Annotated in this window: 47 protein-coding genes; 11 read left to right on the top strand and 36 right to left on the bottom strand. The window is 62.0% G+C overall.

What is annotated here, in order from left to right; genetic code table 11:
- Positions 1-602: 602 nt before the first annotated feature.
- From B2W55_RS02840 to B2W55_RS02820, 5 genes are all read right to left on the bottom strand, one after another.
- Positions 603-1112: a hypothetical protein gene (locus tag B2W55_RS02840; RefSeq protein WP_371412491.1), complete on the bottom strand. Its 510-nt coding sequence runs from the start codon at positions 1110-1112 to the stop codon at positions 603-605.
- A 189-nt stretch (positions 1113-1301) separates the two neighbouring features.
- On the bottom strand, positions 1302-2240 hold the full coding sequence (locus B2W55_RS02835) for a DUF2493 domain-containing protein (protein ID WP_100555227.1): 939 nt from the start codon (positions 2238-2240) through the stop codon (positions 1302-1304).
- Between the two features lie 299 nt (positions 2241-2539).
- The gene (locus tag B2W55_RS02830) at positions 2540-3616 is read right to left on the bottom strand and encodes a DUF7146 domain-containing protein (protein WP_100555228.1); all 1077 of its coding nucleotides are present in this window, start codon (positions 3614-3616) and stop codon (positions 2540-2542) included.
- A gap of 1 nt (position 3617) precedes the next feature.
- Positions 3618-7967 carry a strawberry notch-like NTP hydrolase domain-containing protein gene (locus tag B2W55_RS02825; RefSeq protein ID WP_100555229.1) on the bottom strand — a complete coding sequence of 1450 codons (4350 nt, stop codon included), beginning with the start codon at positions 7965-7967 and terminating at the stop codon, positions 3618-3620.
- A 159-nt stretch (positions 7968-8126) separates the two neighbouring features.
- The gene (locus B2W55_RS02820) at positions 8127-10253 is read right to left on the bottom strand and encodes a ParB/RepB/Spo0J family partition protein (RefSeq protein WP_100555230.1); all 2127 of its coding nucleotides are present in this window, start codon (positions 10251-10253) and stop codon (positions 8127-8129) included.
- Positions 10254-12560: 2307 nt separating this feature from the next.
- On the opposite strand from B2W55_RS02820, the gene B2W55_RS02810 reads away from it, so the two are divergent.
- Complete coding sequence (locus B2W55_RS02810) at positions 12561-13832, top strand: hypothetical protein (RefSeq protein WP_145987247.1); 1272 nt, start codon at positions 12561-12563, stop codon at positions 13830-13832.
- A gap of 51 nt (positions 13833-13883) precedes the next feature.
- Here B2W55_RS02810 and B2W55_RS02805 read toward each other — a convergent pair whose 3' ends face one another.
- The 3 genes from B2W55_RS02805 to B2W55_RS02795 all read right to left on the bottom strand — a co-directional run bounded on the left by B2W55_RS02805 (position 13884) and on the right by B2W55_RS02795 (position 18034).
- Positions 13884-14663, bottom strand: a complete 780-nt coding sequence (locus B2W55_RS02805; protein ID WP_024585003.1) for an enoyl-CoA hydratase/isomerase family protein — start codon at positions 14661-14663, stop codon at positions 13884-13886.
- Positions 14664-14740: 77 nt separating this feature from the next.
- Entirely contained in the window at positions 14741-16840 is a 2100-nt protein-coding gene (locus B2W55_RS02800; protein WP_024585004.1) for a molybdopterin oxidoreductase family protein, read from the bottom strand.
- A 123-nt stretch (positions 16841-16963) separates the two neighbouring features.
- Positions 16964-18034: a substrate-binding domain-containing protein gene (locus tag B2W55_RS02795; protein WP_244442341.1), complete on the bottom strand. Its 1071-nt coding sequence runs from the start codon at positions 18032-18034 to the stop codon at positions 16964-16966.
- 280 nt (positions 18035-18314) lie between these two features.
- On the opposite strand from B2W55_RS02795, the gene B2W55_RS02790 reads away from it, so the two are divergent.
- Positions 18315-19391, top strand: coding sequence for an amidohydrolase family protein (locus B2W55_RS02790; RefSeq protein ID WP_024585006.1), 1077 nt, complete (start codon positions 18315-18317; stop codon positions 19389-19391).
- Positions 19392-19462: 71 nt separating this feature from the next.
- On the opposite strand, the gene B2W55_RS02785 is transcribed toward B2W55_RS02790, so the two are convergent.
- From B2W55_RS02785 to B2W55_RS02755, 7 genes are all read right to left on the bottom strand, one after another.
- Positions 19463-19732: a hypothetical protein gene (locus B2W55_RS02785; RefSeq protein WP_024585007.1), complete on the bottom strand. Its 270-nt coding sequence runs from the start codon at positions 19730-19732 to the stop codon at positions 19463-19465.
- 137 nt (positions 19733-19869) lie between these two features.
- Positions 19870-20613 (bottom strand): Crp/Fnr family transcriptional regulator, encoded by a 744-nt coding sequence (locus B2W55_RS02780; protein ID WP_029880252.1) that lies wholly within the window; start codon positions 20611-20613, stop codon positions 19870-19872.
- 279 nt (positions 20614-20892) lie between these two features.
- Entirely contained in the window at positions 20893-21732 is an 840-nt protein-coding gene (locus B2W55_RS02775; RefSeq protein ID WP_024585009.1) for a phosphodiesterase, read from the bottom strand.
- 3 nt (positions 21733-21735) lie between these two features.
- Positions 21736-22800, bottom strand: a complete 1065-nt coding sequence (locus tag B2W55_RS02770; protein ID WP_024585010.1) for an ABC transporter ATP-binding protein — start codon at positions 22798-22800, stop codon at positions 21736-21738.
- Positions 22797-23582: an ABC transporter permease gene (locus tag B2W55_RS02765; RefSeq protein ID WP_024585011.1), complete on the bottom strand. Its 786-nt coding sequence runs from the start codon at positions 23580-23582 to the stop codon at positions 22797-22799. The genes B2W55_RS02770 and B2W55_RS02765 overlap by 4 nt, the downstream gene beginning before the upstream one ends.
- A gap of 4 nt (positions 23583-23586) precedes the next feature.
- Positions 23587-24402, bottom strand: coding sequence for an ABC transporter permease (locus B2W55_RS02760; RefSeq protein WP_024585012.1), 816 nt, complete (start codon positions 24400-24402; stop codon positions 23587-23589).
- Between the two features lie 37 nt (positions 24403-24439).
- Entirely contained in the window at positions 24440-25447 is a 1008-nt protein-coding gene (locus B2W55_RS02755) for an ABC transporter substrate-binding protein (protein ID WP_024585013.1), read from the bottom strand.
- Positions 25448-25634: 187 nt separating this feature from the next.
- On the opposite strand from B2W55_RS02755, the gene B2W55_RS02750 reads away from it, so the two are divergent.
- Positions 25635-26786: a zinc-dependent alcohol dehydrogenase gene (locus tag B2W55_RS02750; RefSeq protein ID WP_043855062.1), complete on the top strand. Its 1152-nt coding sequence runs from the start codon at positions 25635-25637 to the stop codon at positions 26784-26786.
- Between the two features lie 43 nt (positions 26787-26829).
- On the opposite strand, the gene B2W55_RS02745 is transcribed toward B2W55_RS02750, so the two are convergent.
- The 8 genes from B2W55_RS02745 to B2W55_RS02710 all read right to left on the bottom strand — a co-directional run bounded on the left by B2W55_RS02745 (position 26830) and on the right by B2W55_RS02710 (position 35309).
- Complete coding sequence (locus tag B2W55_RS02745; protein ID WP_043855061.1) at positions 26830-27534, bottom strand: ABC transporter ATP-binding protein; 705 nt, start codon at positions 27532-27534, stop codon at positions 26830-26832.
- Positions 27535-27538: 4 nt separating this feature from the next.
- Positions 27539-28309 carry an ABC transporter ATP-binding protein gene (locus tag B2W55_RS02740; RefSeq protein ID WP_043855060.1) on the bottom strand — a complete coding sequence of 257 codons (771 nt, stop codon included), beginning with the start codon at positions 28307-28309 and terminating at the stop codon, positions 27539-27541.
- On the bottom strand, positions 28306-29292 hold the full coding sequence (locus tag B2W55_RS02735; protein WP_100555231.1) for a branched-chain amino acid ABC transporter permease: 987 nt from the start codon (positions 29290-29292) through the stop codon (positions 28306-28308). Before B2W55_RS02735 ends, B2W55_RS02740 begins: the two co-directional genes overlap by 4 nt.
- 7 nt (positions 29293-29299) lie before the next feature.
- A complete protein-coding gene (locus B2W55_RS02730; protein ID WP_043855058.1) occupies positions 29300-30184 on the bottom strand; it encodes a branched-chain amino acid ABC transporter permease in 885 nt (294 codons plus the stop codon).
- A gap of 53 nt (positions 30185-30237) precedes the next feature.
- Positions 30238-31491, bottom strand: a complete 1254-nt coding sequence (locus tag B2W55_RS02725) for an ABC transporter substrate-binding protein (protein ID WP_043855057.1) — start codon at positions 31489-31491, stop codon at positions 30238-30240.
- Positions 31492-31558: 67 nt separating this feature from the next.
- Positions 31559-33949 carry a xanthine dehydrogenase family protein molybdopterin-binding subunit gene (locus B2W55_RS02720; protein WP_043855056.1) on the bottom strand — a complete coding sequence of 797 codons (2391 nt, stop codon included), beginning with the start codon at positions 33947-33949 and terminating at the stop codon, positions 31559-31561.
- A complete protein-coding gene (locus B2W55_RS02715; RefSeq protein ID WP_043855055.1) occupies positions 33946-34431 on the bottom strand; it encodes a (2Fe-2S)-binding protein in 486 nt (161 codons plus the stop codon). Before B2W55_RS02715 ends, B2W55_RS02720 begins: the two co-directional genes overlap by 4 nt.
- Complete coding sequence (locus B2W55_RS02710; protein ID WP_043855054.1) at positions 34428-35309, bottom strand: FAD binding domain-containing protein; 882 nt, start codon at positions 35307-35309, stop codon at positions 34428-34430. The genes B2W55_RS02715 and B2W55_RS02710 overlap by 4 nt, the downstream gene beginning before the upstream one ends.
- A 169-nt stretch (positions 35310-35478) precedes the next feature.
- Here B2W55_RS02710 and B2W55_RS02705 point away from each other — a divergent pair, with 169 nt between their 5' ends.
- Both B2W55_RS02705 and B2W55_RS02700 read left to right on the top strand, forming a co-directional pair.
- Positions 35479-36576, top strand: a complete 1098-nt coding sequence (locus tag B2W55_RS02705; protein ID WP_043855053.1) for an LLM class flavin-dependent oxidoreductase — start codon at positions 35479-35481, stop codon at positions 36574-36576.
- 17 nt (positions 36577-36593) lie between these two features.
- Positions 36594-37469 carry a polysaccharide deacetylase family protein gene (locus B2W55_RS02700; RefSeq protein ID WP_024582012.1) on the top strand — a complete coding sequence of 292 codons (876 nt, stop codon included), beginning with the start codon at positions 36594-36596 and terminating at the stop codon, positions 37467-37469.
- A 6-nt stretch (positions 37470-37475) separates the two neighbouring features.
- On the opposite strand, the gene B2W55_RS02695 is transcribed toward B2W55_RS02700, so the two are convergent.
- The 6 genes from B2W55_RS02695 to B2W55_RS02670 form a co-directional block, all read right to left on the bottom strand.
- Positions 37476-38162 (bottom strand): TetR/AcrR family transcriptional regulator, encoded by a 687-nt coding sequence (locus tag B2W55_RS02695; protein WP_024582013.1) that lies wholly within the window; start codon positions 38160-38162, stop codon positions 37476-37478.
- Positions 38159-38713, bottom strand: a complete 555-nt coding sequence (locus tag B2W55_RS02690) for a flavin reductase family protein (protein ID WP_024582014.1) — start codon at positions 38711-38713, stop codon at positions 38159-38161. The genes B2W55_RS02695 and B2W55_RS02690 overlap by 4 nt, the downstream gene beginning before the upstream one ends.
- Positions 38714-38723: 10 nt before the next feature.
- Complete coding sequence (locus B2W55_RS02685; protein ID WP_024582015.1) at positions 38724-39950, bottom strand: acyl-CoA dehydrogenase family protein; 1227 nt, start codon at positions 39948-39950, stop codon at positions 38724-38726.
- A 239-nt stretch (positions 39951-40189) separates the two neighbouring features.
- A complete protein-coding gene (locus B2W55_RS02680) occupies positions 40190-40633 on the bottom strand; it encodes a GNAT family N-acetyltransferase (protein ID WP_024582016.1) in 444 nt (147 codons plus the stop codon).
- Between the two features lie 91 nt (positions 40634-40724).
- A complete protein-coding gene (locus tag B2W55_RS02675) occupies positions 40725-40892 on the bottom strand; it encodes a hypothetical protein (RefSeq protein ID WP_160306631.1) in 168 nt (55 codons plus the stop codon).
- Between the two features lies 1 nt (position 40893).
- Positions 40894-41055: a hypothetical protein gene (locus tag B2W55_RS02670; RefSeq protein WP_157817297.1), complete on the bottom strand. Its 162-nt coding sequence runs from the start codon at positions 41053-41055 to the stop codon at positions 40894-40896.
- Between the two features lie 112 nt (positions 41056-41167).
- On the opposite strand from B2W55_RS02670, the gene B2W55_RS02665 reads away from it, so the two are divergent.
- Positions 41168-41458: a hypothetical protein gene (locus tag B2W55_RS02665; protein WP_024582017.1), complete on the top strand. Its 291-nt coding sequence runs from the start codon at positions 41168-41170 to the stop codon at positions 41456-41458.
- Between the two features lie 649 nt (positions 41459-42107).
- On the opposite strand, the gene B2W55_RS02660 is transcribed toward B2W55_RS02665, so the two are convergent.
- The gene (locus tag B2W55_RS02660; RefSeq protein ID WP_024582018.1) at positions 42108-42887 is read right to left on the bottom strand and encodes a hypothetical protein; all 780 of its coding nucleotides are present in this window, start codon (positions 42885-42887) and stop codon (positions 42108-42110) included.
- Positions 42888-42931: 44 nt separating this feature from the next.
- Complete coding sequence (locus B2W55_RS02655; protein WP_024582019.1) at positions 42932-43312, bottom strand: hypothetical protein; 381 nt, start codon at positions 43310-43312, stop codon at positions 42932-42934.
- 885 nt (positions 43313-44197) lie between these two features.
- Here B2W55_RS02655 and B2W55_RS02650 point away from each other — a divergent pair.
- Positions 44198-44383: a hypothetical protein gene (locus tag B2W55_RS02650; protein ID WP_024582020.1), complete on the top strand. Its 186-nt coding sequence runs from the start codon at positions 44198-44200 to the stop codon at positions 44381-44383.
- Between the two features lie 102 nt (positions 44384-44485).
- Here B2W55_RS02650 and B2W55_RS02645 read toward each other — a convergent pair whose 3' ends face one another.
- Positions 44486-44773: a hypothetical protein gene (locus B2W55_RS02645; protein WP_024582021.1), complete on the bottom strand. Its 288-nt coding sequence runs from the start codon at positions 44771-44773 to the stop codon at positions 44486-44488.
- 271 nt (positions 44774-45044) lie between these two features.
- Between B2W55_RS02645 and B2W55_RS02640 the strand changes: the two genes are divergently transcribed.
- Positions 45045-45320: a hypothetical protein gene (locus B2W55_RS02640; protein ID WP_024582022.1), complete on the top strand. Its 276-nt coding sequence runs from the start codon at positions 45045-45047 to the stop codon at positions 45318-45320.
- A 23-nt stretch (positions 45321-45343) separates the two neighbouring features.
- Here the strand turns inward: B2W55_RS02640 and B2W55_RS02635 are convergent, their stop codons facing one another.
- The 4 genes from B2W55_RS02635 to B2W55_RS02620 form a co-directional block, all read right to left on the bottom strand.
- A complete protein-coding gene (locus tag B2W55_RS02635; RefSeq protein WP_024582023.1) occupies positions 45344-45697 on the bottom strand; it encodes a phasin in 354 nt (117 codons plus the stop codon).
- A gap of 427 nt (positions 45698-46124) precedes the next feature.
- Complete coding sequence (locus B2W55_RS02630; RefSeq protein ID WP_029879284.1) at positions 46125-46328, bottom strand: hypothetical protein; 204 nt, start codon at positions 46326-46328, stop codon at positions 46125-46127.
- 144 nt (positions 46329-46472) lie between these two features.
- Positions 46473-47606, bottom strand: a complete 1134-nt coding sequence (locus B2W55_RS02625; protein ID WP_024582025.1) for an alpha-hydroxy acid oxidase — start codon at positions 47604-47606, stop codon at positions 46473-46475.
- A 155-nt stretch (positions 47607-47761) separates the two neighbouring features.
- Positions 47762-48781 (bottom strand): GlxA family transcriptional regulator, encoded by a 1020-nt coding sequence (locus B2W55_RS02620; protein WP_024582026.1) that lies wholly within the window; start codon positions 48779-48781, stop codon positions 47762-47764.
- Positions 48782-48844: 63 nt separating this feature from the next.
- Here B2W55_RS02620 and B2W55_RS02615 point away from each other — a divergent pair, with 63 nt between their 5' ends.
- The 3 genes from B2W55_RS02615 (at position 48845) to B2W55_RS02605 (ending at position 51631) form a co-directional block, all read left to right on the top strand.
- Positions 48845-49558 (top strand): hypothetical protein, encoded by a 714-nt coding sequence (locus B2W55_RS02615; RefSeq protein WP_024582027.1) that lies wholly within the window; start codon positions 48845-48847, stop codon positions 49556-49558.
- Entirely contained in the window at positions 49558-50850 is a 1293-nt protein-coding gene (locus tag B2W55_RS02610) for an MFS transporter (RefSeq protein WP_024582028.1), read from the top strand. Before B2W55_RS02615 ends, B2W55_RS02610 begins: the two co-directional genes overlap by 1 nt.
- Positions 50851-50968: 118 nt before the next feature.
- Complete coding sequence (locus tag B2W55_RS02605; protein WP_244442229.1) at positions 50969-51631, top strand: YqcI/YcgG family protein; 663 nt, start codon at positions 50969-50971, stop codon at positions 51629-51631.
- The last annotated feature ends 67 nt before the right edge of the window (positions 51632-51698 follow it).

The following is a 51698-nucleotide window of genomic DNA, read 5'->3' as shown; positions in this document are numbered from 1 at the left end:
TATTGCAGGCCGAATGACAGATGTTTGCCATGTTACTTCTCCTTGCTGTTTCCGAGCCCGCGACCACCGCGACCTCGATGGCGATCTGAAAGCCGAAGGCGATCGACGCCGCACCCTCTTGGGCCGCAGCGCAGCGGAGGATAGCGGTGGGGAGACTTTCTTGCCTCGCGAGGAATGGGCGACGCCCAGGGGAAGAAAGTCTCACTGCCGCCATTGCGGTTTAGGCGATCGAGGCGTAGCCGGCCTTCGGCTAGATCAAGCCAATGAGAGGCAAGGTGCTCGCGCGCGCTGAACAGCATCTCCGAGACGTGCCAGCGAAAGATCGGCCCGGACAAGGAGCTCTGAGCCCCAAGGGAAGAAGGAGAGCGCCTGGCGTGCAGAAAGGCCGCCAACCGTTATCGAGACCGACTGGACCAATGAAAACGCTTAGGCCTCAGGCTTCCCGTCCAGCGACGAGGTCGTCGTCACCCAACCGAAGCGCTCTACCGAGGGCCGCGACTATCTCTCGTTCACGCGCAGCGTCGGTCGTCCTCCGCTCGAGTCCAGCAAGGGACACAAGCAGCGCCATCCGGTCACCCGTCCCTGGCCAGCGATCCCAAGGGCTATCTGAGAGGCGGCTGAGCCGAGCCAACACTGACGCCCTCTCCGAGAGTGGGAGTTGCCAGACTCGATAAACGGGCCCATGCGGTGCCTCCAACGACGACGGCGCCGACCAACGCAAACGCTTCGTGCCATCGCTCTGAGGGAATGCCGATGTGAGCGAGGTTGAGAGCAAGATTGTAGCCAGCCCAAGCCGCGGGAACTGCGAACAGGAGGGCAACGACAAGGCGGATACCGGGAGAACGTGTCACTGAGAAGAGATGCCGCCCCGCCGAAAGTCCGAATGCGGCCGCGACGAAGCCGATGATGATGGCGGTGATCGGACCGATCCCACCTTGATATGCGTACATCGCGGCGGTCATGCTGATGAAAAATGGCAACACGTAAACCGCCAGCGTAAACAATGCCCAACAGGCAGCACCAAGCCCAACAATATTGAGAAGGATTCCAATGATGATCATGGCGGTACGACCCGTAACAATAGTTGCAAGGGTTACGCTTTCCACCACCATCACGGCGCAGTTCTAGGAATAGCTGATCTCGCGGACGTTGGGAATCCATCACGGGTCGCACTGGCCAGCCAAGTCTTAGGGGCGAATAGGCGCAGCGAGCGCGTGTGGCCGGTTCGCTATTGCGTGCAAAGCGGACATTGCCGCTCTGTAGGTCGATGGATCGTGCTTCAACCGCAGATGAGGTGGCGCTTACGCGCCACCATTGCCCAACTTCCAGACGGGGATGCCGAGCTTTCGTGCTTTGTCGGCCAGGTTCTCCTGAATGCCAGTGCCGGGGAAGACGATGACGCCGACGGGGAGCACATCGAGCATCTGGTCGTTGCGCTTGAAAGGTGCCGCCTTGGCATGTTTGGTCCAATCGGGTTTGAAGGCGATTTGCGGAACTTTGCGGTGGTCGGCCCAGCGAGCGGCGATACGCTCGGCGCCCTTTGGCGAACCGCCGTGCAAGAGCACCATGTCTGGATGTTTGGCATGAACCTGATCGAGCTTGTCCCATATCAGGCGGTGATCGTTGCAGTCGAGCCCGCCCGTGAAGGCGATCTTCGGCCCGGCAGGCATTAGCACCTCAGTCTCGGTCCGGCGTCTGGCGGCAAGGAAGTCGCGGCTGTCGATGACTGCCGAGGTCAAGACGCGATGGTTCACCATTGAGCCGCTGCGGGGATGCCAGTGCGATCCGGTATGGCGAACGAAGTGTTCGGCCGCCTGCTCGCGGAAGTATTCGATGCTGTTGCGCCGCTCGATCAGCGTCGTCCCCTCGGCGGTGAGGCGCTCCAGTTCGACCGAGCGTATTTCGGAGCCGTCCTGCTCGCGTTGGCTGCGTTTTTGCGCTTTCTCGTTCTCGTCGAGTTCGCGCTCGATGCGCTCGTGGGCGCGGTGGAAGAGATTGACGGTCGACCATAAGAGGTCCTTGAGGTCGGGCTCGAGACGAGTGTCGCTCAGGCTCACGATAAGGGCGTCAAAGATATCGGCGACGGCGGCCGCGACGATGTGGGCTTCCGGCAGCGGTCTCGGGTCGGGTTCGTCCTGGAAGGGGCGGTAGCCGTGGAGTTGGAGCTCGGTGAGGACGTGATCGATCGGAGATGAGGCGTGCGGCAACTCGTGGTCTGCCTCGTTGTGCTCGGTCGTCATGGTGATTTCCCTTGGTCGGATCGGCCGCGCCCATCGCGGCCTTCGTGGCGACGAAAGGCGGCGGGCGGACCGGACCTGCACCGCGGAGCGTAGCGACAGCGACCGTAGCGAAGCGAAGGATGCCGGGAGCCGGCTATTTTGTCTCGCGATGTAAAGCGCCGCCTTGGCGACGCGACGGAAAATAGTCGGCTCCCGGCATTGCGTGGCCGGACCGCTTGCCGCAGGGTCGCCCTCTCAAGAAGGCCGTGGGCTCGGCCCTCTCCGGCAAGAGGAGAGGCCCCGGGATTGACGGCGCCTCGTCAGGCCGGCGTGTTGGCCTCGTCAGCCGCTCCGGTCCAAATGCTCGTGCTCAAGAATCGGATCACGTCTTCAGGGGCGAGCTGGGGTCGCAAAGCTGCATGCAGCGCGCTGGTATTGAAGTTCCGCAGATCCTCGTTAAAATCGCCCCACTGCGGCGACAGCACCATCGCCTCAATCCCGGCTGACCGCGCCCGGTCGAACAGTCCCGTCACTGCACCCTCGCCCGCGGGATCGTTGTCACGGACGACATAGAGCCGACGCAGTGATGCCGGGAACAGGATGGCTCCGAGATGCGCTGCCGATAGCGCTGCAGCCATCGCCATGGTGGGCGCGATACAGCGGAGTGACAGCATTGTCTCGATGCCCTCGCCCGCGGCCATCACGTCGTTAGCTCGGCCGAAGCGAACTGCGTTCCCAAGAAGGTGGCCCATCGCCCGACGTGGAGTATCGACTGGCGCCTTGTCGCGCCCTGATGGATCGAGCCAGGTGCGGTGCGCGCCGGTGATATGCCCCTGGAGGTCGGTCACGGCAGCGATCATTGCGGGCCAGGTTTCGGTCGGGGCGTCTACCTCGGGACGGTAGTAACAGCGCGGATGGAATCGCAGGCTGTCGATGCCGTCCAAGTCGGTGATGCCGCGTCGACGTAGATAGGTTTCCACGACAGTGCCGGTAATTGGCCTCGACATGGAGAAGAGCCGACGCGCTGATTCCGGTGAGCCGGTCGGTACCGGTGACAAATGCGGTCGATAATCCGCTCCCCGCTCGAATCGCGGCAGTTTCAAGAAGCGTCTTGCCTCCTCAGCAACATCGTGGAAATCGACGAGGCCGCAACTCACCCTGATAACGTCGAGTAGGTCGCCGTGCTCGCCCGTTGCCGCGTCGGTCCATTTGCCCGCCGGGCGGCCGCCCGCGTCGACGCCCTTCAGGCGGACAAACATCGATCGACCCGCCGTGTTTCGGACGTCGCCGACCTGCCAGTAATTGCCGACGCGACGCCCGTTGGAGAGATAATGACGGCACACCGCCTCGGCCTCGCGCGCAAGGCGGTGTGCCAGTTCTGCCGCATTGCGTGGCATGTCATGCCGCCGTGCGGTCGGCGACGCGCGTAATCGGATAGCGCTCCAGAACCTTGGCGAGGATCGCAGGGCCGGTCCCATCGATCGGGACAAAGAAGCGCAGCTTCCACGAAATAATCTCGCTGAACAGACCGTAGGCGCGCAGTCGATCCCGCATCGGCTCTGAGAAACCGGTCAATTCGATCCGGTTCGCACCCATTACGCGGACGCGCCGGAGCTGAAGTCCCTCGGCAAGATCGAGAACGGTCTTGCCATCGATCATGGCGGTGAAAGCAGCGTCCGGCGAAAGACTCGATGACCCGACGTCCAGCGCAGTGGCTACCCACGCAGGTGACACCTTGCGGCCGATGATGCGCTCGCCGGCGTCGGTTTGCAGACGATAGACTCGCGTCGACTCGTTCGGCAGACGCTTCCAGATCGGCAACAGCAAACCAGCGACGATGTGGATCTCGCTATCGGTGAATTCCGGAACTTCGGCGACTTCGGCCTGCCAAATACGGGCGAAGGTGTCCCGGTCGGTCTCCTCCCAGTGGGTCTGGGGCATCATTGCCAGCGACACAGTGTGGTGATCCATCGGGCGGATGAGGCGGACCCGGCGTTCGACTTCGCCATCGTCCAGCATCAGACTTCGGGCCGGGACCTGCACGGCGGCGCGGCCCGATTGGCCGTTGACCAGAAGAACCGCGCGGGGATCGGAGATGCGATCGAGCGCCTCATTGAGCGTAACCGGACGGTTACGTTCGCGTTGGACAACGGTCAGCAGCCGTGTCTCGGCGGACGTGCCGGGATGGCTGTAAATCGTCTGCCGGCTGGAGACCACAAAACTCTCGGCCTTCAACGTCTCCAATCCAACATCATAGGTACCGGACGCAACTGCGCCCTCGATCCGAGCGGTCAGCAGTTGCTCGAACGCAGTGAACAGGATGTTCTGAAGATCGATGGTCAACGCCAGCAGGCGGTTCAGGAATGTCGTGATCGGCGGCAACTCATCCCGAATCCCATTCAGATCGGTGAGCTTCAGCCCGGTCGAGTCTTCGAACGCTTGAAGCGAACAATCCCTGACCTTGCCGGCGACCAGCAGGACGTAGAGCTGACGCAACGCATCGCGTGCGTAGTGACTTTCGAGATTGTCTTCGGGGCGGAACAGGCCTTGTCCACCGGTCTGGCGCTGGCCCTTGGTAATGGCGCCCAACGTGTCGAGACGCCGCGCAATAGTTGAGAGAAACCGTTTTTCAGCCTTCACATTGGTGGCGATGGGTCGAAACAGGGGCGGCTGCGCCTGGTTGGTGCGGTTGGTGCGGCCCAATCCCTGGATGGCGGCATCCGCCTTCCATCCGGCTTCGAGCAAGTAATGCACGCGCAACCTTCGATTCTTCGCCGACAGTTCGGCATGATAGGAGCGGCCGGTGCCGCCTGCGTCCGAGAAGACGAGGATGCGTTTGACGTCGTCCATGAAGGCTTGGGTTTCGCCAAGGTTGGCGGAGCCGACGCGGTTCTCGACGACCAATCGATCGACCCCATCACCCCCTCGCTTGCGAACGATCCTGCGAGAGCGGCCCGTCACCTCGGCCACGATGTCAGTACCAAACCGCTGCACGATCTGATCGAGGGCGCCATGAACCGGCGTCAACGACGCCAGCTTCTCGATCAAGTGGTCCCGACGCGCGACGGCGTCCCGGCATTGCACCGGTTGGCCATCCCGGAAGGCCGGACGCGATAACAGGTTACCTTCGCTATCGGTAAACGGCTCGTAGAGTTGAGTCGGGAAGCTGTGCGCCAAATAATCCAGCACATATTCGCGCGGTGTGATGTCGACCTGAACGTCGCCCCATTCCTCGGTCGGGATCTCGGCAAGCCGGCGTTCCATCAACGCCTCACCGGTCGAGACGATCTGGATCACAGCGGCATGACCGTCCCTCAGATCGCGCTCAACGGACGCGATGAGCGATGGCGTCTTCATCGCCGTAATGAGATGGTTGAAGAAGCGCTGTTTCGCCGATTCAAAAGCCGATCTGGCCGCGGATTTTGCCTGCGCGTTCAGTGTTCCCGTCGCGCCGATAATGTTGGCCGCTCGCATCGCCGCATCGAGATTGTTATGGATGATCGAGAATGCGCCGGCATAAGCGTCATAGATGCGGATTTGCTCCACGGTGAGCTGATGTTCGATCAGCTCATATTCCATGCCTTCATAGGACAGCGACCGCGCCGCGTAGAGACCGAGCGCCTTGAGGTCGCGCGCCAGCACCTCCATCGCCGCGACGCCTCCCGCCTCGATTGCCTCCACGAACTCGTTGCGCGTCGCAAACGGAAAGTCCTCGCCGCCCCAGAGCCCGAGACGCTGGGCGTAGGCGAGGTTGTGAACCGTGGTGGCCCCGGTTGCAGAAACATAGACGATACGGGCGTTCGGCAGGGCATGCTGAAGGCGAAGCCCCGCGCGGCCCTGCTGCGACGCAGCCTGATCGCCGCGTTCACCTTTTCCGCCCGCGGCGTTCTGCATCGCGTGAGACTCGTCGAAGATGATGACACCGTCGAAATCGGCGCCCACCCATTCCACGATCTGTTTGACCCGCGAAACCTTCTCATCACGCGCGTCGGAGCGCAGCGTGGCATAGGTGGTGAAAAGGACGCCTTGCTCCAGGCGGATCGGCATGCCCTGGCGAAAACGCGACAACGGCGTCACCAGCAGCCGTTCCATGCCGAGCGCCGACCAGTCGCGCTGGGAGTCCTCGATCAATTTGTCGGACTTGCTGATCCAGACGGCGCGGCGGCGGCCCTTCAGCCAATTGTCGAGCAGGATGCCTGCGACCTGACGGCCCTTGCCTGCCCCCGTACCGTCGCCGAGAAACCAGCCACGCCGGAATTGCACGGCGCCCTCCGCACCATCGCGCGCGGCGCAGACGAAGTCATACGTCTCGTCAACACTCCATGATCCCGCAAGGAACTGGGAGTGGGCTTCTCCGGCATAGATGACGGATTCAAGCTGCGCATCGGACAGCAAACCGTTGGTGATGATTTCAGCCGGAAGGTGCGGCCGATAGGACGGGACCGGCGGCGCCACCGACGCCATCGCGGCCGACTGGACCAGCCTGGTCGGATGTGACTGAGAGCCGGGAATACGGATCGACTGAAGTGCGTATTCCTCGTAAAGCGCCTCGGTGATCCGGCCACCCTCAGCCGGTGTCCAAGCAACGGCCTCATAGGCGAGTTCAACGGCTCGGAGATCCGATGTCGGCGCCGCGATGGTGGACGGGCGCATAGCGCAGGCGCGGACTGTCCGCGGAATGACCGGACGTGCCTTGGCCGGAGCAGCAACAGCCGTAGCGATCGGTAACCGTGCTGGAACGCGTTCCGTAACCCAGCCGAGCAATGTGGCAGTATCCGGCGCCATGCCAGGCGACGGCGGGAACGCTGTCGCATCGTCCGCAGGCAACCGGTCTATGACGGTCAGCCGCGTCTCGACAGCAGTGCCGTGCTTGGCGAAGACCGCGCCAGCAATGGCGGCGCTGAAGACAACGCGCCCGCGTTCCTGCAATCGGACGAAAGCATCCCGCCAGACCGGATTGTCCGCGGAACAACGCGCCCCGGTGATTGCGACCAGCCGGCCGCCTTCGGGGAGCCGCGTCAGGGCTGACGCGATGTGCCGCATGGCGGTGTCGGCCACGCGGCGATCGACGTTGGTGATGGCCGAGAATGGCGGGTTCATCAGCACGACGCTCGGAGTGATACCGGTGCCGAGATGATCGTCGATATGCGCGGCATCGAAGCGCGTAGCAATGATCCGGGGAAAGAGGAGCGAAAGAAGCTCCGCGCGGGTGTCGGCGAGTTCGTTGAGAACGAGCGACGCGCCCGACAACTCAGCCAGGACGGCCAGTAGACCGGTCCCTGCCGAAGGCTCCAGCACGATGTCATCAGGGGTGATCGCGGCAGCGGTGCTGACCGCGAGCCCAAGCACGATAGGTGTGCTGAACTGCTGAAGCGCCTCGCTCTCTTCGGAGCGGCGGGTGTGAGTGGGAAGAAGGCTGGCGATCTTGGCCAGCATCGGCAGCATCGCGGCGGGTGAAGCGGCCCGCGCGCGCATAGCCGGACCGAACTTGCGAAGGAACAGGACCGTGGCTGCTTCACAGGCGTCGTAAGCCGTCTTCCAGTCCCATCCGCCGTCGATATCGGAGGCACCAAAGGCGTTTTTCATCGCCGCGCGCAACGCGGGCGCGTCGATGCGCTGCCCGCGCTCGAGATGCAGATGAAGATGTTGCGCGGCCACGGCGATCGCGCCGGCCTTCGCCACAGAACTGGACACAACGGAAAGCGGCGCAGCCGCAACAGCGGTCACGGAGGTGGAAGTCGGTGTCATCTGGATAACCTCGAAAGAGCCGGGAAGGATTGAGCCGCCGGGCGCTCTCTCTTGACCGCGCCGGCTCAAATCCTTGCCGGCCACCCTCTTCCTCTCCAGGGCCGGTGTTCGCAGTGGACATGGCTTGCGGGGCGACTGAGGCCGCCCCGCAAGCGCAGATCACTCTGCAGCAATGATCTGCGGCTGCTCCTCTTCGGCATCAGCCGCCGCTTCATCCTCGGCCGCTGCGAGGAATTCGGGTAACCCCTCCGCTTCCCCATCGGTGTCTTGCCCCATGGCATCGATCTCCACGAGACGGAGCGGCTCGGGCAGCCAACCCGTACCATCGAGCAACCGCTCGGCCTCGCGGGCCATGTCGCCCTTCTTGAGGTGGTCGATGAGCTGCACCGATTGCTCGCCCTTGGCCTCGCGCACCGCTTCGAGGATGCGGGGCTTGGTGACGCGGCCGAGATAGTTATCGACGGTCGACTTCCAGCCAGCCCTCACCATGTCGAGTCCAACGGCACGAGCCAAGACATCGGCTTGGCCGAGCCGCTGGCGAACGCCATGCGCGGAGATCCGGCCTTCATTGTAGCGGTTGGCTGGCTCATGGAGCGCGTTGACCGCGGATGACGCGCAATGAGCAAACAGCGCGGCCTGCTCCTTCCCGTCAAGCGCAGTGAGAGCGCCCCATAAATCTCCTTCATCCTTGGGTAGGCGGGCTTTCCAACCATCGTGCCTGATATCGATGGCTTGCGCCGACGCGCTTTCCTTCAGACCCGGCGCCTGGGCCGGGAATACAGGTGTACGGATCGCGAGCTCGAGGCAACCGCTCGACGACGCAAAGCGATAGAACGCCGCCAGCACGAAATTATGCAGTACTGCCTGGAAGGCAACGGCCGGATCGTTTGCCAACGCATTGCGCAATGCCAGCGTGCGATGTGCGGTCAGCTCCGTGATCAGCCGATCCGGCAGCGGCTTGATCGCGTCGTCTTCGTCCTCGTCAGCAGGCTCGACCGGCGAGCCGGCGACGGTGATCACGCCACGCTGGACTGTGCCGCTGGCCCTCGTTGCACCATCGACCACTCCGTCGTCCCGTCCTTCGGCTTCGGGATCGACGACCGCGGGGGCCTCATCCTCTGGCCGCACGTAGCCGCGGTCGATCGACAGGTGACCTTCGCTATCAATGCTCACGAACACGCCGGCACGCGCGATCTCGGCCGGCTCGTAGACGAGTGGTCGAGATTCCAGGACGGAACGAGCCGCCTCGATCTCCGAAAGACGCTGATCGATCTCATCAGGCAGTTCGTCGGCATCCTGGTAGTCCAGCTCTATCTTGGCGTATTCGGCATTGAGCGCGTCAAGCGTCGCTCGCTCCGCCTCCGTCATATCCACCGGTTCACCGACGAGTTCGCGCAGGCCCCTGGTGTGGCCGTAGGGGAAATCGACGGCCACCTCGATCCACATCCAGCCCTCGGCCGCGATCGTCTCCGCCTCGGCCTTCAGCTTTTCGGTAGCGAGACGATCGAGCAGTGGCACATCCTGCAACCAGCCGCCATCGTCGTGGGCGAACAGATCGCGCATCACGGACCCGCCGGACTGCTCGTAGGCAGCGAGTCCGACGAACTGGGCGCGACGGTCGGAAGCGCGCACGGTGTTCTCCGTCAACATCCGCCGGATCTGATATGGCTCGTCATTGCCGGATCTGCTGACGTTGTCCCAGATCTGCTCCTGGCGCGCCTGATCGGCTGTGACCGAGAAGGCCATCAACTGTTCGAGCGTCATGCCATCGTCGGCATAGACGTCGTGCAGCTTCGGCGACACTGATGCCAACCGCAGTCGCTGCTTGACGATCGCGGGCGAGACGAAGTGTCGCGCGGCGATGTCCTCCTCGCGCATGCCACCGTCGCACAGCAGCTTGAACGCGCGGAACTGATCGAGCGGATGCAGGCCGACCCGCTCGTCATTCTCGGCGAGGGAATCATCCTCGGCGATGCCACCATCCCTGATTACGCACGGTACAGGTTGCGTTTTCGCCATGCGCTTCTGCTTGACCAGGAGTTCGAGTGCGCGGTAGCGGCGTCCACCAGCCGGAACCTCGAACATACCGGTTTCCTGGCCGTCGGCGTCGACAACCACACGAACGCTGAGGCTCTGGAGCAGCGTGCGCTGAGCTATGCTCTCTGCCAGTTGCTCGATCGAGACACCGGCCTTGATACGCCGGACGTTGGACTGGCTGAGCACCAGCTTGTTGAAGGGAATATCACGGGAGGGGCTGAGTTTGATCTTCTGAACGGCGCTTGCCATATCGGATTCTCCGCGACGGGTGGCCGAAAGACTCTCTCTCGACCTCCAAACCCGTCACAGACACACCCGCACTCCTCTCACTCTCTGCCGCTCGAACTCCGGATCGTGCAACCTTGCGTTCGAATCTTTGGCAAGACAAAACCCAGCATATCGAAACTCCCATCCGCGAACATTGTGCTGACTGCGCCTAGTGCCGATTTTCGGTGCGTCCCGCCATCAGGGGTGGAAAATGTCTGCCGAAGCGAAGCGGAGGCAAGAGAAAGAGGCAGCCGACGAAGGGGCAGTGATAGCGACGCGGGCATGCAATGCCCGCGGGCACCGAGACGACTGCAGTCGCGAGACCGGTTCAACAAGGCACCCGCGTTCGGGGCAGTGATAGCGACGCCGGCATGCAATGCCGGCGGCCCCTAGCGCGAGTGCCTCCGGCGAGCGACACCGTATCGCGCGAGGGATCGAAGCCGGACGGCCGAGACGCGTGAGCGGCTGGGTTCACGAGAGCCCGGTCCGCGGCTCGCGGACGCGCCCTACTCTCTCGCTATTGGCTGCATAATTGAAGGTTAAGCGAAACGTTGGCGTCGCGTACCGCCCGCCGGGCGCCCCTCCAAACAGCACGATTTCTCCAAGATGCGGGTTCGCGCGATCCTGAAAGACCCTCGCGCTGACGAGACCGGAGCCGAGAGGCGGCAGCGACGTCTTTGCGAGATTCAAAGTCACATGCTGCGAATCTCCTGCCGCCGCTGCGAGCGGATCGTGGAAATCCAGACCGCCGACGCCGTCCGATTGTATGGCCGCAACGCGGTCTGGAAGGATGTGGCAGAGCGATTGCTCGACAACACCTGCCAGCAGCGCCTCCGAATATCACCCCACGCCCACGGAGGCGACTGCAGTCGCAAGACCGGCAAGAGGGGCACCCGCGTTTGGGGCAGTGATAACGGCGCTGGCATGCAGTGCCGACGTCCCCTAACGCGAGAGCCCCCGGCGAGCGACACATTTCGATCCCTTTCCGATGGTCCGGGAGTCAAGTCCCACCGCCTCGGGATTTCAGCCACACAGCCGCTGCTCCGATCAGGGCTGTCAGCACACCACCCCACCAGATCGAGCGCGGCCGCGCGGCGCTGATCGAACTGAGATATAGAAATGCTCCGAGTGCAACACCATAGTGCTTGCGAAAATCACCGCTCCTACGCGCGATTTCGACGAGGTCCGACGATCTCATCTGCTGATCTGTCATCACGGCTCACCTCATACTTAAGCATTCAAGATACGCGTGAGTTGGTCATCACGTCCAGCTAAATTTCGCTTTTTCCGAAAAATGTGATCGAACTCCTTAGCGCGAGAGATCGACGCTCGCGAGGGCCGTAAAGCGAGCGGCACGGTTCACGAGAGCCCGGCCGCTTCAAGCGGCGCCCAAGAGACCACCATTTTGAGCTTCCGGCGAACGATCATCATGTGACCGTCCCCAACTCAGACCTCCTTGCAAGCGAAGCGTTCCCGTTGTGGATCAATCAGATAAGCGCTCGAACCGTCACACTGCTGCCTGCCAAACAGACCGCAGGCTTGCATGACGACGAGCGCGGTGATCATTGCTCAATACGCAGATGTGAATTCACCTGCAGTACGCGCTATTCCGACAAGATGAGTCCGAACAGGGTGACATCCGCTGATTTTCCAACACGGCAGTCAGAACGAACCCCCATAACATGCTAGATTCAGCTGACTCTCGCTGAGCGGCTCAGCATGACAACGCGAGCGTAAGGCGGAGGATAGCCCTTCAGTTTTGCGATCGTCGATCAATTAGACAAATCGGCTCTCCGAGACTCGCCCATGGCGGAACTTTGTCTGACTTAGGCAGACCTCGTCCACCTACCTTTTTGCACGCCAAAGCCGCTAATCACCTCGTTCGAGAATTGATTCCTTGTTTTGCCAGCTTTGCAAGCTCCGATTGGAATGTTCAGGTGATCGGATAACAGACGGCATGACGCATCGTGTAATTATTCCGGCTCGCTATCCACCTATCGGAGCGTGGCCGGCCCTCATGCTGGCCGACATGGCCGCAGCATATCTGGATTTCACCAACACACGTGAACTCGCGCGAGCCGTAAGACGCGGGGAGGCACCACCGCCAGTCGCGTATCGTGGGATCGGGCGGGCCCGACAACCAGTTTGGTCCAAGGCCGCGATCGATCTTTTCACAAGCCCGCGTTCCGGCGTCAATCGAGATGGAATCGTAGGTGAGGATCTAGCTTCCCTCGTAAGACCCCGAGCTTTGCAGCATTGAAGCTTCCCCGGTACTGCCGATTGAGGCCATTGAAAAGCGGTCAATGTGGATATTATTTCGAACCGCCTACATGGGCGCGCCAAGAGGGATGCCCTGTCCATGCCGAAGCATTGGGGCAAGACCAAGCGATCGCTGTTGATAGAGCCGAGAATATTCTGCTGCCGGCCTTTGACAGCTGGCGATCTAACGGTCTGACCGATATGGTCCCAGCTTCCCCTGCACTTGGCACGTTCGATTGGCTGGTCAGCGTCTTCAAGGCGCACCAGAAATGGGCCGAGATCGATTTCAAGACCCAACGATTATATGGCCAAGGGTTAGCGCTCTTCGCAAGCCATGAATTGAGCGATGGCAGCCGCGCAGGCTCAAAGCAACTCGCTGATTTCACAAAAGGATTTGTCGACGCGATCTACGCGAACCTGCTCGTCGTCGAGCATAAAGACAAATGGGGAAAGATCGTCAAGCGTGAGCGTCGTCGGTTCGCAAATGCGGCCATGACCGCTTGCAGGAGGGCTTGGTACGTTGGTCAGCGCGCTCAAGAGGCGACTGTGCCGCCAGTCAACCCGTTCGCGCGGATGGGTCTAAAATCGCGCGGCCCCGGCCAATCGGTGCGCGAGACGCCGACGGCAACGTGGGAAGAACTTGTTCTGTTCAGGCGAGCTGCAAGCAGATTGGGGTACCATTCGGTCGCAACCGCTGCATTGCTCTCCTGGGAATGGCTGCAACGCGAAGAACATATATTTGGCGCTTTCGAAAATGCGCACTATCGGCCGAAAGAGCGGCCCGATAGCGTGAAGATTGTGCATCCAAAGAACGGCGAAGAAGCCTGGTGGCCGCTATTCGATGAGAGACGGCATTCATTGTTTCCTGAACTGATGGCAGAGCTTGATGCTCTCAAGGACAGAATTGCCTTTGGATTGGTCTTTCGGCGTGATCATGCTCATCGCAAGTCATCCGATCTGGTTCCGTGGATTACTGAGCGCAAGGATCTGCGATACCTTCGGCACGTCGTCAAAAAGATAATCATAGCAGCTGGACTGCGAAAAGAGCTATCATTCACGTCCTTTCGGCATGGTGGGTTCACGGAGGGGGCCGACAGCGATCTCACGGATGCTGAACTACGTACCGCCGGTCGTCATCGCTCGAGACATCAGCTCCCGACCTACGCTAAGCGGACGCAGAAACAGTTGATTGCTGCTGCTAAAAAGCGCCGGGAGGAGCGAACCAGAACGGGAGCTTTGCTAGGTGGTACTCTCACTCCTATTTCTCCGATCGATTCGGTAAAGGACACTTCTGACCTCTGATCGCCCAGGCACGCGCCCTATTCTCAGCTAAAGGAGTTTCAATCCTTCAGCCTATCGCCCCGTCCATGACGGTTTTCGCTTCTCGCCGAAGGCCTTGAGGCCTTCCTTGGCGTCCTCGGTCATCGCGAGCAGCGCGATCTGGCTCTCGGTGTAGGCGATGCTTTCGTCGAACGACATCGAGGCGATCGCGCGCATGGCGTATTTGCCGCGACGGATCGCGGTCGGCGACTTGTCGACGATGCGGCCGATCAGCCAATCGACCTTGGCATCGAGCTCCGCCGCCGGTACGACGTGGTTGAGAAGGCCGGCGGCCTGGGCGGCGCTGGCGTCGAACGGCTCGCCGGTCAGCGCCCATTCGTTGACCAGGCGCGGCGGCGCGATCGATTGCAGCAGGCTCAGCACCTGCATCGGAAACACGCCGACCTTCACCTCAGGCAGCCCGAAGATCACATGATCGGCGGCGACCGCCATGTCGGTCATGCACAACAGCCCCATGCCGCCCGCCATGCAGACGCCGCCGACCCGCGCGATCGCGGGCTTGGTCGCGTTCTGCGACAGCCGCAACAGGTCGGCGTAGTCGACATTCGGCCGCGAGAAATCCATCGAGAACGCCGCGCCGCTGTTCTGCAGATCGGCGCCGGCGCAGAACGCCTTGTCTCCCGCGCCGGTCAGCACGATGACGCGCACGTCCTTGTCGTCATGGGCATCGCGATAGCCCTTGGCGATGCCTGCGATCACACCGGCATTAAGCGCGTTGCGTTTGTCCGGGCGGTTGATGGTGATCCAGAGCGCCTGCCCGCGCTTTTCCAAGAGGACGCTGTTATCGGTCATGTTTCCTGCCCGGTTTCTTGCTGTGAGCCGTTGTCAGCCCACATTTGCGGCAGGATCGGCGCCGACTGCAAGCAGGATTATGCCGCGGCTGGCGCCTTCCTGATCCAGACCTTGTTGTCGTGGAACGCAGCACCGCCGACCGGCGCGACGGCTTCGGCCCCGGTCAGCATGTTGATGCCGCGGCCGCCGATATGCGACTTGTTCGGATGGATCGATTCGGCGATCAGCACGCCGCGGCGAACGCCATCGAACAGTTTTGCGGTCAGCGTGGTCTCGCCGCGCATGTTGCCGAGCGTCACCGCGTCACCGTCGGCGATCGAGAGTCCTGCCGCATCGTCCGGATGGATCATCACCGTCGGCGCGCCCTCGCGGGCCTGCGACGACGGCGTTTCGTTGAAACTGGTGTTGAGGAAGCTGCGCGAGGGCGACGTCGCAAGCCGGAACGGGTGCTGCGCATCCGCCTCCTCGATGATCGTCCAGTGATCGGGCAGCGAGGGCATCTTGTCCCACGCCCCCATCAACCCTCCCGAACCGACCGGGACCTTGCCCCAATCGACCCTGAAGTGGAATTTCTTGTCAGGATGCGCAAAGCCGTCGAGATAATGCGAGGTGCGAAAATCTGGTTGCAGGTCGCGCCAGATATCGGCCTCGAGCTTCTCGATATCGCCATGGCCGCTCTTCTTCAGCGTCGCATCGATCAATTCGCGCGCCGTCATGTCGAAGCCCGGATGCACGGCGTTGAGCCGGCGGCCGAGGCCCTGCATCACCTCGTGATTGGAGCGGCACTCGCCGGGCGGATCGATCAGCTTGGGGCCGACCGAGATGTGCTGATGGCCGCCGCCGTAATAGAGGTCGTCGTGCTCCATGAACATGGTCGCCGGCAGCACGATGTCGGCCATCTGCGCCGTCTCGGTCATGAACTGCTCGTGCACCGCGACGAACAGGTCCTCGCGGGCAAAGCCCTGTCGCACCAGCGCCTGCTCGGGCGCCACCGTCATTGGATTGGTGTTCTGGATCAGCATCGCCTTGACCGGGCCACCGCCCTTCAGCGCCTCGGCATCGCCGGTCAGGACGCGGCCGATCTTGGACTGATCGAGAACGCGCGTCGCGGGATCGATCGCGTCGTGGCCTTCGATGATGGATTCGTCGAAGCGCCAGATCCCGGCATTGTTGAAGAACGCACCGCCGCCCTCATATTGCCAGGCGCCGGTCACCGCGGGGATGCACAGCGCGGCGTGCATCTGGGCGGCGCCATTGCGGCTGCGGGTGAAACCGTAGCCGAGGCGGAAGAACGAGCGCTTGGTGGTGCCGACCAGCTGCGCGAAGGCTTCGATCTCCTCGACCGGCACGCCTGAGATCGCCGACGCCCATTCCGGCGTGCGGGTCTTCAGGTGCGCCTCCAGCTCGTCGGGGCAATCGGTATAGCGCGCCAGATAATCGCGGTCGGCCAATCCCTCGCGGAACAGCACATGCATCACGGCGCAGGCGAACGCGCCATCGGTGCCGGGCCGCAGCAGGATCTTGATGTCGGCCTGCTTCATGGTCTCGTTGTTGTAGACGTCGATCGCCGCGATCTTGGCACCGCGCTCCTTGCGGGCGCGGGACGCGTGCGTCATCACGTTGACCTGGGTGTTGACCGGATTGGTGCCCCAGATCACGACGAGGTCGGAGACGCCCATCTCGCGGGGATCGACGCCGGCGACCTTGCCGGTGCCGACCGCAAAGCCGATGCGCGCGATGGTCGAGCAAATCGTGCCGTAGAAGCGCGAATACTTCTTCACATGCGAGAGGCGATTGAGGCCGTCGCGCATCACCAGCCCCATGGTGCCGGCGTAGTAATAAGGCCAGACCGACTCGGCACCGAACTCCCGCTCGGCGGCATCGAAACGCGCCGCGATCTCGTCCAGCGCCTCGTCCCATGAAATTCGCACGAACTGGCCGGACCCCTTCGCGCCGGTCCGACGCAGCGGGTACATCAGCCGTTCGGCGTGATGGATCCGCTCCGCGTAACGCGCGACCTTGGCGCAGACGACGCCGGCGGTGTAGGTCTGCAGCTTGGAGCCGCGCACCCTACCGATCGAGCGGCCCTCGATCACCTCGACGTCGAGCGCACAGGCCGAGGGGCAGTCGTGCGGACAGGTGGAATGGCGGATGTCGACCTTGGCATGCTGGTTCATGGCCAGATTGGTACCATCAAATCCCGGCTCCGCCGAGGGGCATTATTGACCCAGCCTGGGCGAAAACCGGACAGAAGCCATGCAGCAGGCGCCCCGGATCCAACCGCTGGGCCAACCCCTCCGTCAGACCCGGAAGATACGGCTGTAACGCGCCTTGATCGATTCCCCTTCCCGCTCCACCGCCGCAGGGTCATCCTTCATCGTCTTGATGTCTTTCAGCGGTCGTCGTCCAGCCTTCTCCTTGACCTGCGCGTGGACCGAGCGGAGGCCGCCGATCTCGATATTGAGCTGCTGCCCCTCACGCCCGAGCGCGAAGGATTGAAACAACCTCGCGGCGTTCGGATGCGGACAGTCCTTGAAGATGCCGTTCGGGCCGACGATGAGCGGCGACCCCTCGGTGGCGTAAACCGGCTCGACCGGGCGGCTCATCTCCTTCATCTGAAAGATGTTGTACTCGTTGCCATCGGCCATGACAGCGCGCTCGCCGAGATCGAGCTTCTTCGGCGGATCCGTCGAGGACTGCACCTGCATGATGTTCTGCTTGGCGAGCTGCTCGAAAAAGCTCCAGCCGAGATCGCGCTGCATCTGATAAGTCGCGGTCATGATGGTGCCGCTGTAGCCGGGATGCGCCTTGACGATCTTGCCCTTCCATTTCGGATCGAGCAGATCGGCAAAACTTTTTGGCGCCTCTTCGGCTTTCACGAGATTGGTGTTGTAGGCAATGATCGACAGCCAGACCCGGAAGCTGGCAAACTGACCATCCGGATCGCGATGCTCCTCCGGATAGTATTTTGCGACTTCCTCCGGGACATAAGGTGCGAGAATGCCGTCACGTTTCCAGACGATGAAATGCGCGGCGTCGGACGAGTTGACGACGTCGACCGCGTGAATGTTGCTGGAATATTCCTGGCCGACCCGCTGGAACACGCGCTCCGCGCCGGTGCGCTCGACGCGTACGCTGATGTAGGGATATTTCGCCTCGAACGCCTTCGCCAACTTCTCCGCGACCGGCAGATCGGTCGAAGTGTAATAGACGACCTCGCCTTCCTTCTTCGCTGCCTCGATCAGCGCCGGGGTCACCGGCTCGGCTGGCGGCGCCGCGGCCATTACGCGCGTCGAAAGGGCAGCCCCTGCCAGCACGGCACCGCTACCCTTCAGCATATCGCGGCGCGACAGCCCAGAATGCTTCCTCATATGGTTCCCCGCACGCGATGACGAAGTTGAGTACACCGTCGTCCCGCCGTTATTCCGACACGTGAAGACGGAGTCCGTCGTCGACGGACGCTTCAGGTTGCAGCGAGACTCTTGAGGGAGAAACAAGACTAAAGTTGGGGGAAAACATCATCGCAAGGACTGGGATTGCGCCGGACCAAGCGGATCAACACTGCGCGACACGCACCGCGTGTAGCCTTGCGGCAGTCAACCCCCGTCCTTACGCTCCCCGTCCATAACAAGACCAAGGGAGACGAACGTCATGGCGACGAGACGGGATGTGCTGAAGGCAGCAGCCGGCATCGTGTTTTGCAGTTGCGGGCTGATGCACAATGCGAATGCACAACAATCGCGCCAAAAGCTGCCGGTCACCGTCAATGGCAAGCGTGTCAAGACGATCGACATCCACGCGCATTGCCACTTCCGCGAGGCGGGAGCCCTGCTCGGCGCGGACGCCGCAAGGTTTCAATTGCCGCCGGTCAACGGCGCCGCGGAGGCCTTCATCGCGATCGACAAGCGCCTGGCTGCAATGGACGCGCAGGCCGTCGACATGGAGGTGCTCTCGATCAATCCGTTCTGGTACGACCGCGATCGCGATCTCGCCGCGAAGATCGTGAAAATCCAGAATGAAAAGCTCGCCGAACTCTGCGCCGCGAAGCCCGACCGGTTCGCGGCTTTCGCCTCGCTGACGCTGCAAGCGCCCGATCTCGCGGCGCAGGAACTGGAGACGGCGATCAAGAAGCAGGGCCTGAAAGGGGCGGCGATCGGCGGTGTCGTCGATGGCGTCGAGTTCTCCGATCCGAAATTTCATCCGGTATGGGCCAGGGCCGAGGAACTCGGTGTCCCCCTGTTCATCCATCCGCAGGGCATGCCCGAATTGAACAAGCGGCTGTCAGGCAATGGTTGGCTGGGCAACACCATTGCCAACCCGCTCGAGACCACGATCGCGCTCTCTCATCTGATCTTCGAAGGCACGCTGGACCGCTTCCCGGGATTGAAGATCATCGCCGCACATGGCGGCGGCTACCTCCCCTCCGACCGCTCGGACCATGCCTGCCTGGTCGGTCCGAAGGGATGCAATCCGGAGATCAAGCTCCGGAAGGCACCGACGGAGTATCTGAAGCAGATCTATTTCGATTCCCTGATCTTCACGCCTGAAGCCATCCGGCATCTTGCCGCCCAGGTCGGCGCCGGCCAGATCGTGTTGGGAAGCGACTATCCCTATCCATGGCAACTGGCACCGGTCGACCACATCTTCGCCTGCTCGTCTTTGAGCGACGACGAAAAAGCCAACATTCTTGGACGGACCGCAGCAAAGCTGCTCGACATTGTCGCGTAACCACGACAGCCGGCTGCCGAACAATCCGATTGCCGACGTCGCGCCTCGGCGTACGCCGCTGTTATCGAGCCTCAGTAGGCTTTCACTGTGCGTATTTGGTTGCCGGGTTGAGCGACGGGCGCCGGCTCGGCAATCGCGGGCGCCGGATCGGTGTCGACCGAGTTGGTCAAGGCGAACTCAGCCTGTGCCGCGTCCGATATCCATTTGACCGCGGCCGGGTGACTGACCAGCATCCCGATCAACGCAATCACAACGAGCACCGGCAAGGCGATGAGCTTGATGCTGAAGCTCTGGTAATTGCTTTCCGGGTCCTGCTGTCGCTTGTCGAAAGAGCCCTGCATGGATTCCTCCACGTTGCGGATGCGCTCCCCCGAAGCGTGACTTACCGCAGCGCACGCAAGGCCGATGTGAATGGTTTCACAGGCTTGGCCAGCTCACCGTTTCGTGAAATGCCTGATCGGCCACGCAGCCGGGATGACTACTCGCCATCGTCAGCGCCAGCGTCGACCAATTCCTGAAGCGACCCGGGCTTCAGCACGACAATCGCGCCATGTTCAAGCCGCACCCAACCGCGTGTCGCCCATGCCCGGAGTTGCTTGTTGATGCTCTCGCGCGTCATGCCGACCATCTCGCTGATCTCTTGCTGGGTGATCGAGATGGTGCGCCCCTGCGGCTCACGCTTGTGCTTGTCGCTGAGACGGAGCAGCGCGCTGGCAAGGCGGCCGGGCAGATCCTGCAAGATGACCTGCTCGACCTGGTCGCTGGTCCGGCGCAACCGCTCGCACAGCAATTCGATGAACTTCATCGCAAGCGACGGCTGGCTGCGCACGAACGGAATGAACTCGCGCCGGTCGATGACGAACAGCTCGCAATTGGTGTTGGCCGTGGCATCGGCGGTCCGCGACAGGCCGTCGAGCAGCGCGATCTCCCCGAAGATCTCTCCAGCCTCGATCAGGTTGAGAATGGCGTTGCGGCCTTCCGGCGACGAGATGCTGATCTTCACGGTGCCCGAGATGACCGCAATCAGGCTCGTGCCGGGATCGCCCTTGGAAAAGATCATCGTGCCGCGCTTCAGCGTGATGTGCTTGGCGTAGCGGCAGAGTTGATCGAATGCTTCAGGCTCGAGATCGGCGAAGTAAGGATGCTTGCGCAGCACCGACAGCTTGTTGCTCGAGAACGACGACGCGCCGGCAGTTCGTTCTATGGGCGGCGCACCGGTCATTGTGATCCAAACTGATTGTGTTGCGTTCGATCGGCCCACCACCTGCGTGGACACCGACAAAGCCATCGATCAATGAAAGCGGAGAGAACTATAGCCCCAGCGAGGCCCTACAGCAACCAAGGCCCCAGCCACTCACACGGCCAGACGAAATCCGGCAAAGTACAATTTGGAATAAATAAACGCCTAGTTGCAACGCTCAATTGCAGTCAGTCGCCGCACCCAATTTGAGCAACCGGCGACAATCCCGTCTGGCGGAACATATCTGTGGGGTCGCCCCGCCTACAGCAGCTTGCCGTCGGGCCCGAAGAACGGGTGCGGCCCGTCAAACTGACCGATCGGGACCTGGTGCGTGACCAGCTGCCCAAAGCCTTCTCCGGGAAACCACGTATGCAGGTGAAACGCAGGCGGTTCCACCCTGAACGAAGGCTCTCGCAGTTGCCCGAGATCCAGGTCGACCGCGTGGTTCGGGGCGGGGCACAATGTCACGGGAATGCCAGCGAAGGTGGTGAGCATGGCACGATGAACGTGCCCACACCCGATCAGCTGCACGCGCGGGTGACGCCTGACGATTCTCGCCAGCTCTTCGGCATTGAAGAGATCTTGCCGATCCATGTGCCAGATGCCGCCCTTGAACGGCGGGTGATGCAGGAAGAGCAGCGCGGGCCGGTCGACCGCGGTCGCCAGCGCCGCGTCCAGCCATTGCAACGTCGACGCCTCGAGCGCGCCATGCGGCTTCCCGGCGACACTCGAATCGAGCAGCAGGAGATCGATACCGTCGACCTCGATCTTCTGATCGAGCGGGCCCGTCGCGTGGGCATAGGGTGCCGATGGAAACGCGGCGCGCATCCAAGCCCGCGAGTCGTGATTGCCAGGAACGCCGGCAAACGGCACGCGCAGCGGCGCGAGCAACCGCTTGAGATGGTCGTATTCCTCGACCGACGGCGTATCGACGAGGTCGCCGGAGATGACGACGAAATCGGGCGCCGGCGCGAATGCGTTCAGCGCAGCGACACAGCTTTCAAGCGCCTTGGCGGTATCGACCCGGCCATACGCCAACGCATCGGGCGGCTTGATGTGGAGATCGGAGATCTGGGCGATCAGGATCGGCTTCGATGACATCGATCAATCTCGGGGTTCGGATGGCAGCACACGAAGCGCGTCGGGCGCAATGGAAAGCCCGATTCGATCGCCGACTTCAGCTCGTATGGTATTGGGAGCATCGACATTGAGCGGCTTGCTCGACACACCACTGACGACAAGCCGCTGCCGGTCGCCGATGAAACTGACGGCATCGACGATTCCGGCGAGCGCTCCGGCTCCGGTCTCCGTCACGCGAATGGTTTCGGGACGGATCATCACGGTCGCATTCGCAGTCGTCGTGCCCCCCTCGATCGGCAATCGCCCGCCGGGCAGGATCAATATGCCGTTCTCGATCGGAGCTTCCACGATGTTCGCCGCCCCGATGAACTCGGCGACGAAGCGATCCTTCGGCATGAAGTAGACCTCGCGCGGCGTGCCGATCTGGGCGATCGCCCCTTTGCGCATCACGACGATGCGATCCCCCAGTTCCATGGCCTCGGCCTGATCGTGGGTGACGTAGATCGTCGTGATGCCGAGTGCGCGCAGCAGCCGGTTGAGCTCGCTTCGCAACCGGTCGCGCAAGGCGGCATCGAGCGCGGTCAACGGCTCGTCGAGCAGCAATATCCCGGGCCGGATCGCTACCGCCCGTGCCAACGCGACGCGCTGACGCTGGCCGCCCGACAGCTGGTCGATGCGGCGGTTCTCCAGTCCCGTGATGTTGGTGAGGGCCACCAGCTCGGCGACGCGCGCGGCACGCTCGCTGCTGGCGACACCTCGGATCTTCAGCCCATAGGCGATGTTGTCCGCCACCGTCATGTTTGGGAACAGGGCGTAGGATTGAAACACCATCCCGACATTGCGCCGCTCGATCGGGACCGACGTCATATCCTTGCCGTCGAACAGCACCTTGCCGCCGACATCAGGCAGCTCGAGGCCCGCAATGATGCGCAGCATCGTGGTCTTGCCGCAGCCGGAAGGTCCAAGCAACACCAGCGTCTCGCCCCGCGCGATGTCGAGGGTCGCCGGATCAAGGGCGCGCGTGCCGTCGGCAAAGGTCTTGCCGCACGCCTCGATCCGCACCGCTGCACCATGGCCGGACGTACTCATCTTTTTCGATCCTTGTCGGCCAGCAGTTGCATCGCGACGAGCAGCGGAATGATCATCACGAAGAAGATCAAGGTATAGGCCGAGGCCACCTCGAGACGCATCGAGGCGTAGCTGTCGGCGAGCCCGATCGGCAGCGTCTTGGTCAACGGCGTGTGCAGCATCCAGGTCAGGTTGAACTCACCGAGCGACAGCGTGACCACCATCAATGCGCCAGCCAGAATGCCCGGCAGCGCATTGGGCACGATGACGTCGCGAAATCGCCGCCATGGCGACGCCCCGAGCGATGCCGCGCCCTCGTCCAACGTCTTGATATCCACGGTCGCAAACACCGCCATGACCGAGCGCACCATGAACGGCATGGTGAAGATCACGTGGCCGACCAGGATGAACAGCCAGGACCGTCGGAAGTTGCCGAAGCTGCCATAGGAGAGCAGCAGCGCAAGCGCGATCGCGAGCCCGGGAATTGCAAGCGGCAGTGTGATGATCTCCTCGACGATGCGGGCGAGCCGGCCGCCGCGCGTATGCAGGGCATAGGCCGCAGGAACTCCCACAAGCAGCGTGACGGCGAGGGTCGCGAACGCGATCACGAAGGACAGCAGAATGGTGCCGGCATAGAGTTCCCAGACCTGCGCGACCCATTGCAGCGTCACGCCGGATTGGATGCCCCTGAAGTAATTGACGGTCACGCCGGCGGAGATCGAAAGCCCGGCGGGCACCACCAGGAACGCCGCAACGAGCAGCGTGAAGATGAATTGGCCGGCGAAGATCAGACGATCGCGCATGCGTTCACCCGGCCGCCGCGACCGCACTGCCGCTGAAGGTGCGGGCGAGCGCGAGAATGAGCCAGGTGATCAGGCCGAGCCCCACCGACAGCGCAGCCGAGGTCGCGAAATTGGCGGCCAGCGTGAACTCGGTGTAGATCAGCATCGGCAGCACGTCGATATTGGTCGCCAGCGTGAAGGCGGTCCCGAACGCCCCCATCGCGGTGGCAAACGCGATCGCGCCGGACGCGACGAAGGCCGGCGCCAGCGCCGGCAGCACGACGTCGCGCTGTACGGCCCAGGGGCTCGCCCCAAGCGAACGCGCGGCCTCCTCCAGCCCGACATCCAGCTTCTGCACAGCCGCCATGATGGTGAGGATGACGCGCGGGATCGAGAAATAGAGATAACCCAGGAAGAGCCCGTAGATCGAATAGGCGAACACGAACTTCTCACCGAACATCCGGTTCGAGAGATCGCCGATCAGCCCCTGCCGGCCCGCCAGCAGGATGATCATGAAGCCGACTACCACGCCGGGAAAAGCCAGCGGAAAGGTCAGCATCGCGATCAGCACGGCCCGCCCGGGAAAGCGGTGCCGCTGCAAGAACATTCCGGCGATGGTCGCCACGATCAACGTGACGACCGTGGTCGCCGCCGCCAAAAGCACGGTATTGATCAGCGTCGCGCGATAGCGGGCTTCCGTCAGGATCGCGAGATAGCCGGCGAGCCCGTGCGGACCTTCCGCGCCCGCCACCACCAGCCGCGCCATCGGCAACAGGAAGAATGCCGTCGTCACGACCGCAAGCGGCAGCAGGCAGAGCCAGACAAATGACTTTTGCGACATCGGAAGAATGGTGCCCCGCGAAGGGCACCATATTGCCTCAGCGCACCTCGGCGAGATAGCGGTCGACGAAGGCTTTTTGCACGTTTTCCATCTCGCCCCAGTCGACGCTCTTGGCGCGGGCATAGTCGCTGTCGGGCAGGAATTTTCCCTTCACGGAAGCCGGCAGTTCGATCGGACGAGCCGGACGCAGATAGGCATTGGTCCAGATCGCCTGCCCCTTGTCGGAGAGGAGATAGTCCATCACCTTCTTGGCCTTCTCCTTGTCGGGTGCGTTCTTCACAAGACCGACGACATAGGGAAACACCACCGAGCCTTCGCAGGGGATGACGAACTCGAAATTGCCCTTCTCCGAGTACTTCGCGCGGTAGGCGTTGAAGTCGTAGTCGAACAGGATCGGCATCTCGCCGGAGACGACGCGGGCATAGGACGTCTGCTTGGGCACGATAGGATCGTTCTTGCGAAGCTCCTTGAAGAAATTGATCGCGGGATCGAAATTGGTCGGCGAGCCGCCGAGCGCCAGATTGACCGCAACGGCGCCGACATAGCCCACCGCGGCAGACGACGGGTCGAGATAGCCGACCATGCCCTTGTAATCGGGCTTCAGCAGATCTTTCCAGCAGGCCGGCACCGGCTTGCCGCCGAGCGCATCCTTGTTCACGAACAGGCCGAGCGTGCCAGAGTGGATCGTGGTCCAATATCCATCCGAGTCCTTGAGGCCGGCCGGGACCTGGTCCCAATGCGCCGGCTTGTAGGGCTCGAGCGCGTCCTGGGCCTTGGCCTTCATGCCGAAGGTGACGCCGAAATAGCCGATGTCGCCGACCGGATTGCTCTTCTCGGCCAGGATCTGGGCCAGCGCCTGGCCGGAATTCTTGTTGTCGTGGGGGATATCGTAGTTGAGGTCCGTCTTGATCGCCTTCAGCATCGAGGCCCAGTCGGCCCATTCCGGCGGGCAATTGTAGCAGATCACGTCGGCCGCCCTGGCAGATTGCCACGGCGCGATCAGTGTCAGCGCCAGCAACGCAAGGACGAGGCGGACGTTCTTCATGGGAGGCTCCGGTCTGGGAGAGGATGCAATGAGGACTTCAACATCAACGGAGCGACCAAGTATAGGCCGCGTATGAATGTTTTGCGACGCGCTTGTTGCCATGCAGCAAATGGCGCGCGCCGGCCATCGGATGCTCGCGGCAGCGCGGCGTTTCGCGCTAGGCTGCTAGCCAAAAGAGGAAGCGCCCATGTACCAGCCCCCCGGCGTCACGATATCGCTCGATCTTCCCGTGCCCGATCTGATGAAAGCCTGGGTCCTCGGTGATCCGGACCAGCTGCTGCTACGCGACAAGCCAACGCCGGTCCCGTCGCGCGCCGAGGTGCTGGTGCGCATCGACGCGGTCGCGATCTGCGCGACCGATCTCGAGATCATCCATCTGGGCTCGCCGGCGAGCATTCTGGGCGGCCTGCCCTTCAACAAGAACTTCACGCCGGGTCACGAATACATGGGCACGGTTGCGGCGCTCGGCCCCAACGTGGACGAGTTCAGGATCGGCGAGCGGGTCAGCGTCGAGATCCATGCAGGCTGCGGCCAATGCAAGCGCTGCCGCCAGGGCATGTACACGTCGTGTCTCAACTATGGAAAACCCGAGAAGGGTCATCGCGCCAACGGCTTCACGACCGACGGCGGATTCGCGGAGTACGCCGTGAATCACATCAACACGCTGGCGCGCGTACCCGACACCATGAGCGATGCCGAGGCAACGCTCGTGGTGACCGCCGGTACGTCGATGTACGGCTTGACGGAACTGGGGGGATTGGTTGCCGGCGAGAGTGTCGTGGTGATCGGCCCGGGGCCGATCGGACTGCTCGCAGTGGCGGTCGCCAAGGCGCTGGGCGCCAGCCCGGTGATCCTGACCGGAACCCGCAACAAGCGGCTCTCGATCGGGCGGGAGCTAGGGGCCGACCGCGTCATCAACATCAACGACGAAGACGCCGTTGCGGTGGTGAAGCAACTGACAGGGGGGATCGGTGCGGACTATGTCGTCGAATGCGCCGGCACCGAAGCGACACTCAACCAGGCCATTCACATGACCAATCGTGGCGGCAAGATCTGTCTCGCCGCCTTCCCGCACGAGGCCGCGACGCTGGACATCGCGCATCTCGTGCGGAACAACATCTACGCTTACGGCATCCGCGGCGAAGGCAAGAGCGCCACCCACCGCGCCATGGAACTGATGGCGGCGAAGCGGTTCGACGCCACCAGGATCCACACGCATACATTTCCGTTGGCCGACCTGCCGACGGCACTCAGATATGCGCGGGACCGCGTCGATGACGCAATCAAGGTCGTCGTCACCAATCGCGCGGCCGACGCGATCGCCAGCGCCGCGGAGTAAGGCGGTTTGGGCTGTGTACAGGATGCAGTTCTCGACAGATCGCTCAAACCGAGCAATAGCGCTCCTTGATCTCGTCGTCGGCCAATAGCGCCTGCGCCGACGCCTGGTGCACCACCGCGCCCTGATCGAGGACATAGGCACGATCGGCGATACCGAGCGCCAGTTCGACGTTCTGCTCGACCAGCAGGATGGTCGCGCCCTGTGCCTTCATGCGACGGAACAGCTCGAACATCTCGTCGACCAGCACCGGCATGATGCCCTCCGAGGGCTCATCCAGCATGATCAGGTCGGGCTTTGCGATCATCGCCCGCGCGATCGCCAGCATCTGCTGCTCGCCGCCGGACATCGTGACCGCCTCCTGGTCCATGCGCTCGGCCAGTCGCGGAAATATCGCGGCGATCTCGGCGATCAGCTCGGCTTCCCGCTTCTTGTGCTTCGATGCGACCAGCCCGAGCCGCAGATTCTCACGAACGGACAAGCCCTGCACGATCCGCCGCTCTTCGGGCACATAGGCGAGCCCCAACGCGAAGCGCACATGCGCCGGCTGGCGCAGCAACTCCTCGCCCTTGAAATTGACCGAGCCGCGCGTCCGCCCCATCAACCCCATGATCGATTTCAGCGTCGTCGTCTTGCCGGCGCCGTTACGGCCGATCAGGCAAACGATCTCGCCTTTGGTGACCTCGAGACTGATGTCCTGCAACGCATGACTTGCGCCATACCAGGCATTGAGCTTGCTGATCTGCAGCATCGCCTCAGTGCTCCCGCTGGCCGAGATAGACGCGCTTCACCGCCTCGTTCTGCCGGACCTCCTGCGGCGTCCCCTCGGCGAGCAGCTCTCCGTGGTGCAGCACGAGGATGCGATCGCTGATCCCGAGCACCAGCTTCATCTTGTGCTCGACCAGGATGACCGTCCGCTCCTGCCCGAGCTTCACGATCAGATCCATCATGGTCCGGGTTTCCTCGGGACTCATGCCGGCGGTCGGCTCGTCCAGCAGCAGCAAGCGGGGTTGGCTCGCGAGCGCCATGCCGATCTCCAGCGCCCGCTGCTCGCCATGCGCCAACGTCTTGGCGGCGCGCTCCCGAGATTCCCACAATCCGACCAGGGCCAACAGTTCGTCGGCCCGTTCGACCAGTTCGGTCAGGCGCGCGCGAGGCCGCCAGATGTCGTATCGCGATACCATGGCCTGCAAACCGACGCGGATGTTCTCGCGCGTCGACAGCTGCGGAAATACGCTGGTGATCTGGAACGACTTTGCTATGCCCATATGGGCAAAGCGGTGCTGCGGCAGGCCGGTGACGTCCCTGCCCTCGAATTCCACGCGACCGTTCGTGGGCGGAAAGGCGCCGCACAGCAAATTGAAGTAGGTGCTCTTTCCGGCCCCGTTTGGACCGATGATCGACGTGATCGCTCCTTTGGAAAACTCGGCCGAGATGTTGTTGAGCGCGACAAACCTTCCGAACGTCTTGCCGACGCCCCTGGTGCGCAGAATGACCTCGCCCGCTTGTCTTGCCGCGGCGGTCATCGTTTGCCCCGCGCGATCAGCGTGCCCCAGATGCCGGCCGGGAAGAACAGCACGCACGCAATGAAGATGGCGCCGACGATCAGTTGCCAGTGGACGGTCCACACCGAGACGATATTCTCCAGTACCAGGAAAACAGCGGCGCCGACCATCGGCCCGAAGAACGTCCCCATCCCGCCCAGCAACGCAATCATCACGACCAGACCCGAGGTCTCGTAGTGCAGGATCTCGATCGGAACGATCGACAGATGCAGCGCCTGCAAGGCACCCGCGAGGCCACAGAAGCCACCGGACAAGACAAAGGTCAGCAATCGCGTCAGGGTGACATCATAGCCTGACGCGCGCGCTCGCATCTCGTTTTCTCGCATGGCTTCAATGACGGCGCCAAACGGCGAGGCAAGGATGCGCGACATCACGAAGAATGCTGCGATCACGAAGGCCGCGATGACGTAGTATCGGATCATCGGGTTGATGAAGTCGACCCGCAAGCCGAACAGATCGATGGTACGGACATTGATGCCGCGAAGCCCGTTCTCACCGCCGGTCAGGTCCACCGCTTGATAGAACAGGTAGTAGATGCATTGCGACAGCGCCATCGTTACCATGGCGAAGTAGATGCCGCGGGTCCTGATCGCGAGCACGCCAATCGACAACGCCATCAGAAGCCCGCCGCCGATCCCGGCCGCGATGGCCGCATACCATGGCCAGCCGAAGTGCACGATCGCGATGCCGCAGAGATAGGCACCGGTCCCGAACAGCGCCGCATGACCAAAGGACAGCAGACCGAGATAGCCAAACACCAGGTTGAACCCGAGCGCGTACAACCCATAGATCAGGATATTCACGGCGAGCGCCGTGAACGGCATCACCAGCGGGAACACCAGGATCACAACGGCAACGAGGCTGGCGCGATGCTTCGTTGCGAAGTCGTACCAGCTGACTGCCGGGGCACGGGGATGTTTGATCGTATCAGCAGCTTCGGTCATGCCGGGCTCAGCTCATCAATCCGGCGCGGCCAAAGAAGCCCTGAGGGCGAACAATGAGAACGATCGCCATCAGGGCAAAGATCGATACTTTGGCCATTTCGGGAGCGACCAGCGAGGTCATGCTGACCACCACGCCAACCAGGAGACCAGCCAATACGGCGCCGCCGATCGACCCCATACCGCCTACCACCGTCACCACGAAAGCTTCGGCGAGGATCGTGCCGCCCATCTCCGGAATGACGCCCTGAAGCGGCGCCGCCAACAGGCCGGCGAAACCCGCGATCGCGGTGCCAATGCCGAACACGATCAACCAGACCCGGGAAACATCGACCCCAAGCACGCGGACGATCTGCGGATCGCGCGCTCCGGCGCGGATGATGAGCCCGAAGCTGGTTTTCTCCAGGAACAACCAGAGCGCCAGCAGGACCACCGCCGTCGCCCCGATCACGAACAGGCGGTAGAGCGGGAAATAGCCGACGCCGATGTTGACGGCCCCTTGCAGCACCTCCGGCGTGTCGAACGGATAGCCGGTCTTGCCAAACACAATGCGCACGCATTCGACCATGACGTAGCTGAGCCCGAAGGTCAGCAGCAACGGATAGTCGATGCCGCGGCCGTAAAGCGGCCGGATCAGCACGCGCTCGACAGCAAGGCCGAACAGACCGATCACGATCGGCACGGCCACGAGGCAGATCCAGAAATTGCCCCCGATCGAAATCAGGTAGAGCCCAACATAGGCCCCGACCATGTAGAACGCGCCATGGGCGAAATTCACCACGGTCAGCATCCCGAAGATCAGGGAGAGGCCGATTGCAAACAGCACGTAGATCGCGCCGAGCGCCAGCCCGGCAAACAACTGCAATGCGATAAGGTCAAAGCTCAGGCCCGCCATTCGTCCCCCTCGGCACGACGCGCACCGTCCTGCGGCGCGCGCCGGCGCATGGCTCAGCTCTTATGACCAAGTGCCTCGCAGGTGCGCAGGTACTTCTCGTTGGGCTCCTCGGTCGACAGGACCTCGAACACATCGGACTCGTTCTTCATGTCCTTGGACTTCGACTTGATCACGAGCACCGACTGCACCGATTGATGATCGCATTTGCGATAGTATTGCGGCCCCTTGTAATAGTCATACTTCAGGGCCTCTAGCGCAGCGACCACCTTGTCCGTCTCCACGCTGCCGGCGCCCTTGACCGCTTCGAGCACGGTCCGGACACCGCCATAACCGAGCGCACCGTAATCGGTCGGCAACTTGCCGTCATACATCTTGCGGAATGCGTCGTTGAACGCCTTGGTCGAGGCGAACTTGTCCTCGATGCCCCAGTAGAACGAGCAGCCGCCGACGACGCCGTCAAACGCCTGTGGGCCTGCTGCAACGCGACTGGCATGCGAGAGCAGCGGTGCAATGATCTGGATCGACTTCTTGATCCCGAAGTCGGTTGCTTGCTTCAGCGCGATCTGCTGGTCGCGGCCGAAATTGCTGATGCACAGGATGTCCGGCTTCAGCGCCTGGAGACGAGGCAGCAGGGTCGAGAAATCGGTCGTTCCCAAGGGATGACGGATGTCACCGAGATTCTCGATGTTGAATTCCTTGCCGACCTCGAGGAAGCCGCGAACCATCTCGTGTCCGTAGGCGTAATCCGCGGTGAGAAATGCGACCTTCTTGCCGAACTTGGCGAAGGCGTAGCGGCCGACTGCGCCCGATGTCATGTGTGGGTTCAGCGCTTCGTGGAATGTATATTTGCTGAAATCCGCCGCCTCGTTGATGGCGTCGGACTGGCTGATCGAATTGAAGATGACGCCACGCTCCTTTGTGACGTTGTTGATCGCGAGCTGAACTGCAGCGGACAGACTGCCGACGACGAAGTTGACCTTCTCCTTTTCGACCAGCTCCAGCGTTCGCGTCGCCGCCTCGCCGGGATTCAGCTTGTCGTCGCGGACCACGAGTTCGGCCTTGCGGCCGTTGAGGCCACCGGCATCGTTGAACTGGGCGACAGCCAGCTGAGCCGCCCGCACCTGGTCCTGGGCCTCGGCGCCATATGGACCGGTCAAGGGAACCGGAAAGCCGATCTTGATGGGTGCTTCCTCTGCCTGGAGGAGATTGATGCGAAAAGGCGAGACGGCGAGAACGGCGCCGACGCTTGCCGTGGTCAGCACACGACGCCGCGATATCGATCCAGCATTGGCGACCTTGTTCGTCATGACTATTCCTCCCCAAGAACTGTCTGTGATCTGCTTATCGTGTTGTCTTTGCCCGGAGCGTCTCCACTCAGATCCGTCCCAAGGCCGTCAGGATAACCTGAGGCGTGAGCGGAATCTCGGTAATTGTTGCGCCGAACGGCCGCAGCGCGTCATTGACCGCGTTGGCAACCGCCGCGGCCGCACCTGCCGTCCCCGCCTCGCCCGCGCCCTTGGCCCCCAGCTCCGATTCCAAGGTCGGGGACACCACATGGCCAACTTCGATATCGGGCATCTCGCCGGACATCGGGACCAGATAGTCCGCCATGTTGGCGTTGGTCAGCTGGCCGCGCTCGTCATAGACGCATTTCTCGAACAGCGCCGCGCCCAGCCCCTGCACAACCCCACCCCGGATCTGCTCGTCAACCAGCTGCGGGTTGATGATGGTACCGCAATCTTCGACAACCCAATGCTTCAGCAGCGTCACGAACCCGGTCTCGGTGTCGACCTCAAGCCATGAAGCTTGCACGCCATTGGTGAACGCAAAGGGATATTGGCGCGGCACGAAATGTCGCGTTGCCATCAACTCGGGCTGGATGCCTGGCGGAAGGGTGTCCGGTCGGAAATAGACGATCCGCGCGAGCTCGTTCAGTTCGATACGCGGCACACCATCGTCAGCGTTGACGATGCTGCCGTTGACGATATCGAGACCGGCCGCGGTCGATTGCAGGATGGCCGCCGCCACATCCAGAATATTCTTGCGCAAGGCCTTGGCGGCTTGCAGGGCGGCCTCTCCGCCGATACCGGCGCCGCGCGAGGCCCAGGTGCCACCACCATAGGGCGTATTGTCGGTATCGCCCAGGATCACGCGGACGCGTTCCATCGGCACACCGAGCACACTGCCCACGATCTGGGCGGTCAGCGACTCCGATCCTTGCCCCTGTTCCGTGATGCTGGTCTGACAGATCACCGAGCCTTGGGCATCGAGCCGAATCGCAACGCCGTCCTGCGAAGAGATCCGCGCCCCGCCGACGCCGTAAAAGGCCGCGCTGGGATTGGTTACCTCGATGAAGCTGGCAATTCCGATACCCCGGTGAACGTTTCTGGCCAGCAGCGCCGCCTGTTCAGCGCGCAACGCGTCGTAGTCCATCATCTGAAGCAGCTTGGCCAACGAGGCGTGATGCGAAAGCTGTTCGAACCTCATGCCCGAAGGTGAGGCACACGGATAGGCATCGTCGGCGATCTGGTTACGCCGGCGGATCTCTACCGGATCCATGCCTATCTTCGCCGCGGCAAGGTCGACCAGACCTTCGGTTACCGAGCAGGCGATTGGATGTCCGACCGCCCGATACTGGCACATCACGTTCTTGTTCTGGAAGACGACCCGCGCCCGCGCCCGATAGTTCGGGGTGGCATATGGCCCACCGACCAGGTTGACCACCTGGTTCGCCTCGATGGCGCTGGTGCGCGGATACATCGAGTAGGGACCGATCCCCGTGAGGTCATCGATCTCGAAAGCCGTGATCGTGCCATCGGGCCTGACGCCGATCCGTCCTCTGCACCGATGATCGCGAGCGTGAATGTCGGTGTTGAAGCTCTCGACGCGGTCGGCCACAAATTTGACCGGGCGGCGCAATAGCTTGGAGAGCGCGTAGGTCGCCATTTCGTCGGCGTAGATGTGGACCTTGATGCCGAACGAGCCGCCAACATCCTTGCAGACCACCCGGACCTGCACGTCCTTGAGCCCCAGATGCAGGGCTGCGATGTTCTGCACCATATGAGGCGCCTGCGTGCCTTGATAGATCGTCAGCCGTGCCTCCGCTGCATTCCAGTCGGCTACAACGGCGCGCGGTTCAAGTGTCACGCCGGTGTGGCGCGCGAACACGAAGTCGGCTTCGACGACCTCGGAGTTCGACAATGCCTGGTCGACATCGCCGGCATTGAGAATTCGCTCAAAAGCCAGATTATCACCGAGCGAAGCGTGGATGATCGGGGTCGTCGGGTCGAGCGCGGTGCGCATATCCGTGACCGGCTCGAGCTCTTCGTAGTCGACCGTAACATGCTCTACAGCGTCTTCGGCGGCCGCGCGGCTGGTCGCCACCACCGCCACAACGGCTTCACCCTGCCAGCAGACCCGGTCGACCGCGATCGCGTGCTGCGGCGCCGATTTCAATCCCTTCAGGTGCGAGAGCACACCGACCCAGGGCGTGATAACGGCCTCAAGCTCACGCCCCGTGACGATGGAGATGACACCCGGCACGCGCCTTGCCGCATCAGCATCGATCGAGACGATCCTGGCGTGGGCATAGGGCGATCGCAGGAACACCACATGCGCCATTCGCGGCAACTCGAGATCACTGACATATTGTCCGCGCCCTTGCAGCAGCCTGTCGAGGTTCGGCCGCGGCACCGTCTTGCCGATGTAGGAATTCGGACGGTCGAGCACCGAAAGCGTGTCTGTCACCTCGTGGACCATCATCATGCCAGCCGCTCCCCGCGCGCCCTGGCCGTCGCCTCGACGGCGTCCACGATGGCTTGATAGCCAGTACAGCGGCAATAATTGCCGGAAAGATGCTCCCGGATCGCTTGACGGTCGGGGTTCGAGGTGCGCCTCAGCAAATCCTGGGCCGTCATCAGCATCGCGGGCGTGCAATAGCCACACTGCAGTGCATTACGTTCGCGAAATGCCGCCTGGAGGTCGGCGATCTCGCCGCTGTCGGACACCCCTTCGATTGTCTCGACCGACGCGCCTTGCGCCTGGACCGTTAGCATCAAGCAGGCGCGAACGATCTCGCCATTAACTCGCACGGTGCAAGCGCCGCAGACGCCATGCTCACATCCGACATGAGTTCCTGTCAGCTTGAGATTCTCCCGGAGGAAATCTGCGAGATTGAGCCGGGGCAAGACGAACGCATCGATGGATTCGCCGTTGACCAGAAGCGAGACCGGCACCGTAGCGCTCACTTGGCCACTCCCGCTTGGAGTTCGTCCCGCGCAAGCAGTGTGGCCACGCAGCGCCGGAGCAGGACCGTGGCAAGGTATCGGCGCATGGCCGCCGTCGCCTGTTGATCCTCCTGCGGATCGAGTTCACCGGCGAGCGTCGTCTCGGCCTCCCGCAGCAAGGTAGGCGTGATGGACGCGTTGATCAGTTTTCCCGCGGCCGAGGCGAGCACCGGTCGATCGCTGACCGCAAAGAAGCCGAGCCGCAGATCGGCGAACTGGCCGGCTTCGACAACAGCATGAGCGGCAAGGCCAACGATCGCATAGTCACCGTGGCGCCGGGCATACTCCTGAAAGAAGAACGTGGAGCCTGGGCTTGCGACCGGTACCTCGACCGCGACAAGCAACTCTCCCGGCGACAGCGCCGTCTCGTAGATTCCCTTGAAGAACGCGGTCGCCGAAATCCGGCGCTCGCCAAGCGGACCGCGAGCCACAATCGTGGCATCAAGTGCCACCATACAAGCCGGCAGCTCCGATGCGGGATCTGCATGGGCGAGGCTACCGCCAATCGTACCGCGATTGCGAATTGCGGGATGAGCGACATGGGCAACGGCATCCCGCAACAAAGGCGCGTGCAGTGCAACTTCTCGCGAACCGAGCAAATCGACGTGGCGGGTCAGCGCGCCGATGACCAGCACATCACCTTTCGCTGCGACGCCACGCAACTCGGCAAGGCCGCCAATATCGACCAGTACATCAGGGGAAACGAGCCGCAGATTCATCGCCGGCATCAGGCTCTGACCACCCGACAGAACCTTCGCCCTGTCACCATGCGCAGCGAGCAGTTCCAGCGCATTGACGACGCTAGTCGCACGGGCATAGGCGAAAGCCGCAGCTTTCATATAGGCGTGGCCTCCCGGGCCCAATCTGGGTTTGTCCGATTAGAAGGCGGCCCTCCCCGCACGTCAAGTTTGTTTATCGAGTGATTATTTATGCGGCGGGGCTTGTCTTCATGTTGGGAAGGACGCAGGTTCCCAGCCAACTAAAGTTCTACTCGCAGGGAGGCGGATCATGAAGCTCGGGTTCTTTACGATGCCGATCCATCCGCTCGACAAGGATTGGCGGCAATCGCTCCGTGAGGATCGCGAGGCCTTCCTGCTCGCGGATGAGCTTGGATTCACTGAAGCGTATGTCGGCGAGCACGTCACCGACAAAGCCGAGAACATCACGTCCTGCATCGCCTTCATTGCCTGGCTCGCCGCCGCAACCCGGCAGATCAAGCTTGGAACCGGCACGATCAACATGCCGAACACCCATCCGGCAGCGGTCGCTGCATCCGTGGCCATGCTCGATCACATGCTTGACGGCCGCTTCATCCTCGGGATCAGCCCTGGCGGGTTGCTGTCCGATGCAGAAATTTTCGGCAATCTCGATGCCGACCGCAACGCGATGTTCCTCGAAGCGATCAACCTGGTTCTCGATATCTGGGCCGGCAAGCCGCCCTATGATCTACAGGGCAAGCACTGGAACGTCTCGGTGAAGCGGACTCTGATCGAGGACATCGGCCAAGGCATCGTGGCGCGACCTTTGCAAACTCCCCATCCACCGATCGTGGTGACCGCGGTCGCACCGTTTTCAAAGGGCGTCACGGAAGCCGCTGCCCGCGGCTGGGACCCGATCTCGGCGAACTTCCTGATGCCAGCCTGGGTGAAGAGCCACTGGCCCAAATATGCCGAGGGTTGCGAACGTGCGAACCGGCCGGTCGACACCGCCAATTGGCGCGTCGCCAAGAGCGTGTTCGTGGCCAAGGATACGGCAACCGCCAAGGCCTATGCCACGTCGCCCGACAGCCCCTACGTCTACTACTATCACCAGTTGTTCACGAAGCTGAAACGCAGCGGCCGGCTCGAGCTGTTCAAGACGCGGCGTGATCAGCCTGACGCGGAGGTCACTCTTGAGTCGATCTGCGACAAGCTCATCATCTACGGCACGCCCGACAGCGTGGCCGACCAGTTGCTCGCCTTCCACGAAGAGGTCGGCTCCTTCGGAACCCTGCTCTATGCCGGCAAGGACTGGAAAGATCGCGAGCTTGGCCGTCGATCGATGATCCTGATGGCCGAGAAGGTGCTACCACGGATCAATGCAGCCGCACCTCGTCCATCGGCATGATCCAGGGAGTTCTCGGCATGGCCTTTACTGATCGTATCCCCTACCAGGCGCAGGTCGATCGGCCCAAACTGACATTGCCTGGCGGCAAAAAGCTTGCCGTCTGGGTCATCCTCAATGTCGAGGAATGGCGCATCGGAAGCGCAATGCCGCGCACCGTGCTCAGCCCACCGATGGGCCAGCCTCTACTGCCCGACGTACCAAACTGGTCGTGGCACGAATACGGCATGCGCTCTGGCTTCTGGCGGCAATTCAAGGCGCTCACCGATCGGACCATACCGGTGACGCTGGCCGCCAATGCCAACGTCTGCAACAGCTATCCGCGCGTCGCGTCGGCAGCGCTTGAGGCCGGCTTCGAATTCATGGGACACGGCTTCGTCCAAGGCCCGATGCACAAGGTCGAAAACCAGGCAGACGCGATCAAGCGCGCCGTCGACACCATTTCCGGATTTACCGGCAAGCCGCCGCGATCATGGGAAAGCCCGGGCCTGACCGAGACCGAGGAGACGCTCGATCTCCTGCGCTTCAACGGGATTGAATACGTAGCGGATTGGGTGATCGACGACCTTCCTCAGGACATCGCAACACCGCATGGAACCGTGACGACGATTCCCTATTCCGTCGAGACCAATGACATCGTCATTCACGCGCTGCACCACCTTCCGTCAGAGCAATTTCTGACCCGTTGCACCGATCAGTTCGATCGGCTGTATCTCGAAGGCGCGGAGAATGCCCGCGTGATGGCAATTTCGGTGCATCCCTACATCACGGGTGTGCCCCACCGCATCAAATACCTGGAGGCCCTGCTCGATTATGTGATCGGCCATGACGGCGTTGCGCTGATGACGGCAAGCGAGATCGGAGATTGGTATCGAGGTCAGATGGCGACGAGGTAGTGCCGCTCAGCCGGCGACCTTGATCGGCGCGCGTCGGCGATCGGTCGCGCCCTCCGCCATCCTCTCAAATCCAGCGAGAAAGATATCTAATGCGTCGCTGATCATTTGCCCCTTGTCCTCGAGAACCGGCGCTTCGTAGATGTACTTTCGGACCCCGTAGTAGAAAATGCCGCCATGAAACACCCAAGCAAGTTCCAGTTCAGCGGCGCTGAGCCGGCTCTGTGTCGCGAGGCCGGCGTCGTGGCGACATTCCCTGAGAATGCGCGTCAGGATCTTGTCTTTGACCATGCCGACATACCAGCGATTGATGTCGAGGCCCTTCAAGCCGGAGTAGAGATAGATTCTCAGCCATTTCCGGTTGAAGATCGCATCGGTATAGATCTCGTAAAACTCTTGCAGCCGCACGCGAAGCGGACGCGACCGATCCGAGAGCAGCTTCTCCCAGCCGATTTCAAGCGGTTCGAGATATACCTTGCGATACACCTCCTTGATGAGATCGTCCTTGCTTGGAAAATAGCGATAAAGCAGCGGCTGCGTCACGCCGAGCTTGCGCGCCAGAGCACGTGTGCCGCCGGCAAATCCTTCCTCCGCAAACAGCTCGGTTGCCTGGTTGACGAACTCGCTGCGACGATCATCGGCCGATAGTCGTTTCTGCTTGGTACGCGCTCGCTTGACTGGCGTCTTTCGGCTCATGATGTCTTTTCACCATCGTCCGTAAGAAACCGGCCAAACCCTCCCCGTGCGAACAACAGCGGATCGTTGCTGCCGTAGGCGTAGGCCTCCACGGCTCCCAGGAAAATGACGTGATCTCCCCCGTAGTAGCGGTTGACGGCACGGCACTGGAAGTTTGCGACTACACCGGAAAGCACGGGCGCGTCCCCGAGCCCTGGCGTCCAGTTCACCCCTGCGAACTTGTCGCCCGATGATTTGGCGAACTGCAGCGCAAGCTTCTGCTGTGATGCGTCAAGAACGTTGACCGAAAAATGACTGGCGTTCTGGAAGACCGGCAGCCCCTGCGAGAACATCCCCAGGCTCCACAGCACCAGAGGCGGATTGAGCGATACCGACGCAAACGAATTGCATGTAATTCCGTACGGCCGACCTTCGGCAGACATCGCGGTGACGATCGTCACGCCAGTCGCAAACGTACCAAGAGCATTGCGGAAATCACGTGGATCGACCGCCGAACTGTCGCTTGCGAGTTCGCTGGCCGGATCCGGCGGATGTTTGGGTGAATCAGACATCCGGCTAACCTCAAAGCGTCAGGTTTTCGGACGGTAGTCCGAGCGCCACCCGGCCGTAGTTGGTGCCCGCCGCGTCGAAATTGAACGCGAGGTGCGAGTTCACCGCATGTGCATCACGGAACTGGCGCTGTAACGCTCCTGAGGTGAACAGACTGCGCGCCCCGCTCGCTGCAAACATAAGAGAAACCGCTTCAGTACACAGATTGACGGCAAACGCACCATCACGCCGCAGCTTGGTCTTGGCCGCGATGTTCGGGACATCGCCGCGCCGGACTTCTGCAAGCACCTCGACGCAGTTGGTGCGCATAATGAGCCGCGCAGCATCAATCTTGGCCGACGCCTCGGCGATCTTGATCTGCGTGCTCTGCAAGTCTCCTATCTTCGCACGGTTGTACGTCGAGGCGCGGTGTCGCGCGATCTCGACATAATCATCGAGGCATGCCTGGGCATTCCCCAAGCCCACTCCGGACAATACATAGGGAAACAACGAGAACACAGGAAGCATGTAGAGCGGATTCGGATTGACCACACTGCCTGGTGTTGGGCCGCCCGCGAGGTCGTTGACGGTGACCGTCATGTGCTCGGGAACGAAAGCCTCTGTAACGCGAACGTCGTTCGATCCGGTTCCGCAGAGCCCTGTCGCATTCCAGGTGTCATCGATGCTGTAGTCCCGCCTGTTCAACAGGAATAACCGATACTCGACACCGTCGGCCTCGTCATCGGAGGCAACCACGCTCGCGAGCATGTTCCAGCCGCATGCTTCTACCCCGGATGAAAACGGCCAATGACCGCTGAGCAGGTATCCGCCCGTTGTCTTCCTCGCACGGCCTGCGGGAAAGACAAAGGACGAAGCGATCAACGCGTCCGGGTCCTCGCCCCACACCGCGTTCTGCGCCTCCGGCGCGAACATGGCCAGCATCCAGTGGTGGCTCGCAAGATTGGCAAAATTCCATGAGACCGACGCGTCGCCTTGCCCGAGCGCATCAGCGCAATCGACCAGCGCAACATAGTCGAGCTCGCTTCCCCCGACGCGCTTTGGCTGCAGGAGACGGAACAGCCCGCTATCACGAAGATTCCGCTCGGTCTCCGGTGGCAGACGGCGTAACTCTTCTGTCCGCGTCGCTCGTTCACGCAAGGCCGGCACGAGCGACCTCGCTCGCGCGACCATAGCCGAATAGCGATCCTGATCGTGCCTTGGCAGCGCCGCCGCGCCGAGCCCGCGGTCAACCTCAACCATGGTCTCTTCCTTCGCTCGACCTTCAGGACGTTTGCACAGGCGATCCATCGGGCCCGTGCGGCTGAGTTTATCGATCGATCACCGGAGATCAAGACGCACAGGCCCGCGTCTGCGAATTCAATGCTCAGAACCCACGGCTGCCGGCGGGCGCCCATTCAGGACTACTGAAACGCAAACGGCCCGGTGGCTGTTCGGCCACCGGGCGATCTACGTGATCGAACTGCTCGAGATAGCTTACCCTACCCGGGGGACTTCCAGACGAGTTCCTTCCGCCAATATAGCGTGTGCTGCCATGCCCAGGGCGAGACCGGCTCGAACAGCCGATATCCCTGTCTGATGAAGTTGTTCGCCGAGATCCGGTTATCGGTCGTGTCCGAAACGATCGTACTCCAGCCGGTTCGCCGAGCCCGTGCTTCCAGCGCGCGAGTAAGTCGCACCTGCAGACCGTGACCGCAGTGCGGCATCACGACGCCCACGCGGCATAGATATCCAGCGTTTGCAACGTGGGTCGAGGGAACGACGCCCGCGAACGCGATCGGCGCCGCTCCGCGGAAGGCAATCCACCAGTGCCCCTGCTCGAAATCCGGTGCGCGGGTCCCGTCGCAGAATATCACGTCATGAAGCTCGGCAAGCGAGTCAGTAACCTCGTCGTCCTGCGTATCGACTTCACGTATCCGGTACATGCCACGCCTCGAGAGTTCTCAATCTCGGCCACGGTGCCGAGGTTCATGGTCGCCTGCACTTCAATCGGATTTGCAACCTGTCATCGGCAATTCACTTTCCCAGCGTGGCCTTGATGCCTAGCCAGACAGCCCCAAGAAAGCCCGTCGCGATAACCGTGATCACCGCCTTGAATGTATAGCTTTGCGCCTGCTCGACGCTCCGTCGCCACCTCCGGAGGTGCTGGAAATCAGCGCGCAGCTGTGTAATCGTCTTCGCCACCTCACTTCTCCTGCCAATCGGACGGGAGATATTCACTTGGCGCCGTGTCCGCGCGATCCGTATCGGGATCAGGCAACGCCGCGCGAAATGCGATCGTGGGAAAGTCCGTCTGGTCGCGATCCCGGCGCGGTCGTGGGATAAACTGGATGACCTCGGCGCTCATGCCGCCTCCAGCAATGCAATGGCGATCAGACTCACGACCGCGAGCGATATCAGATAGGCCGTCATGCAAACCTCGTTAGTCGGCCAACAGCGCGCGACGCGGCCATGAATGAATGAATGTGCGGCAGATCGCGCAGCGGGCGGCGATCTTTTGGGGCGCGAACCTTATCCCTGACGAGTGGGGCCGCGGGCGACGCCGGCTTTCGCCGCGCCGCAGGACCGGCGCGTTCGCGCGCGCCGGCCAATTCGTGCTTGCTTCAATGGGTTCGGACGGCGGCACGCTGACGACGCTCGGGCGCAGGTGGAGGATGTGGCGTCGTGACGTTGCGGCCGCCGTCCGATTGGTGAAGCGGCAAACAAAAAGCCCGCTGCGGATGGCTCCGCGCGGGCTCAACAATTTCTGATTTTCGGATTATGCCCCTGAGTTGCCCGACGAGTCAACTGTTCTTACAAACTAAGTGCGATCGGTAACATGCGATACGCCAGCACCTGCAGCGGTTCGTAGATGTTTGCAGTGGAAATTTTCAAGATCGACGAAGCTGCTGCCGATAGGGCAAGACCGCATACTCGCCGAGCCGCCGCCTTGCCGAGATGGTCGGCCCGGACGGTCACTGACGAGGACGTGGCCGGATCAGGCTGGCCAGCCAATCACTAGAATCCGTCTCCGGAACACCGGAATTGTCCGGAATGCCAAACACCGACGGCGGCAGATATCGCATAGGCTGTCCGCTGAATGGGCTCGGCGATCTCGTCGAGGCCGAAGGCGTGCCGGCCGGCGGATAAGACGCGGGAAACCGTCCGTCGAATGTCGCGGGCCTGTCGGGAGGCGCGATTGATGCCGACGGAACGAAAGGCACGGCCGGCGCTCCGGCGTCGAATGCAGTTTGCCCCTCACCTGCGATCGGCACACGGACCAGGCGCCGAATAGCGGCTTTCTTGCTGCTTTCCTCTTGCGATGCATCATCAGGTGGCGCAGCGAATGATCGAGCCGCGACGCCCCTCGACGCAGATGCCGGCGCCGCGCTCCAGCGGTCCGCAAAGTCGGCCGGTCCGTCAGCTAACGCCTGCGGCCTGGTTTGCCAGATATGTCGCGCCAGCTCCGTCAGCGCCAATCTGCGGAACGTAGGGAATGCCATGCTGCGCAGCACTCGACTTGCTTCTCAGCACTCGCTCCGGGGTCGGATCTTGCTTGTAAAACTGCACAAGCAACGCCCGTTGCAGTTCCGGGCTCAAGCCGTTCCAGGCGTTGATTCCCGTCGTCGGATCGCCGTCGACGCTCATGTTGGATTGATAAACGCCAAGACCATGCTGCAAATAGGCAGCGATCGTTGATGCTGTCAGCGCCTTGTCGCTGCCATTCTGCAAGGCGACGCCCGCCGAATATAGACTCTCCGTATAGGGCGTGAAGGCGGGATCACCTGGATTTTTCAGAATTGCCTGAATAGCGTTGTGAAATTTCATGCCGGCCGGGCCGTAATCGACCAGCAGCGGGTTGACCAACTTCGTCCAGACATCCGATCCAACCGTTATCGCGTTGGGATTGGCACGATACTCTCCAAGAATGAGGTCCGAAGCTCCCCGCTCCGCATTAAATGGGCTCTTTGCCAGGCCCCGTGCGTACACTTTACCAAGAGACATATTTGCGTAGAGAGACGAGAGATAAGCCTTCATCTCGTTTTCGTAGCTTGCGGTCTGATCGAACTGCTCTTGAGCCAAAGCTCCGGCAATGGCTTCTGCTGGTACTCCATACCTCGCTGCCGCAGCGGTGATCTGGGGGGCCATGGATTGGACCAAGGCCAGAGTTTTCTTGCCGTAGGACGGAGCGGAGGCCATGGTCAAACTCTTTGGGTACGAGCTTCAAGTCAGTGAACGAATGTTTACGAGAGAGCCCAGAAGTAGGCACAAACTCCCGCCCAGTCTAAAATGACGCACGTCAAGACAACCGTGTTCCACAAGACGACGCGAGAGACCCGCTTGATCCCCACAAGAATTGCGGTCAGGACGACGACGAGCGGCGAGAACGACGCAAGTGTAACGACTGCAATACACCGTGCGAACTCGTCCAACGGGCCAACGAACGCCACCATGATTCCGATCGCGAACGTCGAAAGTCCGAAGACGATCCCCACACACAGGATCAATCTGTAAGTCGCCGAACGGAGATGAAGAAAATACGTTGGAAACACGCATCCGATAGCAGCAATCGTAGAGAGATGATTGATCATCGGTAACGCGTTGAAAATCTGCTCGGCGTCCATGAATCGTCCCCGCGAAAGCATTTAGATAAGCCATCACCACTCAACTGCTCGTTATTGAACCAAGCGAGTTCGGAGGATACTCGAGGGTCATCGGAAGCAAATCAGGGGTGCATATCTGCCCTCTAAAAGTTATACGAGAAAGTGCAGCCGGTAGCGTCCATCGACCCGAGCATTTGTTGCGCATGGTTTAGGATTTTTTGTGCAGAAGAGCGGGAGCGACATCAGATGAGCGGTCATGTAACCCCCATTGATTGGCCAATCACGCGCGATGCGACGATGAAATAAACCTGCGGCAGATCGCGCAGCGGGCGGCGATCTTTGGGGCGCGAACCTTATCCCTGACGAGTGGGGCCGCGGGCGGCGCCGGCTTGCGCCGCGCCGCAGGACCGGCGCGTTCGCGCACGCCGGCCAATTTTCGTACTCGTTTCAACGGTTCGGACGGCGGCGCAGACGACGCTCAGGCGACGGTTGGGAGGATGTGGCGTCGTGACGTTGCGGCCGCCGTCCAATTGGTGAAACGGCAAACAAAAAGCCCGTCGCGGATGGCTCCGCGCGGGCTCAACAATTTCTGATTTTCAGATTATGCTCATGAGTTGCCCGACGAGTCAACCGTTTTCACAAGCTGAACGCGATCGGTAAAATTGGATGCGTCGGCTTCGACGGTGGGAAACCGCCCCAATCGAAATTCTCGCGCGTGATCCGGAATCGCAACGCAAGCCAAGGTCAGGCGTCCTATGCTTGTTGCGATGGTGGCGGTGTGCTGCTGAGTTGCCCGACGCGTCAAGGGGGCAACGGCGCATGTATTTGGATCCACATCGATGCGATTTGGCTGGCGCAGGTCAGACAGACCCGCAGCCGCACGTTCATTGCAAGGAGGAAGCGCCGATGTACTTCGTTGCTGCCGTGCTCGCGGTGCTGTCCGGCCTGTTCTACGCCGCGGGTCATCATCAGATCGGTTCGCTCGGCACCACCATGTGCCAGTACGGCGGCATCTTCTGCGACAGCCCGGTGCTGGTGCTCGTCGGTGCGGGGCTCGCCGCAGCGTGGGGCATGCTCGTCAGCGTTCGCTGATCACCTCAACCTTCGCCGATGATCGTATCGTGCCGTTGAGGTGCCCCGACGCGTCAATTCAATCCAGGCACCTGCGTCGAGATGCAATCGCACGAGCTCCATCTATTGCGGTGTGCTCGGGTTCGCCGGCTCGGCCGGCCTTGGGCCGGGCGGAACGGGCTCAATCGATGCCTTGGGCTCGGTCGGCAATACCTTTGCGCCAGCCGCACGCGCCGCCTCCCCTGTCGTAGAATAATTGGCGGATGCCGCCGGCTGCAACTTCGGCTTACTCCACGGACCGTGGTCGACGATCAGCATGCCGAGCACACCGAGGATTGCGACCACGGACGCGGCCAGCAGCGGCGTACCGCCGTGCCGATTTCGATGCCCGGCCGAACTGCCTTCCGTCATCCCGCGCGCGTGCGTTGCCATGATCGTCTCCTCCACGGAGACAAGCCGCGACCCGCACGCAAGTTTCCGCATTCCACTCAGAAAGAAAGGCTGGTTGGTGGAACCAATCCATGGCTGCGGCATTGCTACGACGTGTGGCCGTCACCCGCCGTTCATAACGGCGCCTGTCGCGGATAGCCAAAGGTCATCGACCCGCTGTTCAGAACACGCGCACGCGCGGATAGCCAAAGGTGGCGGCCACCTTGCCTTCTGTGAGATCGCGGCACCGCACATGAGTTCCGAAACACCTGAATCCCCACTTCAGCCCAGCCTCGTACAGCCCAGCCTCGGCGAGCGAGCAATTGACGCTGCGACGGACGTTTCACGCACCATCACCGAGGTGTCGGAGGGACTTCGAGCAGCCGCCGATCGCCTCAGCGATGCGATCGCAACCTCGCGCCGACCAGGCGGCGCGCTTGCAACATTGAGTGCGGTGACGCGCGAGGCGCCGCTTGCCAGCCTGTTCGTCGCCTTCCTGCTCGGCGTCGCCGCAGCCCGCCGACGCTAGGTACAGCTTGCCGAAGGCCTGCCCTAGAACTTGCCTTTGGTGGCGTCCTTGGTCGCGGAAATCACACTCCCGCTGATCTGCCGCATATGTTCGCCGGCATTGGTGAACTGGCTGCGCAAGAACTCCGACTGGATCCGCATCGCTTCCTGCAGGTCGGTCGCGTGCACCAGCTTGCGTGCGTGCTCGAACGCTGCCCGCATATTCTGCTCGGTGAACGACAGCGCCTGTTTGGAAATCTCGGTCCCGGTGCCGGGCATCGCCGTCATCGATTTGCTCGCAGCATCGAAGAACAGGCTGAAGGCCTGCTCGGCCTGATCGATGGTCTTTTCCGCGAGATCGCGCAACTCGGCAGGAACTTCAAGCTTCGGCTCAATCATGATCGCGCCCCCTGAAAGATCGTCCGCCCGACGTTAGCATAGATTGTGACGGCGTCAGCGCCGGATCATCAACAACGGCGGTCCCCGCCCGTTCCTGCCGTGAGGAAAAAATACCTGCACCACGTGGCCAGCTCGCCGGCCGATTCCAATCATGTCAGCACTGTGGCATAGTGATTCGAGCACTTCGTTTGGGTCGCGTTCGCGTCTCTTGGGGAATGAGGGGATACGATGCTGCGCGCCTTTCGGCCGACACCGACCTGCACCCGATTTAAGACCAGCATAGAGATGCCGTGCATGAAGTGCGGCAAGCACATGCGCCTGGCCCTGATCGAACCGCGCGATCAAGTCTACGACGTGCTGACCTACCAGTGCACGCCGTGCAATTCCGGCGAGAGCTTTCTGAACGCGCGCTAGCCCATCGGCCTGTTCAGTCGCTCAACACTGCTGCCCCCGCCTCTGTCAGCACCGGCTCGTCGTCGTGCAGTTCGACCAGACCGAGCTCCGTGAGCACCTGCAGATCCTCGTCGCTGACCGGTGACAATTTGAGTCGTCGGGCCTGGATGTCCCGCAAGGTCCAGCGCAAGGCGATCGCGCGTTCGAGTGCAAATTCAGCAAATGGATTATTGGCCATTCGCATCGACTAGTGCGGCAATTGGATCAGACTTTGTCTTTGCCGCGGCAGCTTCAAGGACACCACAGATTGATGGCGAGCTGAAGCGATCAGGGTGCCGCGCGCCCTGATCGCCTCATTGCTCCAAGCGTCTCTCGTAACCGCTCAATAGCGGTACGGCTCGATATCGAGCAGCGGGAATGCGCTGAACACGCTCGGCAGATTGGTCGGCATCGCCGGGTGCAAATAGGACTTGTCCAGTTCGGCGAAGCGAGTCGCTCCGAGCAGACCGAGGCAGCGGATCACCTCATCCTCCAGCAGTTCAAGCATCCGGACAATGCCGGTTTCTCCGGCCGCGGCGAGCGCCAAACACTGCAGGCGGCCGATCCCGACCAGGTCGGCCCCCGAGACGATGGCCTTCACAATGTCGGTGCCGCGGCAGATCGAGCCGTCGACCATGATCTTCGCTCGGCCCGCAACAGCCTGAACGATCTCGGGCAGGACGTGCATGGAGCCACGGCCGTGGTCGAGCTGCCGTCCGCCATGATTTGAGACGTAGATCCAGTCGACCCCGTGATCGAGCGCGATCTTGGCGTCTTCGGCGGTGGCGATCCCCTTGAGGATCAGCGGAATCTTTAACTTGTCCTTGATCAGCTTCACCGTCCGCCATTCCAGTCCCTTCTGGAAATCGCCACCGGTGGCGCGAATGCGGCTTTCGCGGACATAGCGCTTGGCGATGTCGCGCTCCCGCCGGCTGTAATGGGCGGTGTCCACCGTGAGGCAGAAGGCAGCGTAACCATTGTCGATGGTCCGGCTGACCACGTCCTCGACGAAAGCATCGTCGCCGCGCACATAGAGCTGGAAGATGCGCAGCGCATCAGGCGCCGCCTTGGCGGTGTTCTCGAGGCCAGGCTCGGACACCGAGCTCAGCATATGCGCCGCGCCGAATCTGCCAGCCCCGCGCGCGACGGCCGCGCCCGCATCCGGATCGAAGATCTCGAGCGCGCCGACCGGTGCGATCATCACGGGAAGCCGAAGCTTGCGTCCGAAGACCTCGGTCGAGGGATCGACGTTGATGACGTTACGCAGGACGCGCGGCCGGAACGCGATCTCATCCAGCGCCATTCTGTTGCGGCGCATCGTGGTCTCGGTCTCCGAGGCACCGACGATGTAGTCCCAGGCGTTCTGGTTGAGTTTGGCGCGGGCCGTTCGCGCGAATTCGTGCAGGTTCTGGTATTCCTCGCCACTGGCGCCGAGCTCGACATTGCGCGCCTGCTGAATGGGGGTCCCGTCATTCATGGTGTTTCTTCTCCCGATTTGGCCGGCACATTAGCCGCAGACAAACCGGAAAAGCTACCACCTTCAACGCCGAATCCCGCTCGCGAAGGCCTGCTATTCGCTCGTGAGATAGATCGATTTTTCGAAGCGGCCGGTCTGAGCTCGGCCGAGGCGAGCTAGCTGCCCGAAAACCGGTTTCGGTACTCGGTCGGCGACACACCGAGGTGACGCAGGAAGGCTCGCCGCATCCGCTCGTCATCGCCAAACCCCGCGCGCTTGGCGACCTCGACCACACCGCCGATCTGCCGGCTTTCGAGCAGCAGGCGCGCGGTCTCCACGCGCAAGGCTTCGACGCCGCTCGCGGGTGTCATGCCGGTGCGGCTGACATAGGTCCTGGCAAAGGTGCGCGGCGTCATTCCGGCCTTCTCCGCCAGCGTCTCGACCTTGAGGTCACTCGTGATGTTCTCAATGATCCACGCATGCAGCGCGCTGAAACGTCCCTCGACGTCCGACGCCTGGGCTGCAAGGACGGTCGAGAACTGGCTCTGACCACCCGGCCGCTTGAGAAACACCACGAGCCGGCGCGCGACATCGAGCGCTGTGGTGTGGCCGAAATCCTCTTCGATCATGGCGAGCGCGAGATCGATGCCCGCGCTGACGCCGGCCGACGACCAGACCCGTCCATCCTTGACGAAGATCGCATTGGGCTCGACGCGGATGTTGGGAAAGCTGTCCTGCAGGCGGGGACAATAGCGCCAGTGCGTTGCAGCACGCTTGCCATCCAGGATTCCCGTCCACGCCAGCGCGAATGCGCCGAGGCATACCGACGCGATACGACGGGCCTTCGGCAGCGCCTCCGCAATCCAGGCCATCAATTTGGCGTCGTTGCGGATCTTCCAGATGCCCGGTCCACCGGGGATCACCAGCGTATCGACCTCGCCAGGCGCGATACCGTCGATCGGCGCGGTATCGATCATCATGCCAACATCGGTCGGCACCAACCCGCCCGAGGCTGACAAGTAGGCCAGCGAATAGTCCGGCCCCGGCAGCTCGATCGCCTCCAGCTCGGCGAACACCTGCGCCGGCCCCGAGATATCCAGCAAGGTCACGCCCGGAAAGGCAACGATCGCGATCCGCCGCGTCGCTTTCTTGTCGCGCGGCTCAGACCAGGACGGTTTGGCAGTTTTCGAGGGCATATTGTCCTTTAAGCCATTCGAGCCCCCCCTGTATAGCTCGCGATGGAATGCTGGAGTTCTGCGATGTCGCGACATCTGGGCAGCGAGTACGAGGCGATCAAATCGCCGTGGACGGAATACGCGGTCTACAGTCTACCCGATGCCTCCCGGATGGAAATCCGCGACCGTCAACCGCTGATGGATGCCATGAACGGCATCATCGCCATCAACTGGCAGGCTCGCGAACCACACTGGACCGCCACTTCCTCACCCTTCGACAAGAAGTACAGCCTGATCCTCGTCTATGGCGGCGCGGGCCTTGTGGCCTTCTCGGTTTACCGCATCCTGCAGATGTCGGCGGGACTTGGAATCTATCGCAGTGGCACGGAAGTGCTACCGGCGCATCAGGGCCGCGGCTTCTACGGCTTCTTCACATCGGAAGTGCTGAGGTGCTCGGGCGCGGCCGAGCGAGCCGACGGCAACGTGCTCTATGGTTGGCGAACCCGCAATCCGATCGTCTGGGCCGCGAACGCTAAAATTTGCGAAAAAGTGTCACCATCGTTGCTCGACGATGCACAGGATCCTGCACTGCAGGCTGCCTGTGTCGAGATGTGCACCTCGCTCTATCCGGGCAAGCCGCTCGAATTGCCCGACATGATCATGCGTGGCGCTTACGGCCACATTAAACACCATCGACAGGCCTATCATGGCACCGCGTCGCTGGTCGACGCCGCGATGTCGCGCAAGATTCCAAATTCAGCGGACGCCCTTTTCTCAGTCGGTTACGCGAGGGTCTGATGACGATGCTCGGACAGCAAGCAGTTTACGCCCCGACGTCGCGCTTCACCGATCGCGCCTATCTCGCCTGGACGGCAGTGGCGATCGCCTACGCCATCGCGTTTCTGCAGCGCGTGTCGCCGCAGTCCATCAGCCTCAGCTTCATGCATGATTTCAACACCGACGCCGCCGGTGTTGCGATGCTCGCCTCGAGTTACTTCTGGGGCTACACCCTGATGCAGATTCCGGCCGGCCTTCTGGTCGACCGTTTCGGCGTCAAGCGCGTCGTCCTCGCCAGCATGATCGCCTCGTCGCTCGGCAGCGCGGCGTTCGCGCTCGCGCCGAATTTGCTCGACGTCTTTGCCGCGCGCCTGATCGTCGCTTGTGGTGATGCGCTGGTCTTCACCGCGCTCCTGAAGCTCGTGGCGCAGAGCTTCGCCGACGAGCGGTTTGGTATGATGTCGGGCATCTCGCAGGTCTCCGGCTATGTCGGAGGCGTGATTGCCACCACGCCGCTGGCCGCCGCAGTCTCCGGCTTTGGTTGGCGGGCCTGCTTCCTGTTCATCGCCTGTGTCGGACTTGCCAATCTCGCCTTCGCCAAGCTTGCGCTCAAGCCCGATCCGGTCTCGCACAGCAACAAGACGCTGAAAGGCGTCGTGGGTGCCGCGCGGCGATCACTTGCCCACGTCGCGAACTGGGGCTGCGCAATGACGTTCGCCTCGCACTTTGCGGTCGTGACGACGCTGTCGGGCGTTTGGGGCATTCCGATGGTTGCGCACTTCTTCCATATTTCCCCGACCGCCGCCGGCACGCCGCTGCTCGCTTTCATGATCGGCAATGCGCTCGGTTCGGTCTTCCTGGGTCATGTCGCCGATCGCGCGGCAGCTGCACTCGACCGCGCGCTGATCCAGATCTGCGCATTGCGCATGCTGCTGATCGCGCTGCTGCTGCCGCCGATCGCTCAGACATTCGGGCTCGTCTACGTCACCGTCGTGTTCACCGCATTGGGCCTCGTCGCCGGCGGCACGGTCCCGCTGGTGCTGAAATGCGTCAAGAAGCTCTACACAGCCGATCTCATCGGCGTGGGCGCTTCCGTCAACACCACGGCCGCCGGAATCTTCGCCGGCATCTCGCAACCCATCATTGGCTTCGCGATGCTTGCTGCGAGCCATGGCTCCGGGACCGACGCCGTGCACAACGCAGCCGTGATCGGTGACGGCGGCTACTGCGCCTTGATTGTCATTCTGCTCCTCATGTCGCTGCCCGGCATTGCCGGACCGCTGCTGATGAGAAGTAAGTTGATAGCCCGTTAGTGTCGTTATGAGTACAGGGGGTGTTATGGAGCGCTTGTTCTTGAGAAAAGGCGATGTTGCGTCAAGCTTTCCGGTCAGCAGCTGGCAGAGCGTGATGTTCTCCGAGTTTGAAGCACAGATGAGCAGCGAAGCACGGCCGTTCCCTTGCGTGTTCGGGGTCACCGGACATCGCCAGGACCAGCTCCGCTACCTCTTCCTCGATCCGTATGACGTCGCCGTGCTCGGCGAACAGCTCGCGCAATATGTCTCCGAGGCGCGCTCGTTTGGTCCCAACACTTCGTTGATCGTGTTCACGCGGCCGCGCCCCGTACAGACGCTCGACGCCTATTATCGCAAGATGTGGCTGACGCTCGATCAGCTCGCGCGCCTCGACAAGAACCCGTGGCCATCAGAGATTCCCGAACAGATCGACCATCCGATGTGGGAGTTCTCGTTTGCGGGTGAGCCGATCTTCGTCGTGTGCACGACGCCTGCGCATGTGATGCGGCAGAGCCGCCGATCCAGTGCCTTCATGCTCACGTTCCAGCCGCGCTGGGTGTTCGAGAAGATCCTCGGGACGGAGAAAGCGGCGACCGCCGCATTCGCAGAGGTGCGCAAGCGCCTAGTCCCTTATGACAGCGCGAGCCCCTCCCCGCTCCTCGGCCGCTACGGCGCGACCGATGGCCGGGAATATCAGCAGTACTTCCTGCACGACGACAACAATGCGAGCGCCGGCTGCCCCTTCGCCAAACTCGCGCAAAACAAGACGCCAACCATTGCGAACAAGGAACAGGCGGCATGACCCAGATCATCGCAGGCACCAAGACTGATTTTGCCATCGATCCGGCAATGTCAATCGGCGTTCAAAT

Origin of the sequence: Bradyrhizobium sp. UBA2491 (assembly GCF_002341725.1) — a bacterium.
GTDB lineage: Bacteria > Pseudomonadota > Alphaproteobacteria > Rhizobiales > Xanthobacteraceae > Bradyrhizobium.
The sequence above is the reverse complement of the archived record's forward strand: the minus strand, read 5'-3'. Positions and strand labels throughout refer to the sequence as shown.

What these genes read in the sequence shown, in the direction of transcription:
- B2W55_RS02840 (WP_371412491.1), bottom strand. Translation starts at nt 1,112, where the DNA reads ATGGTGGTGGAAAGCGTAACCCTTGCAACTATTGTTACGGGTCGTACC.
- B2W55_RS02835 (WP_100555227.1), bottom strand. Translation starts at nt 2,240, where the DNA reads ATGACGACCGAGCACAACGAGGCAGACCACGAGTTGCCGCACGCCTCA.
- B2W55_RS02830 (WP_100555228.1), bottom strand. Translation starts at nt 3,616, where the DNA reads ATGCCACGCAATGCGGCAGAACTGGCACACCGCCTTGCGCGCGAGGCC.
- B2W55_RS02825 (WP_100555229.1), bottom strand. Translation starts at nt 7,967, where the DNA reads ATGACACCGACTTCCACCTCCGTGACCGCTGTTGCGGCTGCGCCGCTT.
- B2W55_RS02820 (WP_100555230.1), bottom strand. Translation starts at nt 10,253, where the DNA reads ATGGCAAGCGCCGTTCAGAAGATCAAACTCAGCCCCTCCCGTGATATT.
- B2W55_RS02805 (WP_024585003.1), bottom strand. Translation starts at nt 14,663, where the DNA reads ATGACCGATAACAGCGTCCTCTTGGAAAAGCGCGGGCAGGCGCTCTGG.
- B2W55_RS02800 (WP_024585004.1), bottom strand. Translation starts at nt 16,840, where the DNA reads ATGAACCAGCATGCCAAGGTCGACATCCGCCATTCCACCTGTCCGCAC.
- B2W55_RS02795 (WP_244442341.1), bottom strand. Translation starts at nt 18,034, where the DNA reads ATGAGGAAGCATTCTGGGCTGTCGCGCCGCGATATGCTGAAGGGTAGC.
- B2W55_RS02790 (WP_024585006.1), top strand. Translation starts at nt 18,315, where the DNA reads ATGGCGACGAGACGGGATGTGCTGAAGGCAGCAGCCGGCATCGTGTTT.
- B2W55_RS02785 (WP_024585007.1), bottom strand. Translation starts at nt 19,732, where the DNA reads ATGCAGGGCTCTTTCGACAAGCGACAGCAGGACCCGGAAAGCAATTAC.
- B2W55_RS02780 (WP_029880252.1), bottom strand. Translation starts at nt 20,613, where the DNA reads ATGACCGGTGCGCCGCCCATAGAACGAACTGCCGGCGCGTCGTCGTTC.
- B2W55_RS02775 (WP_024585009.1), bottom strand. Translation starts at nt 21,732, where the DNA reads ATGTCATCGAAGCCGATCCTGATCGCCCAGATCTCCGATCTCCACATC.
- B2W55_RS02770 (WP_024585010.1), bottom strand. Translation starts at nt 22,800, where the DNA reads ATGAGTACGTCCGGCCATGGTGCAGCGGTGCGGATCGAGGCGTGCGGC.
- B2W55_RS02765 (WP_024585011.1), bottom strand. Translation starts at nt 23,582, where the DNA reads ATGCGCGATCGTCTGATCTTCGCCGGCCAATTCATCTTCACGCTGCTC.
- B2W55_RS02760 (WP_024585012.1), bottom strand. Translation starts at nt 24,402, where the DNA reads ATGTCGCAAAAGTCATTTGTCTGGCTCTGCCTGCTGCCGCTTGCGGTC.
- B2W55_RS02755 (WP_024585013.1), bottom strand. Translation starts at nt 25,447, where the DNA reads ATGAAGAACGTCCGCCTCGTCCTTGCGTTGCTGGCGCTGACACTGATC.
- B2W55_RS02750 (WP_043855062.1), top strand. Translation starts at nt 25,635, where the DNA reads ATGTACCAGCCCCCCGGCGTCACGATATCGCTCGATCTTCCCGTGCCC.
- B2W55_RS02745 (WP_043855061.1), bottom strand. Translation starts at nt 27,534, where the DNA reads ATGCTGCAGATCAGCAAGCTCAATGCCTGGTATGGCGCAAGTCATGCG.
- B2W55_RS02740 (WP_043855060.1), bottom strand. Translation starts at nt 28,309, where the DNA reads ATGACCGCCGCGGCAAGACAAGCGGGCGAGGTCATTCTGCGCACCAGG.
- B2W55_RS02735 (WP_100555231.1), bottom strand. Translation starts at nt 29,292, where the DNA reads ATGACCGAAGCTGCTGATACGATCAAACATCCCCGTGCCCCGGCAGTC.
- B2W55_RS02730 (WP_043855058.1), bottom strand. Translation starts at nt 30,184, where the DNA reads ATGGCGGGCCTGAGCTTTGACCTTATCGCATTGCAGTTGTTTGCCGGG.
- B2W55_RS02725 (WP_043855057.1), bottom strand. Translation starts at nt 31,491, where the DNA reads ATGACGAACAAGGTCGCCAATGCTGGATCGATATCGCGGCGTCGTGTG.
- B2W55_RS02720 (WP_043855056.1), bottom strand. Translation starts at nt 33,949, where the DNA reads ATGATGATGGTCCACGAGGTGACAGACACGCTTTCGGTGCTCGACCGT.
- B2W55_RS02710 (WP_043855054.1), bottom strand. Translation starts at nt 35,309, where the DNA reads ATGAAAGCTGCGGCTTTCGCCTATGCCCGTGCGACTAGCGTCGTCAAT.
- B2W55_RS02705 (WP_043855053.1), top strand. Translation starts at nt 35,479, where the DNA reads ATGAAGCTCGGGTTCTTTACGATGCCGATCCATCCGCTCGACAAGGAT.
- B2W55_RS02700 (WP_024582012.1), top strand. Translation starts at nt 36,594, where the DNA reads ATGGCCTTTACTGATCGTATCCCCTACCAGGCGCAGGTCGATCGGCCC.
- B2W55_RS02695 (WP_024582013.1), bottom strand. Translation starts at nt 38,162, where the DNA reads ATGAGCCGAAAGACGCCAGTCAAGCGAGCGCGTACCAAGCAGAAACGA.
- B2W55_RS02690 (WP_024582014.1), bottom strand. Translation starts at nt 38,713, where the DNA reads ATGTCTGATTCACCCAAACATCCGCCGGATCCGGCCAGCGAACTCGCA.
- B2W55_RS02685 (WP_024582015.1), bottom strand. Translation starts at nt 39,950, where the DNA reads ATGGTTGAGGTTGACCGCGGGCTCGGCGCGGCGGCGCTGCCAAGGCAC.
- B2W55_RS02680 (WP_024582016.1), bottom strand. Translation starts at nt 40,633, where the DNA reads ATGTACCGGATACGTGAAGTCGATACGCAGGACGACGAGGTTACTGAC.
- B2W55_RS02670 (WP_157817297.1), bottom strand. Translation starts at nt 41,055, where the DNA reads ATGAGCGCCGAGGTCATCCAGTTTATCCCACGACCGCGCCGGGATCGC.
- B2W55_RS02665 (WP_024582017.1), top strand. Translation starts at nt 41,168, where the DNA reads ATGAATGTGCGGCAGATCGCGCAGCGGGCGGCGATCTTTTGGGGCGCG.
- B2W55_RS02660 (WP_024582018.1), bottom strand. Translation starts at nt 42,887, where the DNA reads ATGGCCTCCGCTCCGTCCTACGGCAAGAAAACTCTGGCCTTGGTCCAA.
- B2W55_RS02655 (WP_024582019.1), bottom strand. Translation starts at nt 43,312, where the DNA reads ATGGACGCCGAGCAGATTTTCAACGCGTTACCGATGATCAATCATCTC.
- B2W55_RS02650 (WP_024582020.1), top strand. Translation starts at nt 44,198, where the DNA reads ATGTACTTCGTTGCTGCCGTGCTCGCGGTGCTGTCCGGCCTGTTCTAC.
- B2W55_RS02645 (WP_024582021.1), bottom strand. Translation starts at nt 44,773, where the DNA reads ATGACGGAAGGCAGTTCGGCCGGGCATCGAAATCGGCACGGCGGTACG.
- B2W55_RS02640 (WP_024582022.1), top strand. Translation starts at nt 45,045, where the DNA reads ATGAGTTCCGAAACACCTGAATCCCCACTTCAGCCCAGCCTCGTACAG.
- B2W55_RS02635 (WP_024582023.1), bottom strand. Translation starts at nt 45,697, where the DNA reads ATGATTGAGCCGAAGCTTGAAGTTCCTGCCGAGTTGCGCGATCTCGCG.
- B2W55_RS02630 (WP_029879284.1), bottom strand. Translation starts at nt 46,328, where the DNA reads ATGGCCAATAATCCATTTGCTGAATTTGCACTCGAACGCGCGATCGCC.
- B2W55_RS02625 (WP_024582025.1), bottom strand. Translation starts at nt 47,606, where the DNA reads ATGAATGACGGGACCCCCATTCAGCAGGCGCGCAATGTCGAGCTCGGC.
- B2W55_RS02620 (WP_024582026.1), bottom strand. Translation starts at nt 48,781, where the DNA reads ATGCCCTCGAAAACTGCCAAACCGTCCTGGTCTGAGCCGCGCGACAAG.
- B2W55_RS02615 (WP_024582027.1), top strand. Translation starts at nt 48,845, where the DNA reads ATGTCGCGACATCTGGGCAGCGAGTACGAGGCGATCAAATCGCCGTGG.
- B2W55_RS02610 (WP_024582028.1), top strand. Translation starts at nt 49,558, where the DNA reads ATGACGATGCTCGGACAGCAAGCAGTTTACGCCCCGACGTCGCGCTTC.
- B2W55_RS02605 (WP_244442229.1), top strand. Translation starts at nt 50,969, where the DNA reads ATGAGCAGCGAAGCACGGCCGTTCCCTTGCGTGTTCGGGGTCACCGGA.